Source organism: Paenibacillus sp. 1SOY10 (assembly GCF_056836745.1).
Genome location: NZ_JBXENK010000016.1, coordinates 1 through 56,232, shown reverse-complemented (window position 1 = coordinate 56,232; position 56,232 = coordinate 1). Strand labels below are relative to the sequence as shown.

At 50.2% G+C, this 56,232-nt stretch carries 58 protein-coding genes and 5 tRNA genes; 40 read left to right on the top strand and 23 right to left on the bottom strand.

Features of this window, described 5'->3' with window-relative positions; genetic code table 11:
• Positions 1-24: 24 nt before the first annotated feature.
• Genes tsaE through tsaD form a run of 4 tightly spaced genes read left to right on the top strand, consistent with a single transcriptional unit; the run spans position 25 to position 2,999 of the window.
• On the top strand, positions 25-522 hold the full coding sequence (gene tsaE, locus AC1VOR_RS22360) for a tRNA (adenosine(37)-N6)-threonylcarbamoyltransferase complex ATPase subunit type 1 TsaE (protein WP_482621167.1): 498 nt from the start codon (positions 25-27) through the stop codon (positions 520-522).
• Positions 509-1,453 (top strand): tRNA (adenosine(37)-N6)-threonylcarbamoyltransferase complex dimerization subunit type 1 TsaB, encoded by a 945-nt coding sequence (gene tsaB, locus AC1VOR_RS22355; protein ID WP_482621153.1) that lies wholly within the window; start codon positions 509-511, stop codon positions 1,451-1,453. The genes tsaE and tsaB overlap by 14 nt, the downstream gene beginning before the upstream one ends.
• Before the next feature lie 17 nt (positions 1,454-1,470).
• Entirely contained in the window at positions 1,471-1,968 is a 498-nt protein-coding gene (gene rimI, locus AC1VOR_RS22350) for a ribosomal protein S18-alanine N-acetyltransferase (protein ID WP_482621166.1), read from the top strand.
• A complete protein-coding gene (gene tsaD, locus AC1VOR_RS22345; protein ID WP_482621151.1) occupies positions 1,962-2,999 on the top strand; it encodes a tRNA (adenosine(37)-N6)-threonylcarbamoyltransferase complex transferase subunit TsaD in 1,038 nt (345 codons plus the stop codon). Before rimI ends, tsaD begins: the two co-directional genes overlap by 7 nt.
• Before the next feature lie 81 nt (positions 3,000-3,080).
• On the opposite strand, the gene AC1VOR_RS22340 is transcribed toward tsaD, so the two are convergent.
• Both AC1VOR_RS22340 and AC1VOR_RS22335 read right to left on the bottom strand, forming a co-directional pair.
• The gene (locus AC1VOR_RS22340; RefSeq protein WP_482621149.1) at positions 3,081-3,554 is read right to left on the bottom strand and encodes a bactofilin family protein; all 474 of its coding nucleotides are present in this window, start codon (positions 3,552-3,554) and stop codon (positions 3,081-3,083) included.
• On the bottom strand, positions 3,554-4,573 hold the full coding sequence (locus AC1VOR_RS22335) for a M23 family metallopeptidase (protein ID WP_482621148.1): 1,020 nt from the start codon (positions 4,571-4,573) through the stop codon (positions 3,554-3,556). Before AC1VOR_RS22335 ends, AC1VOR_RS22340 begins: the two co-directional genes overlap by 1 nt.
• 262 nt (positions 4,574-4,835) lie before the next feature.
• On the opposite strand from AC1VOR_RS22335, the gene AC1VOR_RS22330 reads away from it, so the two are divergent.
• Positions 4,836-5,930 (top strand): ParM/StbA family protein, encoded by a 1,095-nt coding sequence (locus AC1VOR_RS22330; RefSeq protein WP_482621146.1) that lies wholly within the window; start codon positions 4,836-4,838, stop codon positions 5,928-5,930.
• A gap of 73 nt (positions 5,931-6,003) precedes the next feature.
• Here the strand turns inward: AC1VOR_RS22330 and AC1VOR_RS22325 are convergent, their stop codons facing one another.
• Positions 6,004-6,345: a rhodanese-like domain-containing protein gene (locus tag AC1VOR_RS22325; RefSeq protein WP_482621144.1), complete on the bottom strand. Its 342-nt coding sequence runs from the start codon at positions 6,343-6,345 to the stop codon at positions 6,004-6,006.
• A gap of 330 nt (positions 6,346-6,675) precedes the next feature.
• Here AC1VOR_RS22325 and AC1VOR_RS22320 point away from each other — a divergent pair, with 330 nt between their 5' ends.
• The gene (locus AC1VOR_RS22320; protein ID WP_482621142.1) at positions 6,676-7,143 is read left to right on the top strand and encodes a hypothetical protein; all 468 of its coding nucleotides are present in this window, start codon (positions 6,676-6,678) and stop codon (positions 7,141-7,143) included.
• 317 nt (positions 7,144-7,460) lie between these two features.
• On the opposite strand, the gene AC1VOR_RS22315 is transcribed toward AC1VOR_RS22320, so the two are convergent.
• Entirely contained in the window at positions 7,461-9,425 is a 1,965-nt protein-coding gene (locus tag AC1VOR_RS22315) for an ABC-F family ATP-binding cassette domain-containing protein (protein WP_482621140.1), read from the bottom strand.
• Between the two features lie 192 nt (positions 9,426-9,617).
• On the opposite strand from AC1VOR_RS22315, the gene AC1VOR_RS22310 reads away from it, so the two are divergent.
• From AC1VOR_RS22310 to groL, 6 genes are all read left to right on the top strand, one after another.
• Positions 9,618-10,241, top strand: a complete 624-nt coding sequence (locus AC1VOR_RS22310; RefSeq protein ID WP_482621139.1) for a 5-formyltetrahydrofolate cyclo-ligase — start codon at positions 9,618-9,620, stop codon at positions 10,239-10,241.
• A 124-nt stretch (positions 10,242-10,365) separates the two neighbouring features.
• Positions 10,366-10,851, top strand: a complete 486-nt coding sequence (locus AC1VOR_RS22305) for a MogA/MoaB family molybdenum cofactor biosynthesis protein (protein WP_018750987.1) — start codon at positions 10,366-10,368, stop codon at positions 10,849-10,851.
• 119 nt (positions 10,852-10,970) lie between these two features.
• Positions 10,971-11,183 carry a twin-arginine translocase TatA/TatE family subunit gene (locus AC1VOR_RS22300; RefSeq protein WP_482621137.1) on the top strand — a complete coding sequence of 71 codons (213 nt, stop codon included), beginning with the start codon at positions 10,971-10,973 and terminating at the stop codon, positions 11,181-11,183.
• Positions 11,184-11,277: 94 nt separating this feature from the next.
• A complete protein-coding gene (gene tatC / locus AC1VOR_RS22295) occupies positions 11,278-12,030 on the top strand; it encodes a twin-arginine translocase subunit TatC (protein WP_482621135.1) in 753 nt (250 codons plus the stop codon).
• A 161-nt stretch (positions 12,031-12,191) separates the two neighbouring features.
• Complete coding sequence (groES, locus tag AC1VOR_RS22290) at positions 12,192-12,473, top strand: co-chaperone GroES (RefSeq protein WP_018750984.1); 282 nt, start codon at positions 12,192-12,194, stop codon at positions 12,471-12,473.
• A gap of 60 nt (positions 12,474-12,533) precedes the next feature.
• The gene (groL, locus tag AC1VOR_RS22285) at positions 12,534-14,162 is read left to right on the top strand and encodes a chaperonin GroEL (protein WP_059051259.1); all 1,629 of its coding nucleotides are present in this window, start codon (positions 12,534-12,536) and stop codon (positions 14,160-14,162) included.
• A gap of 308 nt (positions 14,163-14,470) precedes the next feature.
• Here groL and AC1VOR_RS22280 read toward each other — a convergent pair whose 3' ends face one another.
• The 4 genes from AC1VOR_RS22280 to AC1VOR_RS22265 all read right to left on the bottom strand — a co-directional run bounded on the left by AC1VOR_RS22280 (position 14,471) and on the right by AC1VOR_RS22265 (position 17,817).
• Positions 14,471-14,647, bottom strand: a complete 177-nt coding sequence (locus tag AC1VOR_RS22280) for a YjfB family protein (RefSeq protein ID WP_482621132.1) — start codon at positions 14,645-14,647, stop codon at positions 14,471-14,473.
• Between the two features lie 195 nt (positions 14,648-14,842).
• Positions 14,843-15,763, bottom strand: a complete 921-nt coding sequence (locus tag AC1VOR_RS22275) for a glycine betaine ABC transporter substrate-binding protein (RefSeq protein ID WP_482621130.1) — start codon at positions 15,761-15,763, stop codon at positions 14,843-14,845.
• A gap of 1 nt (position 15,764) precedes the next feature.
• Positions 15,765-16,598, bottom strand: a complete 834-nt coding sequence (locus tag AC1VOR_RS22270; RefSeq protein ID WP_059051818.1) for an ABC transporter permease — start codon at positions 16,596-16,598, stop codon at positions 15,765-15,767.
• Positions 16,576-17,817 (bottom strand): quaternary amine ABC transporter ATP-binding protein, encoded by a 1,242-nt coding sequence (locus AC1VOR_RS22265; protein ID WP_482621128.1) that lies wholly within the window; start codon positions 17,815-17,817, stop codon positions 16,576-16,578. Before AC1VOR_RS22265 ends, AC1VOR_RS22270 begins: the two co-directional genes overlap by 23 nt.
• A gap of 366 nt (positions 17,818-18,183) precedes the next feature.
• Between AC1VOR_RS22265 and AC1VOR_RS22260 the strand changes: the two genes are divergently transcribed.
• Complete coding sequence (locus tag AC1VOR_RS22260; RefSeq protein WP_059051264.1) at positions 18,184-18,738, top strand: GbsR/MarR family transcriptional regulator; 555 nt, start codon at positions 18,184-18,186, stop codon at positions 18,736-18,738.
• A gap of 83 nt (positions 18,739-18,821) precedes the next feature.
• Here AC1VOR_RS22260 and AC1VOR_RS22255 read toward each other — a convergent pair whose 3' ends face one another.
• A complete protein-coding gene (locus tag AC1VOR_RS22255; RefSeq protein ID WP_482621125.1) occupies positions 18,822-21,170 on the bottom strand; it encodes an alpha/beta hydrolase in 2,349 nt (782 codons plus the stop codon).
• 107 nt (positions 21,171-21,277) lie between these two features.
• On the bottom strand, positions 21,278-22,630 hold the full coding sequence (locus AC1VOR_RS22250) for an amino acid permease (protein ID WP_482621123.1): 1,353 nt from the start codon (positions 22,628-22,630) through the stop codon (positions 21,278-21,280).
• Between the two features lie 182 nt (positions 22,631-22,812).
• On the opposite strand from AC1VOR_RS22250, the gene AC1VOR_RS22245 reads away from it, so the two are divergent.
• Positions 22,813-24,057 carry an MDR family MFS transporter gene (locus AC1VOR_RS22245; protein ID WP_482621121.1) on the top strand — a complete coding sequence of 415 codons (1,245 nt, stop codon included), beginning with the start codon at positions 22,813-22,815 and terminating at the stop codon, positions 24,055-24,057.
• 42 nt (positions 24,058-24,099) lie between these two features.
• Here AC1VOR_RS22245 and AC1VOR_RS22240 read toward each other — a convergent pair whose 3' ends face one another.
• Entirely contained in the window at positions 24,100-24,657 is a 558-nt protein-coding gene (locus AC1VOR_RS22240) for a hypothetical protein (RefSeq protein WP_482621120.1), read from the bottom strand.
• A 115-nt stretch (positions 24,658-24,772) separates the two neighbouring features.
• Between AC1VOR_RS22240 and AC1VOR_RS22235 the strand changes: the two genes are divergently transcribed.
• Positions 24,773-25,366, top strand: a complete 594-nt coding sequence (locus tag AC1VOR_RS22235) for a TetR/AcrR family transcriptional regulator (RefSeq protein ID WP_482621118.1) — start codon at positions 24,773-24,775, stop codon at positions 25,364-25,366.
• Positions 25,367-25,861: 495 nt separating this feature from the next.
• Here the strand turns inward: AC1VOR_RS22235 and AC1VOR_RS22230 are convergent, their stop codons facing one another.
• The 5 genes from AC1VOR_RS22230 to AC1VOR_RS22210 are packed head-to-tail and all read right to left on the bottom strand — an operon-like array spanning position 25,862 to position 28,703.
• The gene (locus tag AC1VOR_RS22230; protein WP_482621117.1) at positions 25,862-25,999 is read right to left on the bottom strand and encodes a hypothetical protein; all 138 of its coding nucleotides are present in this window, start codon (positions 25,997-25,999) and stop codon (positions 25,862-25,864) included.
• 45 nt (positions 26,000-26,044) lie between these two features.
• Entirely contained in the window at positions 26,045-26,899 is an 855-nt protein-coding gene (locus tag AC1VOR_RS22225) for an ABC transporter permease (RefSeq protein WP_482621115.1), read from the bottom strand.
• On the bottom strand, positions 26,896-27,822 hold the full coding sequence (locus tag AC1VOR_RS22220; RefSeq protein WP_482621113.1) for an ABC transporter ATP-binding protein: 927 nt from the start codon (positions 27,820-27,822) through the stop codon (positions 26,896-26,898). Before AC1VOR_RS22220 ends, AC1VOR_RS22225 begins: the two co-directional genes overlap by 4 nt.
• Positions 27,819-28,253 (bottom strand): DUF3021 family protein, encoded by a 435-nt coding sequence (locus AC1VOR_RS22215; RefSeq protein WP_059051280.1) that lies wholly within the window; start codon positions 28,251-28,253, stop codon positions 27,819-27,821. Before AC1VOR_RS22215 ends, AC1VOR_RS22220 begins: the two co-directional genes overlap by 4 nt.
• A 12-nt stretch (positions 28,254-28,265) precedes the next feature.
• Positions 28,266-28,703 carry a LytTR family DNA-binding domain-containing protein gene (locus tag AC1VOR_RS22210; protein WP_482621111.1) on the bottom strand — a complete coding sequence of 146 codons (438 nt, stop codon included), beginning with the start codon at positions 28,701-28,703 and terminating at the stop codon, positions 28,266-28,268.
• Between the two features lie 237 nt (positions 28,704-28,940).
• On the opposite strand from AC1VOR_RS22210, the gene AC1VOR_RS22205 reads away from it, so the two are divergent.
• The 4 genes from AC1VOR_RS22205 (at position 28,941) to AC1VOR_RS22190 (ending at position 32,323) form a co-directional block, all read left to right on the top strand.
• Complete coding sequence (locus AC1VOR_RS22205; RefSeq protein ID WP_482621110.1) at positions 28,941-30,068, top strand: outer membrane lipoprotein-sorting protein; 1,128 nt, start codon at positions 28,941-28,943, stop codon at positions 30,066-30,068.
• Positions 30,069-30,259: 191 nt separating this feature from the next.
• Positions 30,260-31,441, top strand: a complete 1,182-nt coding sequence (alr, locus tag AC1VOR_RS22200) for an alanine racemase (RefSeq protein ID WP_482621108.1) — start codon at positions 30,260-30,262, stop codon at positions 31,439-31,441.
• 246 nt (positions 31,442-31,687) lie between these two features.
• On the top strand, positions 31,688-31,969 hold the full coding sequence (locus tag AC1VOR_RS22195; RefSeq protein WP_018750966.1) for a CopG family ribbon-helix-helix protein: 282 nt from the start codon (positions 31,688-31,690) through the stop codon (positions 31,967-31,969).
• A 3-nt stretch (positions 31,970-31,972) separates the two neighbouring features.
• On the top strand, positions 31,973-32,323 hold the full coding sequence (locus AC1VOR_RS22190) for a type II toxin-antitoxin system PemK/MazF family toxin (protein WP_059051288.1): 351 nt from the start codon (positions 31,973-31,975) through the stop codon (positions 32,321-32,323).
• A gap of 91 nt (positions 32,324-32,414) precedes the next feature.
• Here the strand turns inward: AC1VOR_RS22190 and AC1VOR_RS22185 are convergent, their stop codons facing one another.
• From AC1VOR_RS22185 to AC1VOR_RS22175, 3 genes are read right to left on the bottom strand one after another with little or no spacing between them, the layout of a single operon-like run.
• The gene (locus AC1VOR_RS22185; RefSeq protein WP_482621106.1) at positions 32,415-33,587 is read right to left on the bottom strand and encodes an ABC transporter permease; all 1,173 of its coding nucleotides are present in this window, start codon (positions 33,585-33,587) and stop codon (positions 32,415-32,417) included.
• A complete protein-coding gene (locus AC1VOR_RS22180) occupies positions 33,584-34,285 on the bottom strand; it encodes an ABC transporter ATP-binding protein (protein WP_482621105.1) in 702 nt (233 codons plus the stop codon). The genes AC1VOR_RS22185 and AC1VOR_RS22180 overlap by 4 nt, the downstream gene beginning before the upstream one ends.
• Positions 34,285-35,694 (bottom strand): efflux RND transporter periplasmic adaptor subunit, encoded by a 1,410-nt coding sequence (locus AC1VOR_RS22175; protein ID WP_482621103.1) that lies wholly within the window; start codon positions 35,692-35,694, stop codon positions 34,285-34,287. The genes AC1VOR_RS22180 and AC1VOR_RS22175 overlap by 1 nt, the downstream gene beginning before the upstream one ends.
• Positions 35,695-35,926: 232 nt before the next feature.
• On the opposite strand from AC1VOR_RS22175, the gene AC1VOR_RS22170 reads away from it, so the two are divergent.
• Both AC1VOR_RS22170 and AC1VOR_RS22165 read left to right on the top strand, forming a co-directional pair.
• Positions 35,927-36,277 (top strand): DUF4190 domain-containing protein, encoded by a 351-nt coding sequence (locus AC1VOR_RS22170; RefSeq protein ID WP_482621101.1) that lies wholly within the window; start codon positions 35,927-35,929, stop codon positions 36,275-36,277.
• Positions 36,278-36,773: 496 nt separating this feature from the next.
• On the top strand, positions 36,774-39,002 hold the full coding sequence (locus AC1VOR_RS22165) for a Tex family protein (protein ID WP_482621164.1): 2,229 nt from the start codon (positions 36,774-36,776) through the stop codon (positions 39,000-39,002).
• Between the two features lie 79 nt (positions 39,003-39,081).
• Here AC1VOR_RS22165 and AC1VOR_RS22160 read toward each other — a convergent pair whose 3' ends face one another.
• From AC1VOR_RS22160 to AC1VOR_RS22150, 3 genes are all read right to left on the bottom strand, one after another.
• Positions 39,082-39,768 carry a Crp/Fnr family transcriptional regulator gene (locus tag AC1VOR_RS22160; RefSeq protein ID WP_482621162.1) on the bottom strand — a complete coding sequence of 229 codons (687 nt, stop codon included), beginning with the start codon at positions 39,766-39,768 and terminating at the stop codon, positions 39,082-39,084.
• 122 nt (positions 39,769-39,890) lie between these two features.
• On the bottom strand, positions 39,891-40,022 hold the full coding sequence (gene cmpA / locus AC1VOR_RS22155; RefSeq protein ID WP_089153476.1) for a cortex morphogenetic protein CmpA: 132 nt from the start codon (positions 40,020-40,022) through the stop codon (positions 39,891-39,893).
• Positions 40,023-40,188: 166 nt separating this feature from the next.
• On the bottom strand, positions 40,189-40,539 hold the full coding sequence (locus tag AC1VOR_RS22150) for a hydrolase/acyltransferase (protein WP_482621099.1): 351 nt from the start codon (positions 40,537-40,539) through the stop codon (positions 40,189-40,191).
• Positions 40,540-40,640: 101 nt separating this feature from the next.
• Between AC1VOR_RS22150 and AC1VOR_RS22145 the strand changes: the two genes are divergently transcribed.
• The 9 genes from AC1VOR_RS22145 to AC1VOR_RS22105 all read left to right on the top strand — a co-directional run bounded on the left by AC1VOR_RS22145 (position 40,641) and on the right by AC1VOR_RS22105 (position 45,466).
• Positions 40,641-41,111, top strand: coding sequence for a SprT family protein (locus AC1VOR_RS22145; protein WP_482621098.1), 471 nt, complete (start codon positions 40,641-40,643; stop codon positions 41,109-41,111).
• A gap of 45 nt (positions 41,112-41,156) precedes the next feature.
• Positions 41,157-41,369, top strand: a complete 213-nt coding sequence (locus tag AC1VOR_RS22140) for a hypothetical protein (RefSeq protein ID WP_482621096.1) — start codon at positions 41,157-41,159, stop codon at positions 41,367-41,369.
• Between the two features lie 72 nt (positions 41,370-41,441).
• A tRNA-Asn gene (locus AC1VOR_RS22135) sits at positions 41,442-41,517 on the top strand.
• Between the two features lie 7 nt (positions 41,518-41,524).
• A tRNA-Ser gene (locus tag AC1VOR_RS22130) sits at positions 41,525-41,613 on the top strand.
• 220 nt (positions 41,614-41,833) lie between these two features.
• Positions 41,834-43,981, top strand: a complete 2,148-nt coding sequence (locus AC1VOR_RS22125; protein WP_482621095.1) for a 3-keto-alpha-glucoside-1,2-lyase-like domain-containing protein — start codon at positions 41,834-41,836, stop codon at positions 43,979-43,981.
• A gap of 158 nt (positions 43,982-44,139) precedes the next feature.
• Positions 44,140-44,214, top strand: a tRNA-Glu gene (locus AC1VOR_RS22120).
• 33 nt (positions 44,215-44,247) lie between these two features.
• Positions 44,248-44,330, top strand: a tRNA-Leu gene (locus tag AC1VOR_RS22115).
• Between the two features lie 88 nt (positions 44,331-44,418).
• A complete protein-coding gene (locus tag AC1VOR_RS22110; protein ID WP_482621094.1) occupies positions 44,419-44,739 on the top strand; it encodes an AzlD domain-containing protein in 321 nt (106 codons plus the stop codon).
• A gap of 13 nt (positions 44,740-44,752) precedes the next feature.
• Positions 44,753-45,466, top strand: coding sequence for an AzlC family ABC transporter permease (locus AC1VOR_RS22105; RefSeq protein WP_482621092.1), 714 nt, complete (start codon positions 44,753-44,755; stop codon positions 45,464-45,466).
• Between the two features lie 18 nt (positions 45,467-45,484).
• On the opposite strand, the gene AC1VOR_RS22100 is transcribed toward AC1VOR_RS22105, so the two are convergent.
• Positions 45,485-46,117: a PAS domain-containing protein gene (locus AC1VOR_RS22100; protein ID WP_482621090.1), complete on the bottom strand. Its 633-nt coding sequence runs from the start codon at positions 46,115-46,117 to the stop codon at positions 45,485-45,487.
• A 223-nt stretch (positions 46,118-46,340) separates the two neighbouring features.
• Here AC1VOR_RS22100 and AC1VOR_RS22095 point away from each other — a divergent pair, with 223 nt between their 5' ends.
• From AC1VOR_RS22095 to AC1VOR_RS22050, 10 genes are all read left to right on the top strand, one after another.
• Complete coding sequence (locus tag AC1VOR_RS22095) at positions 46,341-46,655, top strand: helix-turn-helix domain-containing protein (protein ID WP_482621161.1); 315 nt, start codon at positions 46,341-46,343, stop codon at positions 46,653-46,655.
• Between the two features lie 77 nt (positions 46,656-46,732).
• A tRNA-Leu gene (locus tag AC1VOR_RS22090) sits at positions 46,733-46,815 on the top strand.
• A gap of 48 nt (positions 46,816-46,863) precedes the next feature.
• Positions 46,864-47,013, top strand: coding sequence for a hypothetical protein (locus AC1VOR_RS22085; RefSeq protein WP_482621088.1), 150 nt, complete (start codon positions 46,864-46,866; stop codon positions 47,011-47,013).
• Positions 46,991-48,556 (top strand): response regulator transcription factor, encoded by a 1,566-nt coding sequence (locus AC1VOR_RS22080; protein ID WP_482621086.1) that lies wholly within the window; start codon positions 46,991-46,993, stop codon positions 48,554-48,556. The genes AC1VOR_RS22085 and AC1VOR_RS22080 overlap by 23 nt, the downstream gene beginning before the upstream one ends.
• Positions 48,553-50,334 carry a sensor histidine kinase gene (locus AC1VOR_RS22075; RefSeq protein WP_482621084.1) on the top strand — a complete coding sequence of 594 codons (1,782 nt, stop codon included), beginning with the start codon at positions 48,553-48,555 and terminating at the stop codon, positions 50,332-50,334. The genes AC1VOR_RS22080 and AC1VOR_RS22075 overlap by 4 nt, the downstream gene beginning before the upstream one ends.
• 118 nt (positions 50,335-50,452) lie before the next feature.
• Positions 50,453-51,862 carry an ABC transporter substrate-binding protein gene (locus tag AC1VOR_RS22070; RefSeq protein ID WP_482621082.1) on the top strand — a complete coding sequence of 470 codons (1,410 nt, stop codon included), beginning with the start codon at positions 50,453-50,455 and terminating at the stop codon, positions 51,860-51,862.
• Between the two features lie 120 nt (positions 51,863-51,982).
• Positions 51,983-52,912 (top strand): carbohydrate ABC transporter permease, encoded by a 930-nt coding sequence (locus tag AC1VOR_RS22065; RefSeq protein WP_482621160.1) that lies wholly within the window; start codon positions 51,983-51,985, stop codon positions 52,910-52,912.
• On the top strand, positions 52,909-53,739 hold the full coding sequence (locus AC1VOR_RS22060) for a carbohydrate ABC transporter permease (protein WP_482621080.1): 831 nt from the start codon (positions 52,909-52,911) through the stop codon (positions 53,737-53,739). Before AC1VOR_RS22065 ends, AC1VOR_RS22060 begins: the two co-directional genes overlap by 4 nt.
• Before the next feature lie 30 nt (positions 53,740-53,769).
• Positions 53,770-55,614, top strand: a complete 1,845-nt coding sequence (locus tag AC1VOR_RS22055) for a glycoside hydrolase family 127 protein (protein WP_482621079.1) — start codon at positions 53,770-53,772, stop codon at positions 55,612-55,614.
• A gap of 64 nt (positions 55,615-55,678) precedes the next feature.
• The coding region (locus tag AC1VOR_RS22050; RefSeq protein ID WP_482621077.1) for a family 43 glycosylhydrolase at positions 55,679-56,232 on the top strand (554 nt) is incomplete at its 3' end.

Here is a 56,232-nt window from a genome sequence, read left to right as displayed (position 1 = left end):
TGGTTACGAGCAGTGAATTCAGAGATGGACAATGCCTTGACTGATTGGGTCTATGAGGCGGAGAATCTTACGGCTACCGAGCGGCTGGCCGCTTGTTTGGCGGCCTGGTCACAGCCCGGGACCGTTCTGGCCCTGGATGGAGATCTCGGGGCGGGCAAAACAGCCTTCTCCCAATTGTTCGCACGGCATTTGGGCGTCCTTGAGACGGTGAACAGTCCGACCTTCACGTTGATCAAGGAATATGAAGGCAGGCTTCCCTTTTATCATATGGACGTCTATCGGCTGTCGCTGGACGAAGCCGACGATTTGGGATTGGACGAGTATTTCTACGGGGCTGGTGTGACCGTGGTGGAGTGGGCCAGCATCATCAAGGAGTTGCTTCCACCGGAGGTGCTCCATATTTATGTGGAGACCGTATCGGAGACGGGGCGGCGCATGCATATTAAGGGACAGGGTGAGCCTTATGTATCCTGGTTATCTGCCCTGAAGAAGAATGGAGTACAAGGTTATGAATCAATCTGACGAAGACCAGCAGCCTCAGCGGTTGTTGGCGTTTGACACGTCTACATCCTCTCTGGCTGTTGCGGTGACCCTCGGCGGGCGCGTGCTCGCCGAGCGTAATATTTATGCCGAGCGCAACCATTCGGCATTTTTGGTGACGGCGATTAGCGAGTGCTTGGCCGAGGCCGGCTTGGCCAAGGGGGAACTGAGCGGCATCGCCGTGGGGGTAGGGCCAGGCTCTTACACAGGTACACGGATTGCGGTGACCACGGCCAAGACCTTGGCCTGGTCGCTGAAGTTGCCCGTGTACGGCGTCTCCAGCCTGGCCGCTCTCGCGCTGGGCGGCTGGGCCACCGCCAGCGGGCAGGATGCCTTGGCGCTAGGCCTGCTGGCCGCGCGCCAAGGCGTGGAGCCGGCCGGCGCAGCATGGCCGGCAGAAGCGCCTGCGGCGGCGCTTGGCGGCAGCGCTGCGGGATCGGACGAAGTCCTATCCCGGGCGCAAGCCGCCTCGCCCGCAGGCGAGGCTGGCCGCCGCTATGCCGGCGGCCACTGGATCGTGCCGCTGGTGGACGCGCGGCGCGGCCAGGCGTATACGACGCTGCTGGGCGTACCAGCGCCGGGCGGGATGCCGGAGCGTCTTGCGCCCGACGCGATCCGGCTGATGGACGATTGGGCCGGAGAGCTGGCCCGGCGGCTGCATGAGCTGCCGCCGCAGGAACGTCCGGCCCACGTCTGGTGTGTGGGCGAGACCTCGAAGCATGAAGCGGCGCTGGGGGCCTTGGCTTCGGGCTTCGGCGAGCTGGTCAAGGTCGTTCCTTACGAAATGGAAGGCGTATGGCTGGGCCTTACCGCAGTGGAACGTTCCGGGTATCCTCCGGAAGATGTACATGCGCTGGAGCCGAATTATACGCAATTGACCGAAGCCGAAGTTAAGCGGCAACAGAAGGCGTAGGAAAGGGGGCGGCCTAGCTGGAACAGGAAGAACTTACATTTCGCAATATGACACTGGGGGACCTCCCCGATATTATGGTCATTGAACATGAATCATTTACGCTGCCGTGGAGCGAGGATGCGTTCCGCAACGAGCTTACACATAACCATTTTGCCAGGTATCTGATGCTGGATTACCATGGCGAGCCCATCGGCTATGCCGGTATGTGGACGATCCTTGACGAGGCTCACGTGACGAACATCGCGGTTCGTACGGCCTATCGGGGCAATCATTTCGGTGAACGGTTGCTTCGCAAGATGATGGATTGGGCGGCAGAGCTGGGTATGATTCGGATGACGCTAGAGGTACGTGTGTCCAATCAGGCGGCTCGCTCATTATATGATAAGATGGGATTTACTCCGGCAGGGGTGAGAAAAGGCTATTATTCGGATAATCATGAAGATGCTTTGATTATGTGGTGCGATCTGCCGGTATCGCAGATAGAAGCCGGGGAAGGAAGCGAAAGTCATTGGTAAGCAAGCAACAGGACTGTTACATACTGGCGGTAGAGACAAGCTGCGATGAGACTTCGGCGGCTGTGATCAGAAATGGTACAGAGGTCTTATCCAACCTGATCGCCAGTCAAATTGAGACGCATCGGGCCTTTGGCGGCGTTGTACCTGAGGTCGCTTCCCGCAAGCATGTGGAGAGCATTACGCGGATGCTGGAGGAGGCTGTGCAGGAATCCGGCATAGCCATGGAAGACTTGTCGGCGATTGCAGTTACAGAGGGACCGGGATTAGTGGGCGCCTTACTGGTTGGCGTGATGGCGGCGAAGAGCCTCGCTTTTGCTCTGGACAAGCCGCTGATTGGCGTTCATCATATTGCTGGACATATTTATGCGAACCGCTTGGTGGAGGAAATTCTCTATCCGTCCATGGCCCTTGTCGTATCGGGAGGACATACGGAACTGGTACTGATGGAACGGGCCGGTAGCTTCAAGCTGCTGGGACGGACCAGAGACGATGCAGTAGGCGAGGCCTATGACAAAGTGGCTCGCGCACTGGGCTTCCCTTATCCCGGAGGTCCTTACGTCGATAAGCTCGCGGGGGAAGCGACGGAGGTGGTAGAGTTGCCGCGCGCCTGGCTGGAGCCTGATTCTTATGATTTCAGCCTTAGCGGACTGAAATCTGCGGTTCTGAATGCAGTGAATCAACACCGGATGCGCGGGGAAGAGGGCTTCGAGCCAGCTATTGCCCGTGGATTTCAGGAATCGGTTATAGAAGTGCTGGTTGAGAAGGCGATTCGGGCTATGCGGGCCACCGGCTCTCGCCAGTTGCTGCTTTGCGGCGGCGTGGCGGCAAATCAGGGCTTGCGAACAGCATTAACGCAGCGATGCGAGCGTGAAGGCATAGCGCTACTGATTCCACCTCTGAAATACTGCACAGATAATGCAGCGATGATCGGAGCTGCCGCCTATTTGAAATGGTGTAGCTCGGAGTTCTCCAGTCTGGAGATCAAGGGTGAACCTTCGTTTTCGCTAGAGGCCTGGTCTGTTCAATCCTGATTCTTATTTTGCATTCATAAAATAAGCTCCCGAAGCATGGTTCAGTCTGAACCGCTTCGGGAGCTTATTATTTATCTGGTTCTACCATGTTTTGTAGACGGCTTCGTCGGATGAGGCATTATTTTTGCTGGAGGCTGCGGCTTGAGCTTGGCCTTGGGGCTGGGCTTCCTTAGTGGCAGCCGCTTCGTTATCTGCAGTGCCCCCCATTTTGCTGGTTCCCTCGAAGATGCTGCCCTCCTCAATGGACAGGGAGGTGGCTACCATATTGCCGTACAGCTTGCCTTTGGATGTAATCGATAATTTGTTCTTGGTATGCACATTGCCGTGCACGGTACCGGCAATGATCACGTTGCGAGCGTGGATGTTGGAATGTACAATACCCTTCTCGCCAACGGTAACGTCGCCTTCACAATCGATATCGCCAGTAATTTGCCCCTCAATACGCACACCTGCATCCGAACGGATATTTCCTTCAAATACGCTACCTTCTCCAATTAATGTATCCGTGGTGTTCGGGTCAAGCTTGACTGCCTTATTCTGATTCCTGAATTTCACTATTCATCTTCCTTTCCGGGTTCTCTCAAATAATCTGCGGGGTCTACCGTGCTTCCGTTCTTCACTACTTCAATATGTAGGTGTGGTCCGGTACTGCGGCCTGTGGAGCCGAGTTTGCCTATGGTATCTCCTTGCTTGACGGTATCTCCCATCTTGATCAAAATTTCACTTAAATGCATATAGTTCGTCTTCAGCCCCGATGGATGAGAGAGCGTGATATAGTTGCCTCGTGCGCTTGTATAGCCGGATTCCGTAACTTTGCCATCGGCCGCAGCGTACACCGGATCGCCGACCTTGCCTCCAATATCCATGCCAGCGTGCATATTGGCTCGTCCGGTGAAGGGGTCCCGTCGCTTCCCGTAATCTGAGGTTACTCGCACCGAATCAGTTGGCCACAGGGTAGGGAGGATGGTCATCATCCGTTTATATTCTTCAATAGAGAGCTTGGTTTGCTTCAGTCTGCTCTGCAAGTCAGGCATTTCCTCTAATGAAGTGGAAATGCTTTGCTTGGTCTCCTGAACCAAATTAGTTACATCTTCCTCTGTTAAAGGAATGGCTTCACCACCTACGCCTTCGGATTGTAGTGAGGTGGTATCTACTTCCTTCAGCGCAGCGGCGGTGGTACCTTGAGAGGACTTGGAGCCTCCATCTGTGATTGATTTTAGCTCAGCCTCCAATTGCTCTAACTCGCTCATCTTGGTTTCAATCGTTTTGGATTTCTCGGAGAGGTCCATTAGTTCCTTCAGCAATCGATCAATTTCCTGCTCCTTGTTCACGACCGTAGTTTTGAATTGATCAGACGAGTCGGTGAGTTCGGCTTCCAGATGGCCAATACGGCTGGTCTGGTTACGATTAGCAATAAACAGAACCGTGAGCGAACTGACCAATACTGCGGCGCTGATCATAATCGCCAGCAAATAGGAGAAGCGAAATTGAAAGCGAAATACAGGATTCGTGCCCTCTGGTACGATTAATAACGTATACCGCCGATTTATATTCTTTTTAAATCTAAGCCTCATGTCTTCCTCCTGATATCTTAAGTTGAGCTAGTGCATTTTAGTGCGAGTTCAAAAAGTCGAGTTTTTGAACAACCTCTTTTAGTAGGACTAAGGTCATTCATTGCAACTTGCCAATACAACTATTTCGGCAAAATACTCAAAATTCCTCTTGAAATAAAAAAAATTGTTCGTTTTTTCACTTTTAAAGCAGGAATTTGTCGAAGGGAAGCGAAATGAAAAGGAAGTTGGAGAGTGTTTTCTTTCCTATCGTAAGGAGGTTATTATGATCAGAATTGCCGGTATTGACGTTGGTAATGACAGCGTTAAGGTAGTCGTCGACGGTTCACAACGACCGATCATTATTCCGAGTATCGTTTCTCCCGGATATGATAGACATGTGCTGCAAGAAGAGGATTCCCCACTGAAGGCATTGGATGTGAGGGTCTATAGTCCCAAGCTCAAGAAGAACAATCAACGGTATTTCGTAGGTATGCTCGCGATGGAGGATCAGGACAATTCCGAACTTGAAGAGACCGACAACAAGGCCACCAGCGATCAATCGCTTGTCGTGGCGCTGACGGCGTTAGCTTATGCGGCTCTTTCCGGACAAACCTATCAGCCGGCGGGAACCGGGGTGGAAGAGGTAGAATACATTATCGGTACGGGACTACCGGTACGCACCTATGTAGCTTTTCACCAATCGTTTGAAGAACGTTTGACCGGAGAACATGAGGTGACGTTCCTGTCTACGCCGGAGCTGCGGGGACGGACGGTACGTATTGCGATTCGCCGTACTATCGTGTCGGTGGAAGGAGCGGCTGCGTTGTTCCATCTGGCTACGAACGACACGCTGCAGGTTCGAAATGAAGAATTACATAACGGCTGCATCGGCATTTGTGAGATCGGTGCATTAACCACAGACTTTCCGGTGGTAAAACGAATGAATATCGACAATCAGTTCAGCACAGGCGAGCAATTTGGACTTGCCACTTATTTGGACTCGATTATCCGTGATGTGGAGGATCAGTTCGGTTACCGCTTCCCGAGTCGGACCAAACTCATCGGCAGAATTCGCAACCGTGAGTTCGTGATTCAGCGGGTAGGTGAGGGGCAAGCAGATATTCGTCCGATCGTAGACTTGTATTTCGGCCGAGCTGCACAGAAGCTGGTTGATTTAATTCGTAAGCGGTGGAAGAAGTATCCCGACATTGAGTGCTTCTATGTGCTTGGGGGCGGGGCTTCTGCTCTGAAGACCTATCTGATCGAGGCTTCCGGACAAATGCGGTTGCGCTTTGAAGAGAACAGCGAGGTTCTGAACGTGTACGGCTATCTTAAGCTGGCCAAGAATAAAGCCGGTCAATCATCCAACCCGGCATAGATGAATGAACTGAATTTATCCGGCAGTGGGTTCACTGCCGGGTTTTTTGTACCATTACAGCGAGAAGCCTGGTTCACTCGGGTGAGGAACCCGAGATGACTTCTCCATCCCAGTTCAGCATGCCACCAAGATAGTTGTGAACACTTGGAAAGCCGAGAGCCTGGAGATAACGTGCGACCTCAAAGCTGCGGGCACCACTACGACATACAAACACGTACTCTTGATTCATATCGAACTCTTCAATCCGGTCCGGAATTTCGCCCATTGGAATCAACGGAACGCCGGAGATATGGGCGACCTGATACTCGTGGGGCTCACGAACGTCAATGATCACCGTAGCATTTGCCGGGTTTTGCAGCAAATTATGCAATTCGTTAGTATCAATATGGGAGATGCCTTCGATCAGTTGGGGCATAATAATTCCTCATTTCTTTAAATATCTCATTTTAGAGGTTCTTCAAAAAGGTATCTTTTGATCACGAAGCGGCTCAGGGAGCAGATTCGACATCGAATCTTGAATTCACCCGGACCTTCCGATGCTCACGTACCCACTACGTACGCTCCGCTTCTCAGTTCCTAGCTTCATCCAACCTTCTTGGTGCTGAAAAGCTGGCTTTTTGAATATCTCATTTTTAATCTATTTTAGCTGACATCAAATCCTTCTTTCAACTTAATATAAATAGTAAGCGGGATTTTTTTTGGAAACAACGGTGAAAAAAATCACAATGAGTGGAGCGTGAGATCTATGACAAAGGGTACTTTAAAGATGCCGTTTGCGGGTAAACTGTTAGTTGCTTTACAAGCTTTATTGGGTGTGGGAGCTGTATTTGGAGGGGGAACTCTGATGGTGGACCCCACGGGAGCGAGCATCGGGATGCCATCGGATATAATGAAAATCCCGTTGTTTTCCAGTTATTTTGTTCCAGGAATGATTCTCTTATTGGTTTTTGGTGTTGTTCCTTTGCTCGTAACCTTTGGCCTGATCAAGAAATGGGAATGGGCCTGGGGGAATAAGCTGAATGTTTTCAAGGAGCTTCACTGGTCGTGGGCATTTTCTTTATACATTGGTTTTGGTCTCATTATATGGATTTCGGTACAAATTTATATCTTGAGCAGCTCATCTCCGGTACATTTGCTTTATACCGCTTGGGCCCTGGCCATTCAAGTGCTGACCATACTCCCTTCGGTTAGCCGCTACTACGTGAAGCCATAGTGGCGTAGTCCGATTTGTCAAGTTGTGGACAAAATTATCCACAACTTGTTGACTATCTTTATGAAAGCAGTGTGAAAGCTTGCGTACCAACCTATTGAGCAGCAGCTGAAAAAATGAAGCTTTTTTTGCTGAAAACTGTGGATAATGTGTATAACTTGGTGGATAAGGTTGCATTTTGACGAAAAACGACGTTTTTCCTAAGAAAAGCCGGCCTGAGAGGCCGGCTTTTGCTTGCTAGTTGCCTGAAGAATGTGGATAAGCTTGTGTATAATACGCTGAATTGTTTTGGCAATGTAAAAAATATATTTTGTGAATATTTATCTTTCGGCGAGCGTTTCCCATTCTTCATAAGCTGCCGACAATTCTGTCTTATGGCGATCAATGACGGTTTGGCGCTCTTGTATGGCCGCATAATCCTGATATACCTCTGGCAGCGTCAGTTCATGCTCCAAGGCTGTAATGGTATCCTCCAGTTCGGCAATCAAGGTCTCCAGTTGCTCCAAACGGCGTTGTCGGTTCCGCTCCTCACGCTTGGCTTGCTTGTCGGCTTCATAGGAGGCGGCTCCCGTCTTATCATTAGTGGTAGCAGTGGACTCGGCATGGCTTGCTCGGCTCGCTCCTCCGGCTGACTTCATCGCCGCCTGTTCGGCAGCTAATTCGGCAAGCTCCTGCTTTTTCGCTAAATAATCGTCATAATTACCCAGGAAATGTTCTGCACCGTCAGGATGCAACTCCACAATTCGTTCCGACATCTTATTCAGGAAATAACGGTCATGGGAAATGAACAGCAGTGTTCCATCGTATTCCATCAAGGCGGATTCCAGCATTTCCTTGCTGAACAGATCCAAATGGTTGGTCGGCTCGTCAAGAATCAGGACATTGGCTTTTTGGAGCATGAGCTTAGCCAGAGCGACACGGGCTTTCTCCCCACCACTTAAGGCGGTTACCTTCTTCAGAACGTCGTCTCCGCTAAAGAGGAAATTGCCCAGAACGCTGCGAATTCTCGCTTCTTCCATGTGAGGAAATGCACCCCATACCTCCTCCAATACCGTGTTGGCCAGATTCAGATGAGTTTGCTCCTGATCATAATAGCCGATCTTTACTTTGGCACCCCAATGGATGGTTCCACGGGTTGGCTGCAAGTCGCCGGTCAGCATCTTAAGCAACGTTGATTTGCCAATCCCGTTAGGACCGATCAAGGCTACAGTCTCGCCACGCCGGAGCTCGAAGCCAACGTTCTGGAACAAAGGATTTGGTTTGTCGGTGAAGCTGTAGGCAAGCTCGCTTACCTGTAAGACTTCCTTGCCACTCATTACTTCGGCTTCAAAGGTGAAGTTGGCGCGTTTCAGATCGCCAGCAGGACGGTCCATGACATCCATTTTCTCCAGAGCTTTGCGGCGGCTTTGCGCACGTTTCGTTGTTGAGGCCCGTACGATATTTTTCTGAATAAAAGCTTCCATTCGGGCAATTTCATCCTGTTGCTTTTCGAATTGCTTCATCTGACTTTCGTATTCTGCTGCTTTGAGATCCACGAAGCGGCTGTAGTTGCCAGTATAACGACGGGACTGATGCCGTTCAATCTCCACGATAGCCGTCACGAGACGGTCGAGAAAATAACGGTCATGGGATACGACCAGAAGTGCGCCGGAATAATTACGTAAATAATCCTCTAGCCAGGTCAAAGTTTCGATGTCCAAATGGTTCGTTGGTTCATCGAGCATGAGCAAATCGGGAGCTTGTAGCAAAATCCGGGCCAGAGCCAGCCGGGTTTTTTGGCCACCACTTAGAGTAGATACAATGGTGTCAGGCGGGAACTCGCCAAATCCCATACCATGTAGCACCATTCGGATGCGGGTCTCAACCTCATAGCCACCATGATCCTTGAACCAGTCGGATTTCATGGCATAGCGATCAAGGAGATCCTGATGGGCTTTCTCGTCCTGAGCCAGTACCGGGTCAGCGATCTGTTCCTCCATTCGGCGCAGTTCGCGTTCAGTCTCGATCAGCGGAGCAAATACATGAAGCATTTCCTCCCAGATGGTGCGATCCGATTGCAGGCCACTATTTTGTGCGAGATATCCAATGGTCGTTTCCTTTGATTTGAAAATCTGCCCGCTATCATATGAAATCTCTCCCGCCAGAATTTGCAGAAAAGTAGATTTGCCCGCGCCATTTACGCCGACTAATCCGATGCGGTCCCGCTCCAGCACTTGCATATCAATCCCCTGTAGCACAGGGGTGATGCCATATAATTTGGTAATATTCGAAGCTTGAAGCAACATAACGGATTCGATCCTCCAAAATAATTTGCAGTATTTGTATTCAGTGTACATGAAACGAACGTGAAATGCACCGTGCATTCCTTGATTGACAGCGCTTTGCAAAGCAATCATGTTAGTTTTCATTTTTACATAACAATGATACACTAGGAGAAGATCAGCCGGATACAGAAGGATGGAAGGGATAGAAGACGGATGGAACTTGCCGATGCCAAAAAAGAGCTGCGTCAGCGGATGCTGAAGCTTCGCGCCCAGATTCCTGATGATGTCCGAAGAGAGCAGTCGGCCGAGGCTGCCCATCATGCTGAGCAGGCGTTGCTGGAGCCATTACGACAGCGTCGCGGCGGATCTCTGAAGGTAAGCTGCTATGTCTCATTTGGGGACGAGCCCCATACAAGACCGCTGATTGAGAGTTGTTTGAGCCGGGGAGATCAGGTGCTTGTGCCCAAGATCGGTGCGGAGCGCAGCCTTTCATTGCATGAGCTGTCCGGAGTGGCAGATCTTGTTCCCGGACCGTGGGGAATTATGGAGCCTGCAGAGCATACAGTCATTTGGCCGGAATCTCGTTACAACGAGATCGATGTCATGATTATTCCTGGTCTTGCCTTTGATCTGAACGGGGGACGCATTGGATTCGGTGCAGGGTATTACGATCGTCTCATTGATCGGATGATGTCCGGGCACGAGGGGAACACGCATGTTATTTTGGCTGCTCTGGCGCTCAAGGATTTGATTATACCGGAGGAGATTCCTATGGAGGCGCATGATTTCAGGCTGGCAGTGTTATTTGCGCCTGATGGCCCTATATATATGAACTGAGATTTACGGCGTGAGCCATTATTTGTTACATAGATGACTTAGGTTTTTAAGTTAGGCCAGTAACATCCTGGTATTACCGTTTGACTGCAATTGGAGTTCCTAATTGGATGAGGAGGGTGACTTCATGGTTTGGAAAACAGCAATCCTGACAGCTAGCGATAAAGGGGCCAGGGGAGAACGCGAGGATACAAGTGCCCAGGTAATTCGCGAGCTGGTCGAGGAAGAGTTGGGCGGGGAGATTGTGGAATATCGCATTGTTCCTGACGAGCCTGATGAGATTATTGCCGCACTAATTGAAATGACGGATTATTTCCATGCGGATTTGGTGCTAACCACCGGGGGGACAGAACTGGCGATTCGAGATGTTACGCCGGAGGCCACCCGCCGGGTAATTGAGCGTGAGGTACCGGGAATGGCGGAAGCGATGCGCTACAGTGCCATGCAGAAGAATCCGGCAGCCATGCTGTTCCGTGGAATTGTAGGTATACGCGGGCGTACGCTGATCGTCAATTTGCCAGGAACACCTAAGGGTGTGCACGAGAATTTGGCTGCGATCATGGGGCAACTTCCGGAAGCGCTACTGATGGTAACCGGACAATTCCGTTTGTGATTGAACAATTTGGTTTTATTCTGTAACTGTGACATTTGTTATGGTATGATGTGGGCGATGATAGAAATGAAAATGGAATCGCCCATAGAAATACAAGCATAACGAAAGGGGAATAAACCATGGGTGCAGGCGGATTTTTGCTTATCGTTATCGCAGCGTTGTTATTGTTTGGCCCTAATAAGCTGCCGGAACTTGGGCGAGCTGTAGGCCGGACCTTCCGCGAGTTCAAGGAAGCGACTCGGGATATCATTGAGGATGAACCGGAGGCAAAGCCGACAACCGTGGTGCCTCGATCGGAGAGCCCAAAGACTGAGGAACGTCTGCCAGAGTAGTGTGGTGGATATTTAATATGCCAGATATGAATCCCTTCCAGATGGAGGGATTTTGTTTAGGTGTGTACATTCCAAGGGAAGAGGGGACCCAAGCATGACCGGGAAAAGAGAGACGGAAAACCTGGTAGGCCATTTGTCGGAGTTGCGTCGCAGGCTGGTGCTGGTGTGTGCTGTATTCCTTACGGTGCTGGTATGTGCATTTTTTGTCGTCGATCCGATCTATCACTATTTAACCAAGAATATGATTTCCGGTGTAACGATAAATTTGAATGCCTTTTCATTTTGGGATGGCGTTAGCGTCTATATGAAGATTGCCATGCTGGTGGCTGTGGGAGTGACCTTGCCGGTTACGCTGCACCAGATCTGGGCATTCGTCAGCCCGGGGCTCAAGCCGCAGGAGCGCAAAGCGACGGTGAAATACATTCCGTTCGTGTTCATATGTTTCGTGGCAGGACTAGCCTTTGGCTATTTTGTGGTCTTTCCGTTAGCGATGACGTTTACGGGCTCACTTAATAAGGAATTGGGACTGGTCGAAACCTACGGGATGGCGGACTATTTCAAGTTCTTGTCCAATATCGTCTTGCCGATTTCCGTGCTGTTCGAGTTGCCTCTCGTTATTCTGTTCCTGACCCAACTGCGTATTCTGACACCACTTCGGCTGCGCAAGATGCGCCGTGTCGCTTATTTTGTCCTGGTTATTATTTCGGTTATGATTACGCCTGCGGATTTGTTCTCGGCCTTTCTGGTGCTGATCCCGCTAATTCTTCTCTATGAGCTCAGCGTGTTATTATCGCGGCGGGTGTATGCCAAACAGCAAGCTGCGGATGCGCAAAGGGCGGAGGAATAGGGGGCTGTCAGGCCAGCAAAAAAAAATGTACGAAGGAACTTGAAATCTAACCGCAAGTTGAGTAATATAAAAGTGGTTGTTAGCACTTGATGAGATCGAGTGCTAACGCATAACAACATATTTCCTATAACACAACATATTTAAAGGAGGCTGTTTTTTTCATGATCAAACCATTAGGTGAACGCGTCTTGGTACAACCGATCGAACAAGAGGAAACGACGGCATTTGGAATCGTACTTCCGGATACGGCTAAGGAAAAGCCGCAGGAAGGTAAAGTTATCGCTGTAGGCAGCGGAGCTTTAAAAGACGGAGTTCGTGTTCCGCTTGAAGTGAAAGAAGGCGACCGCGTGCTGTTCTCTAAATATGCCGGTACTGAAGTGAAATACGAAGGCACAGAATATTTGATTATGAAAGAAAGCGACATCCACGCTATCGTCGGCTAAGATCAGGGCAGCCGAAAAAATACTTAATGATGAACCTAATTTATGGGAGGTAATTGAACAATGGCAAAAGAGATTCGTTTCAGTGAAGATGCGCGTCAAGCAATGCTTCGCGGGGTTGACGCTTTGGCTAATGCAGTAAAAGTAACGCTCGGTCCTAAAGGCCGCAACGTTGTGCTTGAGAAGAAATACGGAAGCCCGCTCATCACGAATGACGGTGTTACCATCGCTAAAGAAATCGAGTTGGAGAATGCCTTCGAGAACATGGGTGCCCAACTCGTTAAGGAAGTTGCTACCAAGACTAACGATGTAGCTGGTGATGGTACAACAACGGCAACTGTTCTGGCTCAAGCGTTGATTCGCGAAGGACTTAAGAACGTAACTGCAGGTGCTAGTCCAATCGGTTTGCGTAAAGGGATCGACAAGGCGGTTCGCGCGGCTGTAGTTGAACTGAAGAACATCTCCAAAACGATTGAAGGTCAGCAATCTATTGCTCAAGTAGCTGCGATCTCCGCTGCTGACGAAGAAGTAGGCGAATTGATCGCTGAAGCTATGGAGAAAGTGGGCAAGGACGGCGTTATCACGGTTGAAGAATCCCGTGGGTTCGCAACTGAATTGGAAGTTGTGGAAGGGATGCAATTTGACCGCGGTTATATCTCCCCTTACATGATTACTGACACAGATAAAATGGAAGCTGTACTTGAAAATCCATATATCCTGATCACTGACAAGAAGATCAGCAGCACGCAAGAAATCTTGCCATTGCTGGAGAAGATCGTTCAACAATCCAGACCGCTTCTGATCATCGCTGAGGACATCGAAGGTGAAGCTCAAGCCATGCTGATCGTGAACAAACTGCGTGGTACATTCAACGCCGTAGCTGTGAAGGCTCCAGGCTTTGGTGATCGTCGCGAAGCTATGCTGCAAGATATCGCAGCCTTGACTGGTGGTCAAGTGATTACAGAGAAGCTTGGTCTTGACCTGAAGAGCACTTCCGTTGAACAACTGGGTAATGCTCGCCAAGTCATCGTAACCAAAGAGAACACTACAATTGTAGACGGCAGTGGCGACAAAGGCGATATCAATGCTCGCGTAAGCCAAATTCGTACACAACTGGAAGAAACAACTTCCGAGTTCGATAAAGAAAAACTGCAAGAGCGTCTTGCTAAACTTGCTGGTGGCGTAGCTGTCATCAAGGTTGGCGCAGCGACTGAAACTGAGCTGAAAGAACGCAAACTGCGTATTGAAGATGCTCTGAACGCAACACGTGCCGCTGTTGAAGAAGGTATCGTATCCGGTGGTGGCGTAGCCCTGGTGAACGTATACGGCGCTGTAGCTGCTGTTGAAGCGACTGGCGACGAGAAGACAGGCGTTAACATTGTGCTTCGTGCCTTGGAAGAACCAGTTCGTACGATTGCAGCTAACGCAGGCGAAGAAGGTTCCGTTATCGTGGACCGCCTGAAGAAAGAAAAAGTTGGTATTGGTTACAACGCAGCAACTGGCGAATGGGTTGATATGATTGAAGCAGGTATCGTTGACCCTGCGAAAGTAACTCGTTCCGCACTGCAATATGCGGCATCCGTAGCAGGCTTGTTCCTGACCACGGAAGCTGTCGTAGCCGACAAGCCAGAACCAGAAAAGCCAGCAGCTCCTGATATGGGCGGCATGGGTGGAATGGGCGGCATGATGTAATTAAGGGGTTCAAAGCCCTGTAATACCGCATAATGAAAGGCTCCCGGGAGGGAGCCTTTCCTCATAGAATCACGATAAAATCACGTTTCTTGCATTGCACAAACCAGCAGTCTTACAAAGTGTCTTACGTGTATTGGATTATTATGCTATGATAACAATAGAAAAAGGAGCTGGTCGCCACCAACTCCCTGTACAACACTTGGGTGGGAAACCCCCAGAACAAGCTGAAAATAACCCGTTCCCGTGGCGCTAACCTGGGCGGGTTATTTTCGTTTACTCAGATAATCTTACCCTCATATCAATAACAACTAGATACTTATATCCAGATTCTTGCCCAGATTCGGGTTTACGCTTTGTTCCATGAGCCTCATGAGATTTTGACCTTGCAATTCGGCTTGATTCTTGGCCATATTCATTACACGAATGCTAACGGCCTGGGCTAAAGCACCCTGGCTCATGGCGGTTGATGCTGCAGCTATATCCATGATCTCACCTCCTACCCGTTGTATCGGTATATCCTTACTATTTGATAAATGAGTTTTGATTTAATCTGATTTTCAGGTTGGCGTAAGGTTTCTTTAAGGAAGAGGTGCTATTCTTTAGATACTCCCTCTTCTTAATTTATAGATATGAAGAAGCCGCCCGAGCAGGGGCGGCTTCTTCTCTTATGCGTATGATTATTATTTCAGATTTTCGATGGAGTTAATGTCCATGTATGCGGGAACGACTAAGCCCGTTTTTACACCGGTCATGTTAGGGCCAAGATCTTCAACTTGCTCACTGTATTTATCCCAATAATCGGCATGAGTCAGTGGCAACCAAGCTGCTGCAATCGCATCAACGTCTCCGCTGGCAACACCGGTCCACATCGGGCCAGCCTCTACCTGCAGCGATTCCACATCATACCCCAGCTTGCTCTCCAGCACATATTCGAGAAGATGTGTACTGGCAATCTCTGAATCCCAGGCTACATAGCTCAGCTTGAGCTTGTCGCCGCTCACAGCGGACAGGCCTTCAGTCCAAGTATCTACACGATCACTATGCTCATCAGCCCAGGCTTTGGCTGCTTCAGCCGGGTCCTGACCTTCTTGGATAGCAGTCATGATCGCGCCCATCTCGTCAGAGGTCCATTCGAAGCGGTCAAGGAACTCATAGGCTGTCGGATGATCTTCCTTAAGCCCCAGACGCGCCAGCGTACGGATTTCCTCTGCTTCGCCAAACACTTTTTGTGGGTCCTCCAGATATTTCAAATCATATTTAGCGAACATCCAGTGCGGCGTCCAGCCTGTAATGATGATAGGCTTTTCTGCTTTAATGGCTTTATCCAGCATGGCTGTCATGGCTGCACCAGAGCCTTCAATCAGCGTCCAGTCTTCCAGCCCATAAGTATCAATTGCTTGGCTGGTAGCCTTCATAATCCCTGCTCCGGGGTCGATGCCGATGATTTCATAGTTCACTTGCTTGCCTACGGCACTAGCTTCTGTTTCATTTCCAGTACCTCCGGAAGAGGTGTTTCCGCTGTTGCTCGCTTGTCCGCAAGCGGATAAGGCCAGAACACCTGCCAAGCCTGCCAGTACCATTAGTTTCCTCATTTTCTTCATCTTAATCTCCCCTTTGTTTGGATTTAAATAAGTTTTGGGTGAAGCGGTCCAGCACAATCGCCAGCACGACGACGGCCAATCCGGCCTCGAAGCCTTGACCGATCTTTAACTGGGTCACGGAGCGGTAGACGGTAGCCCCAATGCCCTGAGCACCGATCATCGAAGCGATGACCACCATGGACAAGGACAGCATAATCGTCTGGTTGACCCCGGCCATCAGGGTCGGCATTGCGAGCGGCAATTCTACCTTGAACAACTTCTGCCAGGCTGTAGAGCCGAAGGCATTAGCTGCTTCCGTCAATTCACCGGATACTTGCTTGATTCCGAGATAGGTCAAGCGGATCGTTGGCGGGATGGCAAAGATGACTGAAGCAATGACACCCGGTACGACGCCAAGGCTAAAGAAGGTGACTGCGGGTAATAGATATACGAACGCCGGCATCGTCTGCATAAAGTCCAAGAGTGGCGAGACAATACGATGGGTGAGCTTGCTGTAGGCGCTCCAAATTCCGATGGGAATCCCCAGTAGGATGGAAATCAGCCCTGAGGTGATGACCAGTCCCAGCGTATTCATCGTTTCCTGCCAGTAACCCAGGTTATCAATCAGCAGGAATCCAATCACCGTAAACAGCGTAAGCTGCCACTTGCCCAGTAAATAAGCGATAACCGCCAGAATGGCGATAAATAGCAGGGGGTGCGGCAGCAGAAAGGCACTGGAGAAGAAATGAACAATCGCTTCAATGCCATCAGCCAATCCGTCAAAAAATCCACCCAGGTACTTTTCCATTCCATCTACGAGCGATTCGACCCAATCAGCGATCGGCAGTTTCGGTATTGATCTCACCAGTAGTCACCTCCTTGGGTTCATGGGATGAGGCTTCTCCGGCAAGTGCGCCCAATACCGCACCACGCACGATGACGCCAAGCAAACGTTCCTCTTCGTCCACTACGGCAAGGGGGACCTTGGAAGAGCTGGTCACCTCGAACAGGTCACTAAGTACCGTGTCCGGAGATACCCGTGGTCCATCCTGAATCAAAATATCATTCAGGCCAGCGCCTGTCTTGGCCGCCATGGAAGCATCTTCTGCGGTGATGACACCAAGCAGCCGCTTGACGCGATCGATAACAAACAGATTGGAGACGCCTCGTTCACGCATCAATTCCAACGCGACACGGGGACCCCGATCGAGTGTGACCGTCTCTGGTCGAAGCATTACCCGGGCGGCAGTAAGAACTTTGGACAGATCCACGTCCTCAATGAACCGTTCAACATAACGGTTGGCCGGGTTCATGAGCATTTCTTCCGGCGTACCAATTTGTACGAGGGCTCCGTCTTTCATTAAAGCAATCCGGTCGCCAATCCGCAAAGCCTCGTCAAGGTCATGGGTAATAAAGACAATGGTCTTCTGCATTTTCTCTTGAAGTGCCAGCAATTCATCCTGCATATCGCGCCGAATCAGCGGATCGAGCGCACTGAAGGCCTCATCCATCAGGAGAATTTCGGGGTCATTGGCAAGAGCTCTCGCCAAGCCCACACGCTGCTGCATACCACCGCTGAGTTGACCGGGAAGCTGTTGCTCCCAGCCCTTCAAGCCAACAAGCTCCAGCGAACGCATGGCCTTCTCCTGACGCTCTTTTCTCTCTACCTTCTGGATTTCCAGTCCGTATTCAACATTTTGCAGTACGGTACGGTGAGGAAATAGGGCGAATTTCTGGAATACCATACTAATAGATTTACGGCGGATTTGCCGCAAGCTCGCTTTGTTCATCTTCCGCAGGTCTTGGCCATGCAGCAAGATTTCACCGGAAGTCGGCTCAATCAAGCGATTTAGCATTCGGACAAGCGTGGATTTGCCGCTACCGGACAGGCCCATAATCACGAAGATTTCGCCTTCTCGGATATCCAGGCTGACTTGGCCGACGCCAACGGTAATCCCTTTTTCCTTAAGCAGCCGTTCCTTGGTATAGCCTTGCTTCAATAAAGTAATGCCTTGCTCGGCGTGAGGGCCAAACAACTTGCTGACTTCACGAACACTTAATATTTCCTTCTTCATCGATTCACTCCTTAAACTTTGGCGATTTTAACGAATCCCCTTCGATACCTGTCGCTGGTGCCTGAAAAAGAGCACAGCAAATCAATATCGCATTTAACCCATGCAATAAGCTTAACAGAGCAAGCATTTTTTAATCAATGGTCAAATCCGTACGTAAGGAACGTACAGAAAAAACAGAACGCAAAGAATTAACCGATAACTCCCGATTGCTCCAAAATGCTACCTAAGCTACTTCTTTACTTTTAGGATTGCATTTCTTAATATATAATAAGCATTGGACTGCCTATAAAATGTATGCCTGGCATACAGGGCGGTTCTTAGCGTTACAGCCAGAGATGGTTTGCAAAACGATAGGAGGTTGCAAGCATGAGCTTGGACCAGCTTACATCAGAGCAGCAGGCATTATTAATGAAGGTACGTAAACGAGTGATTGAAACCATTGGCAAGAATATGGACTTATACGGCGTAGCTTTATCAACCGGGCATTTGTATGGGTTGCTCTTCTTTGCCGACAAGCCCATGACGCTTGATGAGATGGGCATGGAAATGAAAATGAGCAAAACCAGTATGAGTACGGGCGTACGTACCCTGTTGGATCTTAAAATGGTAAACAAAGTGTGGGAGAAGGGCTCCCGCAAGGACTTATATGAAGTCGAATACGACTGGTATCAGACCTTTACTGATTACTTCGCGATTAAATGGAGAAAAGCGGTGGAGAGTAATATTCTGATTCTTCGACGTTCGGCGGAGGAAATGAAGAAAGCGCTGGCGGACGAGCCGGAAGGCCCACTTCGTCACGTGATGGAAGAAGATATTGCGAAGATGAAGGAAGCTGTAAGATATTACGAGTGGATGGACCGGCTGATTGATGCCATGGAAAGTGGAGAAATCTACAAGCTTGTGCCTAAGGAAACGGATTAATACTGAATTGTGCAAAATAAAACGCTTGTTCCGGCTGTGCCATTGGCGCGTCCAGGAGCAAGCGTTTTGTTTGTTGTCGTTCATTAGTATACACCGATATCGTCCAGCATAATTTTACCGCTACTTCCGTTAAGGTGGAAAGTTAGCTTGCGGATACCGCTGGAGACATCGAATTTTGGCACGACGGAGGCAAAAGCCTTGAATGACAAGCGGTAGGTCTGGAACACCGCTTCCGTCGGATGCTTGTATTTGCCTGAGGAGAGATGCTGCTCCAGCCAGGAGTGAACCGTAAATTGGGTGACTGGTAACGGCAAGCTATCCTTGAAGGTGCTTAACGGCAGGCGGGCAGCAGTCCCGTTGCCGTCCACTAATTCGACGTCGAGCTTAAGTGAGCCGGATGCAAGAGCTGCATCTGGAGGGGGATTCTTCGTCTCCAGTTCAAAGCTGCGATCAGTTAGCGAGAAGGCAAGCCATTGTGGCAGCTTGGTGGTCGGAGCACTTTGTGGCCAACTCAGCGTGTAAGCCGATGATGATGTGCCTGTGCTTGCCTGACGCTCCAGCACAACTCCACGACTCGGCTTGCTGTTCTTCTTCCGGTTCTTGGCATCCTCTTCTCTCCAGTTCAAGCCGCTGGCTTCAGCTTTACCGCCACCAGGGAGTGTTGTTCGTTCCCGGTCCTCTTCATAGCGAGCCCAGGCGGTAAAATTCCCACTTTCAAACCGACTATAGTATTCCGTATCCGGCAGCCAGGAACTTCCTGAGCGATAATCTTCAAACAAGGGCAGATACGAAGAACTGGAAGCTGCACCGGATAAACGGCTTGGCGAGACAAGTGTTTCCTCCATAAAGGCAGTAATGTAGACTTCGGCTATGCGCCGCTGCTCTGCGGGAGAGAGCAGACCGTCCTTGCGGAGCAGGATTCCCTTGGGATAGCTGACGTCCCGGCTGCCCCAACTGGTGTTGAACTGGCTGTGATTGGCATCCGCAACATACAGGGAGGCTTTGAACTGCTTAGCTCCGGTAGAATAGCTGGTCCGCATGTACTGCCGGTCCCCGTCAAAATCAGTAACATCCCCGTCACTAGCCCCTTGCAGGGTCAAGTAATTGATATCCCGCAGCTTCGTATATTTGTCATCTACCTTCTTATCGGTTGGGGCAATAGCCGCCAGCGATACAATATCGTATGAGGCCAGATCGGAGACTAGCTCGTTGTCACTGGCGAACCAGTTATGATAATCCGCAGCCATGGCTATAGCCTGCCCGCCCCGCGAATGTCCCACCAGACCGATGCGAGAAAAATCAATGGCTTGGTAGAACGGAGTGCCAGATTCTTCGGCAAACTGCCCGATTTGGTGTAAATGCTTCAGCAGCAGCCAAGCCCGAGCTTTCATATCGTTGTCTGGAATTCCCGTCCATACGGAATAATTCAAGAAGTTCTCATCCACAGACACAGCTACAAATCCCCGACTCGCCAGTAGTTCTCCCAAATAAGCGTAACCGTCGTCGGAATAGTCCTCCATAAGATGATTGCCATGCACGATGAGTACCAAAGGATAGGCGTCTGGGCTTGAAGCTGTATCCTCCCCGGTAGGCTTGGGCATCCATACTCTTCCGTTCAGTGGCAAGCTGTGTTGATCAAAACCCCAATAGGTACTACGCAGTTTGGGCCATTTCTGAATGAGGGAAGAAGCATCCACCGTGGAAGAGAGAAGGGTTGCCTCCGTGCCAAACTCGGGGCGGCGCAAATCTTCGCCACTGCCGTAAGTGAAGGCAGCTACTTCATAGACTCCGGGATCTGAAGGGTCTAAGGTCAGGCTGCTCAGGTCGGGAATATACATATCCTTGTGCTCCAAATCGTTAACCTTATTCTCTGGAGAATCGGCTTGTTCCATCGGCGTGGTTAAATCTCCGGGCCGTGCGGCGGTTGTAAGGGTGAGAATGACGATGAGCACCACAAGCACCGCCTTATAGCGCAGGCGAATTCGTCCGCTAGTCAGTGTTCCTGCTGCCACACCGGCCACAAGTCCCGCGCCGGCAACGATGGCGGCGATGACCGCTGCGGCTATCCAAGACAAGCCAGTGTGCTCGTACATAATGAAGACAATGAGCCCGTCAAAGACAACCATGCCGGTGAACAAACGAGGGATGGGTACGCCAATCAGAGCCAGCAGAAGGGCCACAAAATGAGCGGTGAGGAACATGCCCAGAGTTCCCGCGAGCATAAAGATTAGCATGTCGGCTGCCGTGCCAAATCCGGTTGGCATCCCCCAGGCCAGAAGGATAAACGCGAACATGCCGGCCCCCCAAGGGCCGGCAACAGCGGATCGCCAGAAGGCGGTATCATATTGGTAAGCTTGCCGGATGCGTGTGGTCATCCGATTGCGTAAGGTAGGTTTGTTCAGCAGTAGTTCGGTTATTGCCTGAAGTTCCATGATTTCCCCCAAGTTTTCACCAAATGTATAGTCTCTCCTGTTCATATTGTAACATGGGCTGGCAAGGGGGAGAACAGGAGAATACAGGTGAATTAGCAGGCGATGGCTTAACCTCTGTGACCTTCACGGGGGCGGAAGCGAACCATAGACCACACGGTCAGCAGGGCCAGAACGCCCAGGCATACACCGATGCTGATTCGGTTCTGCGTGTCGAATAAGAAGAGCAAGGCAATAACGGACAAGGCACATACTGTAATCGTGGTGATATAAGGATATCCCCATACCTTGAAGCTGGGCTCGGCAGGGTAGTTCTTACGCAGCTTGAGTTGGGACAAGCAGATGGTAATCCAGACGAGCAGCACAACAAAGCCTGGCACAGCCATGAGTAACCTGAATAATCCGGCCTGGTTCAGATAAGCGAGCAAAGAACCCAAGATCAAGACGGTGCCGCTCAGCTTCAAGCTATTAACGGGTACGCCCTTGGAGGAGATTTTCGCCAGTGCAGCGGGCGCCTCTCCTCCGGTCGCCATGGAGTACAGCATGCGGGTGGCTCCGTAAATGCCGGAATTGGCGGCGGAGAGCACGGCCGTAATCAGAATAAAGTTCATCAGATGGGCCGCTCCCTGAAATCCGGCCGATGTCAATACTTGTACGAATGGGCTGGTCTCTTCACCCAGGCTGTTCCATGGAACCAGACCACAAATGATCAGGATCGGCAGGGTGTAGAACAATACGACCCGCAAGATAAAGCTCTTGACCACTCGCGGTAATACCTTCTCCGCATCCTGTGCTTCTGACAAGGTAAGCCCGATCAATTCGGAGCCACCGTAGGAGAACATGACGACCAGTAGCGCCGAGAAGATTGCTGTCCAGCCGTTCGGGAAAAATCCGCCATAATCAATATAGTTATGCGGGAAAGGTGTTTGGGCCCCGGGAATAAGCCCGAATAGCATAGCTGCGCCCAGACCGATGAACACCACGATCATCGCTATCTTGATGCCGGCGAGCCAGAACTCAAACTCACCGTAGCCTGCGACGCTCATCATGTTCACGGCAAGAATAAAGCCCGCGCTGGCAAGACTGAGTATCCATAGAGGAACATCCGGCAGCCAAAATTGCAGAAAGCTGCCCGCCGCGATGACCTCAATCACGCAAACAGCCAGCCACATAAAGCAATACAGCCAACCGAGGATAAAGGAGATACGTTCGCCAAAGGCTTCGTGAATGAAGTCCTTCATATTTCGTCCCGGGTACACGGTAGCCATTTCGGCAATGGCGCCCATAACGACAAGCAGCAGCAATCCGGCAAAAGCATAGGAGAAGATGACGCCCGGTCCGGCGAGCCCTACGGTCTCGGCGCTCCCCTTAAAGATGCCGGTACCGATGACGCCACCCATAGCCATAAAGCTGATATGGCGGGGCAGCAATTTTTTTTGCAAGGTAGATGGATTGGATTTCACTGTGATAAAGCCCCCTGAATATAAAATCGATGCTAGGCAACATTGATCTATATTACACCAATTCCCATCCGGGGGAAATGAAATCAATCCGCAGGGTACTTTTTCCGATATTGACAAACATCTGTTCGGTCCGGTAGATTAGGAAGACAGTTTGCAATTATTCGTGAAAAGAAGGCGAAGCTATGAACGCGCATCTCAGGAACATTCACCCACTATCATGGACAATTATCGTAGGTACCATTTTTGGCCGGATGGCCTCGTCAATGAGCATTCCATTCTTATCCATCTATTTGATTAAATCGCTGGGCGCTTCGCCGTCTGAGACCGGGATTGTAGTTGCGGTTAGCTCGTTGATTGGCGTATTTGCCAGCTTTTACGGAGGATATATCTCGGATGTGATCGGACGCAAGACCGTCTTATACATATCCATTTTCGGCTGGGTGCTAGTGTTCGTTGGCTTCGGACTCGCGAACCAAATATGGATATTCTTTGTGATGAATGCCCTGAACGGGTTATGCCGAGCTTTGTTTGAGCCGACTTCGAGGGCGCTTCTGGCCGATATAACGCCACAGGAGAGCAAGATGCTCGTATTTAACCTGCGGTATGCGGCTATCAACCTCGGCGTAGTAGTAGGACCCTTGCTGGGATTGCAGATGGGGGTATCAGAATCCGGTTTGGCTTTTTATTTTGCCGGGGGAGTCTATCTGATCTATGGCTTTGTGCTACTGTTTCAATTCATGGGGCATAAGGAGGTTGGCATCGTTAAAGCCGGTGCGAGTGAGCATCTGACCTTAAAGGGAGCGATGCAAGTCACCGGTCGTGACCGTACATTTATCTACGTGCTGGTGGGCATGGTCTTTTGTGTACTGGGCTACGGACATTTCAGCTCGACGCTGGCACAATATCTGGAAATGACCCCAAGCCTGGTTAACGGGGCAGAGTTGTTCGGTTATATGCTGTCCCTTAACGCTGTTGTGGTATTGATCGTTCAGTTCCCACTAGTCAAGCTGGCCAGCCGCTTCTCCCCGATCGTGCCTTTGGTTGTGGGAAATGCCTGCGTGGCAGCAAGCTTATTATGGTTCGGCATCGCCGAATCTGTATGGGCCTTTCTGGTCGGCGTGGTCATATTTACCGTCGGGGAAGTCTTGATGTTTACGATGACGGATGTGTTGGTAGATCGAATTGCGCCAACGGCCTTGCGTGGCACCTACTTTGGTATGTTTGGCTTCAACAATTTGGGGAACGTGTTGGCTCCGTTGCTTGGAGGATTTCTTCTGGATGCGCTTGGCGTATCGTCGGGCTTATTGATCTTCACGGTTATTGCGCTGACGACGGCCTTTGGCGTGCCCTTCCTGCTGCTGGGCCATCGTCATTTGAAGTTGAGACACAAGGTTAGCACGCAGGAAGCGTTGACAGAAGTTTCATGAATAAATAGAAGAGAAAGGCAGTACCCGTTACCAGGCCTGGAATTATTCCCGGCCTGGTTTGTTTTTATCCTGTTTAGGCCAGAGGAAAGCTGAAATCATGATAGCAAAATCAATGACCAGTACAACGGACCAAAAACGTAAAATACTGTCCAGAGCCTCCGTTCTTGCCGGATCACTAATCCAAGAGACCATTCCAGCGAGCAGCCCGGCTCCAATCAGGAAGGAGAGCAGGTGGCGCAGGAAGCCCTTTAGTTCATGCCGTGCATACTCCAGACCATACCGCTTCTGCGGTTTGGCTTCTTCCTGCTTGGTCAACAGGTAGCGAAACCGGCGATCTGCCCAAGCAATCATCGATTTGCCGAAGGCGATGGACACGCCGATGTACACAGCGGCAAGGGCATGGGCCGTGGTGGCGACGGCTCCGTTATAAAGATCGACTCCAGTAATGACGAGTAAGAGCAAGTCGATGACGGGAGTTAAAGCCAACAGGAAGAGTCCAAGTTTAGGCAGCTTTAGCACGTACCGGACGATTAATCCAGCCGCAATTACCACCCAGAAGGCGATTTCACAAGCAATGATCATCCAGGCGACAAAATTCATGGAACACCTCCAGCTTTTTTTGTAAGAGTTGAAGGTAATTGTAGCATCTCGATTTAAATAATACAACTGTATTAGAACGATTGAATTCTGCAGAATTGACTGGTACACTGGAGCTATGCCAAAAATAGTAGATCATAATCTAAGAAAACAAAGAATTGCGGAAGCAACCTGGCGGGTGATCCTTGAGCAAGGTATGGAGGGGGCTACCGTACGAAATATTGCCAAAGAGGCGGGGCTATCTCCCGGCGCGCTGCGACATGACTTCTCATCGCAGGAGGAGTTGCTTCGCTATGCGATGGAATTAGTTAAGGAGAAGGCGACGGTACGTATTAAGGACCTCTTCGCCCAAGACCTGAAGCCGAAGGACAAGGCGCTGCGCATCCTGCTGGAGATTGTACCCACTAGCGAGGAGACCCGGGCAGAGATGGAGGTTTGGATGGCCTTTACGGCTTATTTCCGGCACAAGCAAGATAACTTTGATCCCCATCAGGACGGGATTTATATGCTGGTCGGTAAGCTGATTGCTTATATGGAGGGGAACGGGCTGCTCCGGCAAGGAATTGACCAGGCCATGGAAGTCGAGCGGCTCTACGCTTTGATCGACGGTATCGCTCTGCACGCGCTAATGGCCCCGGATCGGTTGGACAAACAGCAAATCAGCCGCCTTCTGATGTATCATATGAATTCTATTCTGGACACAGCAGAGTAGCCGTGTTTGCTGTTGGTGATTAATATGTATGGTAGATTCGGAAGGGATTGAGGAGGTAGAAGGGGGATGGTAAGTAGCAAAGTGTGGACTGCCTTCCCAAATCTTTTGCCTTGCAGTAGTAGAGTAGATAGATTAACTGGAAAACCTCCATATAAATCATGAATTTTTTTATAAAATAAACAATTAGCTGGAATTCCTCCATATAATCAACTGGATAACTGTGCTTTTTGCTCTAAACGGCCGAATTAGAGGGAGTTTTTCCATATAGATTCAGTTTGAAAGCAGAAGTGGGCGAATTAGCGGGAGAAAATCCCGTTAATAGTATGTTGCTACTATATTCATATAAGCTGCCCATTCCATACCGAGTGCCGAACGGCCACGCTCAACTAAACGTTTATGCCATCCCAGCACCAAGTTAGCCCTATCGACCAGAGTGTCAAGCAGCGCAGTTCGGGTAAGAGGCATCTGCCAGTCTCCCCATTGCCCACTGTTAGATCAAGCCGCAACTGCAAGAGCATCCATCAATCTCCGAAAGCCATTGCCCATGTCTATCAGAATACTCATTAACGCTGTGCCAACAAGCGTATTTCGCCAAACACGAATCAGCCGTGTCCGGTGATGTATCCCATACACATGGATTCCACCTGAACGCGGCTGAAGCACACAAGCGTGCTATGCTTATTTACTTTTCCTAGACAAGTTAAGTATCGATAAGCCAAAGAACAGCAGGGTGGTGCCAATCAGGATGACAATGCTGAGCCAGCTTTGTACCGTGTAATCTCCGAATTGGTAGACGACGCCCATGTTCTGCTCAAATTGTTCCAGAGCTTCTGCGGGCGCCCCGGCAAAGGATACTTCCATGGGCCGCTCCAGCATTACACTGCGAATTAGCACACCGGCATGGGAGATCGGGAATAACTTGATTACCCATTGCACCGCATCGGGCAAGCTGCCCACCGGTACGTAAATGCCGGTCAGGAAGCCGATTAATGTGCCGATCACGGTACTGGCGGCGGAAAAGGCATTGGAGCTGCGCATAAAGGTCGTGATGAAGAAGACGATTGAGCTGCTGGCCAGGACAGCCAGGACGATCAAACCAAGCACCTCAAGCAGGCTTGCCCAGGGGAGAAGCTCCCCGTCAAATAACAAGAGATACCCTTCACCCAGCAAGAGGGCTACAATGCTCATAATAATACCTACCGAGCAAGCGCTCAGAATGTATCCGCCGGTCAGCTTCGCCCTTTGAAGTGGGGAGGTCATGAAATCCTTCAGGATTTTCCTGGATCGATCCTCCACCATGATACCGAAGGCTCCCATCGTGGAGGTTACCGAGGTCACGGCGAGGATGCCTGCCAGTATCCAGCTATTGATCAGAAAGCCCACCCCCGGGATCTCGGGCAAGCCGGCTACGATATTGTCCGCGAGAAAGATGACATACAACCCCAAAATGATAAAGACAGCAAGCAAGGAAAACAACACAGCCGCCCGGTCGCGGAAGAAAATCCGCAAGTTCCTTTGCGCAATAGCAATCATCCGTTTCTTACCTCCGTTCCTGTCAGCCGGATAAACACATCGTCCAGCGTTCCATTAATGATTTCCACGTTCTCAATATTGTTTCGGCACAAATCCAACAAGGGCAGAGCATCTAAGGTTTTCTCCAGGGGAATACAGTAAATCCCTGCCGTATCCCGCTCGTACCCGCCTGTACCCACTTGATCTTCCAGCAAGGCTACGAGTTGTTCATCCTGCTTGGGCTTGATTTTCAACACATCCGAGGTGTAACGCGTCTTCAGCTCAAGTGGAGTACCATGGGCCAGAACCTCCCCATGATCGATGATTGTAATATAATCCGCCTGGGCTGCTTCTTCCATATAATGCGTGGTCAGGAATACCGTCATGCCCTGTTCTCGTTGAAGCTTTAATACCATTTCCCACACAGACTTGCGCGTCTGGGGATCGAGGCCGGTGGTCGGCTCATCAAGAAACAGAATCTTGGGCGTATGGATCAATGCGCGAGCGATATCGGCCCGGCGGCGTTGCCCCCCTGACAGCTTGCCGTAGGGGCGCTTCAGAAATTCAGTGACATTGGCCGTCACAGACGCCGAAGTGATAGCGGCATCCAGCTCTGCCCGGGACATGCCATAGAAGCTGCCACGTGTCCGTAAGTTCTCCTCTACGGTTAGCAGTGGGTCCAGCAGGCTGTCCTGAAAGACGATTCCAATGGATGAGCGGATACGGTCATCCTCTTGTCCAAGCTCATACCCATTGATGATGATTCGGCCTCCATCTGGCTTTAACTGGGTGGATATCATGTCAATCGTGGTTGATTTCCCGGCTCCATTAGGTCCAAGAAAGGCAAACAGACTACCTTCCTCCACGTAAAAGTCGATTTTCTTCACCGCTTCAAGTGGTCCAAAGGACTTTTTCAAATGACTTACTTCTATAATCTTGCTCATCGTTTCTCTCCCGTCCGCTTGGCTTTATTTTGTTGCAGCCATTGCAACTGTTGATTAATACGGCTTGCATCCACCTGATCCTTGATCATCAGCACCCCATATACGGCGAAATAGACAAAGATGCACATTCCGGCCACAATTGCCAGATTTAACAGGTTCAAAATGAACACCTGCATGAGCATCCCCGTGACAAACACACCGAGCAGTACATCGATTAAATCGACAGCGATGGAGAGCCAGCGGCTCTTCCAGGCGATTTGGTCTGTGAACGCCATTAACACCGTTGCGGCCGTCGACATGGCGAACAATTGGAATGCCAGGATCGTGGTGAGGGGGGGCATGATATCAACGGAAGCCAAAATGGAGTAAATAAGCACCACGAAGGTATACGAGATGCAATCGCTGGTCAGGTATTTTTTGATATAAAGCATCCTTCACGCCTCCTAGAAATCGAATTTTTTCTTGAAATCCTGGACGTAATGCCGGTTAATGATCAGCTTCTCCCCATTATGTAGCAGGGCTTCAAACCTCCCGTTGAGCAGCGCACGTACACTAGATAGCTTCATAATGTTAAGAATGCAGCTTTTGCTGATTCTTACAAAGTCAGCTTTGGCAAATTGCTCCTCCAATTCATAGAGTTTGAGGCTGCATTCATAGACATCCTTCTCGCAATAAGCAAAGCTCTTGTCGTCAATGGACTCGAAATAGTAGATATCCTCCAGGCGCAGCGGATAGGTGGCACCGTCCTTTTTACCTGTGATGGAGAAACCGTACAAGCGGATCTGCGCGATGAGCTTCTCCAACTCGGCGTCGACCAGCTTGCATTTAATCGTGATTTCAATATCCTCGTGGTCGAGGGATTGATCAATAATCAGCTTCAAAGGATTCACTCCTCGGGTGTTGATGGTTTGGAACTTTCAGGTTGTACCTGACGGTGTGTTAAACATATCATGGGCATTTTTGCAGGTGCAATAGCGTTCCCGGTGAACTGCACCTGAGGCGGGGTGAAATACATCTGCAACTTGTCTTGTGCTGAGGAGGGCCAGTCTGCATAATCGGCCAAGTTCCCACATAGACATGTATCAGTTTAGAAATCAAACTGCAGAGGGGATGATCTCATGCGCCGCTTCACGTGGATGCTGACCATCGTGATAATTACGAGCCTGGTGTTGGCTGCATGCGGGAAAAAGGACGCCAATGGCGTTGTCAAGGATTTGGACAAAACGGTTGCCCAGTTGGAAAGCTATCAAGGCTCAGGTACGATGACGCTTTATACGGGTGACAAGCCTCAGGAGTACAAGGTGGAAGTATGGTATCAGAATCCTTCATTTTACCGGATTGCCTTGACCAATGCGCAGAAGGACATCACGCAGATCGTGCTCCGCAATGACCAAGGTGTGTATGTGCTGACGCCAAGCCTCAACAAGAGCTTCCGCTTCCAGAGCGATTGGCCGGAGAACCAAGGTCAGGTGTACCTGTACCAAACGCTGGCTCGCAGCATTCTCAGCGACAGCTCGCGTCAATTTGAGAGCGACAAGGAGAGCTACATTTTCGAGGTGGCTGCCAACTACAACACGCATGCCTTAGTGCGTCAGAAGATCTGGTTAGCCAAGGACAATTATGCGCCGAAGCAGGTTCAAGTGTCAGATGCGGAAGCGAAGGTCGTTGTTGAAGTGAAGTTCGACAGCTTTGACTTTGATGCCAAATTTGATGAGAAGTCCTTCGATATGCAGCACAACCTGGATGCTGCCGCCGAGCAGTCTCAAGGAACACTGCTAGAGGTAGACGAGAACGGCATGTTAGTGGAAAAAACTCCGGCAGATGATGCAGCAGCGAAGGGTGACGGAAGTGAACCGACAACAGGAGAGCTGACAACGCCGGGAGACAAGGCTGATTCAGCTTCGATGGAGCCGTTTGGAGTTATAGTTCCGACCTACCTGCCGGACGGAGTGCTATATGAAGATGATACCGTTCTGGAAAATGACGAGCGTAGCACGGTGTTGCTACGGTATGGCGGTACATACCAGTTCACCTTAACGGAATCTCATTCGCCGGACCGCACCGCCTCATTGGTACCGGGAGAGGTTATCGATATGGGCTTCACGGTTGGCCTTCTGACGGGAGACGCCTTGCAAACCTTGACCTGGACGGTGGATGGTCTGGAATTCAGAATCACCAGTGAGGACTTGCCGGTGACTGAAATGATCAAAATTGCCGCTTCTATGCAGGATCAAACGGGTAAATAATGAAGAATGGGCGGATTGCGGCTGTTCGGGCAAGGATATTACCTTGCCGGACCCGTCTATTCGCCCCTTTTTCTTCCTTCTCCTTATAGGCCAATCGTCATGCAGAATTGACAGTCGAAGCGCGGGACATTACCATAAATGTATTACACAGAATATTTCGACTCTCAATCTTTGGAGAAGGTGACCTAGAAGTGCAAGTGAAGTATCGACCTACCCATGCGGAAATTGATTTGGACCTGCTTCGGGAAAATTTTGAAGAGCTTCGCAGAAGACAACCGGCGAACATGAAAATGCTGGCTTGTGTGAAAGCTAATGCTTATGGACATGGAGCAGTGCTGGTAGCACTGGAAATGGAGCGCGCAGGGGCAGACTATCTCAGCGTAGCCTTTCTGGACGAGGCGCTGGAGCTCCGGAAGGCCGGGATCAGGTTGCCTATTCTGGTTCTCGGGTACACGCCTCCTCACGGTGTACGCGTAGCCTGGGAGCAGGACATCACGCTGAACGTATTCAGCGAGGATGTGCTTGAGGCCCTGATGGAACTGGACCCTGCCGAATTCGTGCATAAGCTGAAGGTTCATATCAAGATTGACTCCGGGATGGGCCGCGTCGGACTGTTGCCTGGTCAAGAGGCAGTCGCTTTCGTACGCAAGGTCATGCAGGTGCCGCAGGTGGAAGTGGAAGGAATGTTTACCCACTTTGCTACTGCGGACGAGGAAGACAAGAGCTATACATTGGAACAGTTTCACCGGTTTCAGGGCGTGGTGGACGCGCTGCGGGAGCATGAAATTCATATCCCGATCATACATACGGGTAACAGTGCGATTGCCATTGATTTGCCGGAGTTGTCACAGCAGATGGTCCGTATCGGCATCGCGTTATATGGCTTATATCCGTCCGAAGAAGTTCGCCGGGATCAGGTTCACCTGACACCGGTGCTCTCGCTGAAGACCGAGGCCGTCCGAGTCAAGACGCTGCCACCTCATTCGGCAATCAGTTATGGCGCGCGGTATATCACTCGCGGGGAGGAACGCATCGCTACACTCCCGATCGGGTATGCCGACGGTTATTCGCGAATGCTAAGCGGCAAGGCGCAAGTTCTGATACGCGGCCGCCGCGTCCCTGTAGTCGGAACCATTTGTATGGACCAATGTATGGTTTCGCTTCAAGCTTTGGCTGACGAGGCCGAAGTAATTCAAGCCGGCGAGGAGGTTGTGCTCATCGGCCAGCAAGCCGGGGAAGAGATTTCCGCCGGGGAGCTGGCCTCCGCACTGGGAACGATCCATTACGAGCTGATCTGTATGTTGGCCCATCGGGTCCCCCGGGTTTACAAGCGAAAGGGCGAACGGGACGTGATGCAAAACCCGCTGTTCTGACGGCAACAAGCCAAGGGGAACCTTGCCACAAAACTTTTATCCCGGATGAAGGAATTCTTGCTAAGTCTATCGAATACAAGAGATGGAAATGATCAGGTATGTACGGCATTGACGTTTACGTTTATAATAAAATGCAGCATACTTGATATACTTTAGGCATATATTTCTTTTGTATATATTTCCTTGAATAATGCTATACTGGATATCAGGGAATAGGGCGACAAGGTTTCGGGGGTGGAAGTCAAGATGGCCAATATGCACAATACCAAAAGAATTATGATCAGTTTGCCGGATCATCTTTTGCAAGAAGTGGATGGCATCGTTGCGATGGAAAATTCCAATCGCAGCGAGTTGATCAGGCAGGCCATGAAGCTGTATCTGAACGAACGCAAGAAGCGGTTTATTCGGGAATCGATGCAGCGGGGATATATGGAGATGGCAAAAATTAATCTGTCCATGGCCTCTGAAGCGTTCCACGCGGAGGAAGATGCAGACATCACTCTGGACCGCCTAGTAAGCGGGGTGTAAACATTGATCGTAAAGCGCGGCGACGTATTTTTTGCAGACCTCTCCCCTGTAGTAGGTTCCGAGCAGGGCGGGGTTAGACCGGTGCTCATCATCCAGAATGATATCGGCAATCGATTTAGCCCAACGGCTATTGTTGCTGCTATTACGGCGCAAATCCAGAAGGCAAAACTGCCGACCCATGTTGAGATTGATGCGGCTACGCATGGTTTTGACAGGGACTCCGTCATTTTGCTGGAGCAAATACGCACGATCGACAAACAAAGACTAACGGATAAAATTACCCATTTGGACGATGAGACGATGAAGAAGGTAAATGAAGCCCTCTTAATTAGTCTTGGTTTAATTGATTTTTAGCTGTTATGTGTTTTTTATGCTATCAGCAATGAGCACCCCGGAATTATCCGGGGTGCTCATTTTTTTGGATGATGGTGGATTCTCTCTCAAACTAATCTGTACGTAACGCGTATATTGGTCGCAGCTTGGCTGCCTTGCGGGCTGGAATCATACCGAAGATGACACCGATGAATAACGAGAAGCCAAAGGCGATAGCGACGATGGAGATGGAGACGCTGGTGGATAGGGCAGAGTAATGGCCGATTAAACCACTGGCGCCATAACCTAGTCCGATGCCTACCAGTCCGCCAATTCCGCTAAGTGCCGTGGACTCGACCATAAACTGCATCAGAATGTCCCGCTGCTTGGCGCCGATGGCCTTGCGGATACCAATCTCGCGCGTCCGCTCGCTAACCGAGACCAGCATGATGTTCATGATGCCGATGCCGCCGACGAGCAAGGAAATTCCGGCAATACCTCCAAGGGCGAGGGATAACATCTGTGTGGTGGAATTCAGGGTGTCCAGCATTTCCTGAGAGTTGAAGATGCTATACGAGTTGTCTGCATTAAGGAACTTCTTGTCCAGGCTCGCTTCCAGAGAGGCTTTGACCTTTTCCATCTGTGAAGTATCCTGTGCTTGGACGGTAACAGACCGTACTCCGGGACTACGCAGGAAACGTTCTGCCGTACTGATTGGAATCAGCAGCTTGTTATCATTGGAGCCCGTTAAGCTGGAGCCCTTCGATTCCAGCAGTCCCACAATCTTGAAGCTGCTGCCGTTTAACTGAATGGTTTGTCCCACTGGCTGATCCGTGCCGAAGAAGGTAGTAGCCGCTTCTGTGCCAATTAAGGCAACCTTCATGCGAAATTCATTATCCAGGTCGACGATATACCGCCCCTCCTGGACATGGAAATCCTGCACCTCTTCATAAGACGGAGCAATACCCTCGACGGAAAGGGTGTCGTTGGTAGTGCCTTTCTTAGCGGTAACGGAGCCGCTGATAACAGGAGACACGGCCTTAACGCCCTCCAGGGTCGAGAGATTCATCGCTTCCTCGAAGGACAAGGAAGTGGTATTACCCCGGCCCATAATAGTAACGGTGAGCAGGTCCGTTCCCAGCCCTTCGAGCTGTGCAGTAATCTGTGAAGTGGTGCCCTGGCCCACAGATACCAGCGTAATTACGGAGGAGACGCCGATGATAATGCCTAACATTGTCAGCAAAGACCGCACCTTGGCGCCTGCGATGCTCTTCCAGGCCATCTTCACACTCTGTAGCATATTCATGCCAGATTCCTCCGATCTTCCACAAGCTCACCGTCTTGAATGCGAATGATTCGCTTGGCCTGCTCGGCGATGGACAAATCATGAGTAATGATAATAATGGTATGTCCCAGCGCATTCAGCTCTTTCATTTTATCCATGACTTCAATGCCGGTCTTGGTATCAAGGGCTCCGGTAGGCTCATCGGCCAGCAGCATTGGAGGTGCGCCGGCTATAGCTCTGGCAATGGCTACGCGCTGCTGCTGCCCCCCGGACAATTCCGAGGGCCGGTGATGCATACGTTCCTCCAGACCCACCAGACGCAGCGAGTCTTCCACCGCTTGTTTGCGCTCCTTATGTGGTAGGTTACGGTATATGAGAGGCAACTCGACATTCTCGTAAGCGGACAGTTTGGGTAGCAGGTTGAATTGCTGAAAAATAAATCCGATTTTCTCATTCCGAATCGTTGCCAGCTTGTTATCGGACAGCTTCCTCACGTCTTGTCCATCCAGCAGATAGGTCCCTTCATTGGCGATATCTAGACATCCGAGCATATTCATTAGAGTGGATTTACCAGAGCCGGAGGGGCCGATGATGGCTACGAACTCACCATGATGGATCTGAAAGCTGATCTCGTGCAGCACCGTCATGAGCTCTCCGGCCATCATATAGCCGTGGCCTAACTCCCGCACTTCAATCAAGGGGGGCTGTGCCGTGGTCATTATCTCCCACCCCCGCCGCTGAATCCGCCTCTTCCGCCAGAAGGGGCGGTTCCACCGCCGAAGCCGCCGGTTCCTCCTCCAAATCCTCCGCCTTCGCCGCCGCCCATGCCACCGCCGAAGCCGCCTTGTAACATCATGTCTTGTTGATCATTTGTACTATTGGAGGAACCCATAACCGTTGGAATGACAACTTGATCGCCCTCGGCTAGCCCGCTAACAATCTCGATCAGGCTTTCATTATGTACGCCGACCTCGACTTCCTTAAATGGGCTTGATTCACCTTGATCTCCGTTAGCTCTTGTACCCGCGGTTCCGCGGTTCCCGCCTTCTCTTGGGCTGCTATCCCCGGAGGACGAGGAAGGAGGTGAATCTGAGGTTGCTGCACCTTGCTCCTGTTCTACGGCGTCAGCACCGTTAGCGGCTCTTTCTGGTATTGTCCCGGATTCCAGGGGATTTTCCGTTCCTCCGCCAGCGTTCTCTTCACTTCCTGCCAGAATGACCACGTAACGTTCTCCCCGCTGCTGCACTGCTTCAATGGGTAAGGTTAATACATCCTGCTTCTCACTGATAATCACGGTGGCTTCAGCGGACATACCTACCCGAACACCGTCAGAGGAACTCAGGGCAATAGTGACATCGAACAGGGACACGCCATTGGAAGGAGTTCCTTCATTAGCAATTTCCGTGACCTGGCCTTCAAATTCCTGATCTGGCAGCGCATCAATTTGAATGGTTGATTTCATGCCGACTTCTACCTGAGGAATGTCCAGCTCATCCACCTGAATCTTGACGCTAAGCTGTTGATAATCGTTAATAACGAACAACTCCGCTCCATCCTTGGCTTGCTCGCCAGTCGTAATATTTACGCTGGTGATGGTTCCGTCAATAGGAGAGGTTAAAGGATCAGGCGGAATCATCTCTTCCTGGAGTGTGGCGATTTTGGCTTCTGTATTACTGATGCTCAGTTCCTGCTTGGTAATCGACTTCTTGGTAGCATTCAGGGACTGTTCATCGGCTCCTTCCTGAACCTGCCGCTTGTACTGCTCTTGCAGATCCTTCAGGTCCAACTGCTGTGATGTCAGCGAGCTTTGCTGCTCATCCAGCGCATCGGTGTTATCCGTGCCTTCAAAAGTCAACAGTGCCTGCCCGGTCTTAACAACCTCACCGGCCTTCACCAGCACTTCGCTGACTTTCCCTTCATCCTTGGTGCGCACTGATTCGCTCTCTGTAGATACGATTGAGCCTGAGCCGGTTACGCTAACCGAAATACTGTTTTTGCTCACACGGGTCGTATTTTGGACGGGCCCGGCACTCTTGTTCTCTTGCTTCGGAAGGGTTAAGCCTACTATCACAGCGATGGCGCATAAAGCCGCAACTCCGATACCGATCCATAACCATCGTTTTCTCATCGATCACTCCAACTTTCTTGTCCATTTTTAACAGTTGGTCTTTATTGTAATGGATGAGTATGAGCCCAACCTGAAGCGTAGCTGAAAGTTTTCTGAATGTATCGAACCGGTGCTGGATGAGGTAGGTCAAAATAGTCATAGCATCCTTCGTCATGATCAAGTACAATAAATGTAACATTAGGAAATTAGAAAAAATGCTGTAAGTATTGCATTGTTGGGGAGGACCTTTTTCATGGATCAACGTCCATCGGACACACCTTATTCTTATTCAAGCTTTGATCAATACCCACCGTCGATGCCGCCTGCTCCGGCTAGAACGAATGGGAAGTCGATTGCTTCACTGGTGCTTGGTATTCTGGCGGTTATCATTCCTTATATCGGCTTTATTTTGGGTATCATTGCCATCGTGTTATCGTCACTTTCGCTGAAGGAAATCAAACGGACGAATGAGCAAGGCAAAGGCCTTAGCATTGCGGGTCTCGTCTGCGGCATCATCGGAACCGTGCTATACGGTATGATAATATTACTTGTCGTTATTTTTGCGGTGGCCTATTCTTCAACTGAAATGTATAGCAACTTCTAGAAGTAACTATTGGTGTGAACAAGGAACAAGCATCGTCGCCTGAGGCACGGTGCTTGTTCCTTGTTTAGCTAGAGGGAGGCGGGGAGAGCAATTGTATGATTAAAAACTGCTCCATTTAACAGGAAATCCTCCAACTAAAATTCCCTTTTCGCCCCATCATCAACTATTAGCTGGAATTTCTCTATATAAATTCCTGGAAATCGCCAAATATAGGCCCATAACACAGACTTATAGTGAGCTTTTCCAGTTAAGTATCGAAATTCAGCCTTTTTCGGCATATTAGCAGGAGGATTTCCCACTCAGTTAAGTCAAATCAGCATAAAAGAGCAGGAAGAATGTGTTCTAAACAGGTTGCTGTCCTTTGAATGAGACTCTGAGATCGGACGGTGTGCCTTCGTAGTCAGTGGTTGCAGGGGGACGGAGCGAAGCTGGCAAATCGCGCTAAAGTTTGTGATAATAAAAGGCATGGGAACTTCTGAATGAAAGAGGGATGGCATTGACGAATTCGGAGACGAGCGGAGTAGCAGAGCAGAGTAAGGCCAATCAGGCCAATGAGGGCGGACAGGAACGGCTGATTGCTCAGATTGCCAAGGAGCTGGGCTTAGCGCTCAAGCAGGTACGGACGACGGTGGGATTGCTGGATGAAGGCAATACCATCCCATTTATTGCCCGGTACCGTAAGGAAATGACCGGTGAACTGGACGAGAATCAACTACGTGATATTGAAGAGCGGACCCACTATCTAAGAAATTTGGAGGAGCGCAAGCAAGAGGTTCTGCGAATCATTGAGGAACAAGGCAAGCTGACGGAGGATTTGGCGGCGGCGATTAGCCGGGCAGTCAAGCTGCAGGAAGTAGAAGACCTCTATCGTCCGTATCGGCAGAAGCGGAAGACACGGGCGAGCGTGGCTAAGGAGAAGGGGCTGGAGCCGTTGGCAGAGTGGCTCTTATCGCAGCCCAAGCAGGGAGACCCGCTCGACGAGGCCGCGAAGTATACTGGACCCGCTGGCCTGAAAGATGGAGTAGAGACTCCAGAAGAGGCGCTTCAAGGGGCAATGGATATTGTGGCTGAGCGAATCGCTGATGAAGCTGCCATTCGTACCTGGGTCCGCCAATATACCATGGATCATGGCATGATGGTCTCTGAGGCTAAGACTCCGGAAGAAGAATCGGTATACGAGTTGTATTACAATTATCGGGAAGCGGCCAAGAAGATGCCTTCCCACCGTATTCTGGCCATGAATCGCGGTGAGCGCGAGAATGTACTGAAGGTAGGGCTGGAGGTGGACGCCGATGCGATCCACCGTTACATTCAGGGACGAGTTATTCGCGGACAGTCCGCCACACAAGCCTTATTGCAGGACGTGGTAGAGGATGCCTACAAACGGCTGATTGCTCCTTCAATTGAACGCGAGGTGCGTGGTGAACTGACCGAGAAGGCAGAGGCTCAGGCGATTACGATATTTGCCGGGAACCTGCGGAGTCTGTTGTTACAGGCACCGGTCCGAGGCAAAAGCGTGCTGGGTGTGGATCCAGCTTATCGGACAGGCTGTAAGCTAGCTGTAGTTGATGATACGGGCAAATTGTTGGAGGTGGCCGTGACTTATCCTACACCGCCGAACAACAAGAAACGTGAAGCTACGGCTAAATTTCATGAATTAATTGATAAATATGGGGTGGAGCTCGTTGTCATTGGCAACGGTACTGCCTCCCGTGAGACGGAGCAATTTGTGGCCGAGGTCATCGCAGAGCGTAAGGACCGGGGAGGAGAACTGGCTTATCTGATCGTGAACGAGGCGGGGGCAAGCGTATATTCAGCCTCCAAGCTGGCTCAGGAAGAGTTCCCCGATCTGGACGTGGCAGAGCGCAGCGCTGTCTCGATTGCCCGGCGGCTTCAAGACCCGCTGGCTGAACTGGTCAAGATTGAACCTAAAGCGATTGGTGTCGGCCAATACCAGCATGATGTGTCACAGAAGCAATTGGACGGAAGCCTGACTCATGTGGTGGAATCCGCCGTAAACCATGTAGGTGTCGACGTCAATACAGCTTCTCCGGCTTTGCTGGGATATGTATCCGGGGTGAACGCAACCACGGCCAAGAATATCGTGAAGTTCCGGGAAGAGAACGGTCGGTTCCGTAGCCGGAAGCAGTTGCAGAAGGTACCGCGCCTGGGGGCCAAGACGTTTGAACAGTGTGTCGGCTTTCTACGGATTGCAGAAGGGGAGAACCCGTTGGACCGTACGCCAATCCATCCGGAATCCTATGATGTAGTCAACCGTGTGTTCGCTGAATTGGGTGTTGCGTTAAGTCAGTTAGGGACCAAGGAACTGAACGAGAAGCTGGCGGCACTTGAGGTAAGCGAACTGGCTACCAAGCTAGAGGTTGGCGTGCCTACCTTGCGCGACATTCTGGAGAGCTTGCAACGTCCGGGTCGAGACCCACGGGAAGAGCTGCCGCTACCGATCTTCCGTACGGATGTGTTGAAGATTGAGGATTTGACACCAGGGATGGAATTGCATGGCACGGTGCGAAATGTCATCGATTTTGGTGCTTTTGTGGATATCGGTATCAAAAACGATGGGTTGGTGCATATTTCACAGCTTAGCAACGGTTACGTCAAGCATCCAATGGACGTTGTGTCCGTAGGGGATAATGTGACTGTATGGGTGCTGAATGTGGATATCAAGAAGGGAAGAGTTGGTTTGACCATGCGGCGTCCGGATTAACGGATGGACAGCTAGCAATACTGCGAGGCCGAGCTTGCCGGGAGAAGTTCCGGGCACGCTCGGCCTTCTTGGTATTGAGCTATAATCCGGCAGCTTGTCTTAACAGCAGCGGTTCCCGGATCAGCACCATCTTTTTCTCTACTTGAATTAGCTCGCTGAATTGTAGCTCCAGCATGACCTTGGTCACCGTCTCGCGAGCGGTACCGGACATATCAGCCAACTGCTGATGGGTCAGCTTAAAGGCAATCAGAACACCATCCGGCTGCTTAGTCCCATGTTGCTCGGTCAGTCTTAGCAACGTCTTGACAATGCGTGCGCGGGCATCGAGCAGTGTTAGATCCATAATGATCTCGTTGGCCTTGCGGAGCCTTAATAACGTAGTCTCCAGAATTTTCATCGATATGAGGGGGTTATGGTGGAGCAGGGTCATGAAGTCTAGCCGTTTTAATACATATAACACCGATCTTTCGATAGTTCGGGCAGAGGAGGTCCTATGTTTGATGCTTTCCAGCAGGGCCATTTCTCCAAAGAAATCCCCTTCGCAAAGTACGGACAAAATAATCTCCCGATTCTCATCATTCCGGTATACATGAACAAGTCCGGATTGAATCAGGTATAGCTCGTCCCCTTCTTCGCCTTCCCGATAGATTGCAGTTCCCTTATCATATTCCCGTGTAATGAATAATGGTGCAATTTTAGTCAAATCAGCCGTATCTAGATGCTCGAAATAAGGAAAACTCCGAATCAATTCAAGATTGTGCATCATCACGCCTCCTTTCTCCCACAGGAGAACTAATTCGTGATATTTCCAAAGTTTCCTTCAATTATTTTAATTTAAAGGGATATCCCCTCGCAGGGAGGGGATAATCCAAAACGGCTTCTATGGATTTATTGCACGTTCTTATCCTGGGAATATTGCCGATTGTAATAAAAAAACCAACAGTCATTAAGCAAACGAATTTGACGGCGGTCTCTCTTGTGAAAGGCACGCATAATCTGATGACTGAGCCAATTTGGCAAGCGTATCTCCTCCTCGGTGATTCCTCGTATGGATAGGGTATGGGCCATCTCCCCGGAACGTGCAAGTCCTTCGGAATCAGAATAAAAAAATCCGGCCTGCGCATTCCCCTCATTACCAGGGGTTGTTGGCAGGCCGGACGCCGAAATAGTGCATCATTCTTCGAACTTACGCGTATTCTTCTTCATACCATTGTTCCAATTGGGCTTGGAGCGCACGAATCTCGGTCAATAGCGAGACTAGCGGGTAATTCTCTTCTTGAATCGCAGCAAATGAGGCCTCAAGCTCATTGATGTAAGCCAGGCCACTTTTGATCTGAAGCGACTCATGGAGCAGGTCCAGACGGTCGCACTCGGCCACCGCGCGCGGCAAAGCCGGAATCTGAGTTGCTGTCAGCTTGGCTATTTCCTTGTTAAGACGCAGGTTCAATGCACTAAGCTGGTAGGCGTAGTCTGCGGGCATCTCAACAAATTCCAACTGCTCCCCTTGCTGCAAAATGACATACCTCATTGTGGACATGCTTTTCAATTCTCCTTTTCTAACCATCCTACTTGACAGTGTAGCGTAAGAAGAAGTTAAAATTCAAGTAGTAGAGAGAGACAGCGGGAAGGAGAGAGTCCATGACAAATGAACAATTACAAGCCTGGGTCGAACAGATTTCGCTGCATTCTTTCGGAGTACCCTTCCGCCATCAAGCCAGCTTTAATCCCCGGCTACGGACGACTGGAGGTCGTTATTTCATGAAGAGCCACCATATTGAAATTAATCCCTCCCAGCTTGCCGCTTACGGCCAGGATGAGGTTGAGCGTATTATTAAGCATGAACTATGTCATTACCACCTGCATTTGTCAGGGCGAGGATATCGTCACCGGGATGCAGACTTCAAAGCGTTATTGCAGCGGGTGGGTGGCAGCAGATATTGTCATTCCTTGCCTGGTGGGAAGGAGCGCAAGGTTTTGCCTCATCGGTACAAGCTGATTTGCACGGATTGTGGAATGGAGTATTTACGTAAGCGGCGTGTGGACCCAAGTCGTTACCGCTGCGGACAATGTGCCGGGCGACTACGACTGATGGTACTTGATAACTCCTGATATGGTATAATGAAGGCATATTCATATCATTAAGGAGTGATAAGCATGGCCCGATCCAAAGCCAAGAAGCTGCGCCAGAAGCTGGTGCGGGAGGGGAAGCGAAGTCCTGAGCTTAGCCGTAGCCCCTTTGCTTCAGCCGATTTGAGAACACGAAAGACGAAGACGAAGCAAGAACTGATTCATACGCAAAAATACAAGAACCACGCTTCCTATCATGGAGACGATGGTTCTTTATTTTGGCGAATGGCGGCATCCTGAACCTCCCATGATCTTGACTTTGACGCGGAAGCGTGATAAATTAGGTGATGTTCTTGCTTCATTTGTAAACGTTCCCTGATAGCTCAGTTGGTAGAGCACTCGACTGTTAATCGAGTTGTCACAGGTTCGAGTCCTGTTCGGGGAGCCATTTTCTTGGAGAGATACCCAAGTGGCTATAAGGGGACCCTCTGCTAAGGGGTTAGACTGCGTAAGCGGTGCGAGGGTTCGAATCCCTCTCTCTCCGTTGATAGAAAGAGCATCTTCATTTGAGAAGATGCTCTTTTTTTGCTTTTATTCCAATCTGAACAGGAAAAATCGTCTAAAATTACAATAATTATGTATTAAATCATATTTGTTGTTTGATTACCATAAAATCAATTCGGGGAGGTGAAAGTTATAGCTTAAGCCGTAAGCGCTTTAAATGTAAGGATGTAGGGAGAATAGAGTAGAGAGGAGATACGGTGTTGAGAAGATTAACGAGTGTAGGGATTGCGCTGCTAATCATGCTTCTAGTGGTATCCCAGGTTTTGGCCGAAGGAGGTCCAGCGACGGTACAGAGTGAGGTAACTGTAAATAATATCCCTGTCTTTACGGATGCCGGGACAGATGCAAGAGGAATACATCCTGGCACCTTCGGTTCGGAGTATGGCCGGCTGCTTCAGTTATCGAACGGTCATTGGCTCTCGGTGTATACCATCTACAATAATAATGGGTATACTCGGGACGCTAATGGTGGAACCCGGCTCCAGATAGCAAGAAGCACGGATAATGCCCGCACCTGGACAGTGCTCAGTACAATCGATGATCCGGGAAGCGATCTTGATAACGGGCAGATGATCCAGTTGCCTACAGGGGATATTGTTCTGGCGGCACGTTCCGTGCGCTGGGGAGAAACCTTCTATCTTCCTGTATACAGAAGCACCGATGGGGGTGTGACCTGGACCTATCTCAGCAATATTGACAGCAACGTCGGTGCGCCCGGGACACTTGGCGGCAGAGGAGTGTATGAGCCGCATTTGGGCTTCCTGGATGATGGACGTGTGGCTGTCTATTATGCCAGTGAGAAATATGCAGCAAGTACACCAGCCTATAGTCAAGTTATCTCCTTGAAGATATCTTCAGATAATGGTGCAACGTGGGGCAATGAGATTTTTGCGGCCTGGGATACAGGTAATTCTGCCTCGAGACCGGGGATGCCGGTATGGACGAAGATGAATAATGGAAAATATATTTTGACCTATGAGGTTTGCGGAACGGCAGGTTGCAATATCTACTATAAGGTGTCTGAGGATGGAGTAACCTGGTCGAGTGGTCTGGGGAACCCCATTCCCAATCAGAATGGTGCACCCTACATTCTTTCGCTAAGCGATGGACGGCTGGCCGTTACCAGTAATAATAGCAAATTATCCTTCAGCAACGATTATGGCGCAACCTGGTATACCAATGACGAGGTATTATGGCCGGGAGGCTTCCCGGATTATTACTGGGCCAGTCTATATCAAACGGGAACCGATGAAATTGCCGCAATGACCTCTGCCCTACGTTCTGAAGGCGGACACAACGTAAAGATCAAGTTCCTCACGCTGCCAACCCACTTTTCAGACGATTTCTCTGATGGCCATGACGTGGGCTGGACGAAATACGAAGGAACCTGGACTATGTCAAATGGAGCTTATCAGGTCACCTCGGCGAGTGCAGCCAAATCGATCATTAATCCTTATATCTCCCTGGTCAACTATTCGGCAGAAGCAGATATAACACTGAACGATGCGGGTCAGGCCAGCCTGATCTTTGACGTGACAGGCCCGGCCAACGGCACCGACCACTTTAAGGGTTACGGCGCAGGGATTGATACGAACGGCACGGTATGGCTGGGTAAATTCAATAATAATTATACGGAGCTATCCAGGGCATCCGTTCCTATATCATCTGGCACCAAGTATCACTTGAAGGTAGTCAAGAATTTTGGCAGAATTCAAGTGTTTGTAGATAACGTGTTGAAGCTAGACCACACGGATACCTCGTATAACAGAGGGACGATAGGTGTACGAGGAGGCTTCGGTAACACTGTCCGGTTTGATAATATCGTGGTAACTCCTCACACGTATTCGAACTCATTTGATAGCAACTCGGACCCGGGCTGGATCCGTTATGGAGGGACCTGGTTGTTGCAGGATGGAGTGTATACAGTCACTTCTCCGGCTGCCTTTGCCAAATCGGTGTTTAATCAACGGACGACAGGTTTGAATTACACAATTGAGGGTGACATTCGTCTCCATGATAGTGGAGAAGGTAGCTTAATCTGGAATACAAGTCAACTGGCAGTGGGAACAGATAGCTTCAAAGGATACGGGGCGGGCATCAAAGCGGATGGTTCTGTCTGGTTAGGCAAATTTAATAACAGCTATACTAATCTGGGAGGAGCCTTTTTCTCCATTAACCCGGGCGAGTGGTATTCATTGAAAATCGTAGTTACCGGTCCCCGTATGCAGGTGTATGTCAATAATACTCGGCTCATCGATAGAACGGATTATACTTATCATAATGGCTCATTAGGTGTGCGAGCTGGATATAACAATAAGGTTAGCTTTGATAATATTCGGATGTACTAACTAAAAGACCCGGGCGCCGTAACTACTCGTTATGGGGAAGGACGGCGCCTTTGTTAATAGTTGGAGGTAGAGATGAATGCAGAGGAAAAATAGGGTTGCAAGGTACTATAGTTTTTGCTATACTCAATTTTGTCGCCGCTTAAGGCACCTATAGATATGGCCCGTTGGTCAAGGGGTTAAGACACCTCCCTTTCACGGAGGTAACAGGGGTTCGAATCCCCTACGGGTCACCATTATTATATTAGCTCCAATCGTTAATTGAATATGCGGTCGTGGTGGAATGGCAGACACGCTATCTTGAGGGGGTAGTGGGCGTACGCCCGTGGAGGTTCGAGTCCTCTCGACCGCATCGATACAGAAAGAACCTTGCGTCCAAGCAAGGTTCTTTCTGTATAACCAATGGTATATATCCGATAGAGAATAAAGGGGGATAGGGCGTGGGAACCGAGTTTTGGATTATCATTTTGATTGGAGCGGGGACTTACTTGTTTCGGGCAGGCTCATTAACCCTGGGAAGCCGGGTGAAGTGGTCTCCGTCAACCAAAGAGTGGTTATCTTATGTATCCCCGGCGGTACTTGGCGCGCTGATTGGGCCACTGCTGCTGTTGAAGGAAGGTCACTTCCTTCCGCTTGCTCAGAATACCATGTTATTTGCGGCCATTCCGACATGCATCGTAGCCTGGTGGTCACGTCGTCTTCTGCTGACCGTAGTTGCCGGTGTGTTGTTTTATGCTGCGGTTATGTACTTATGGGGGTAAGGGGGACAAGAAGATGAACCATATTCAGCGTAAGGAAAATATGGCACAGGCGATGCGGGATGCGCTGCCGATTGTGATTGCTTATTTTCCACTGTCCATGACTTACGGAGTGTTGGCTTCCGCAGGAGGACTGCATGGGGGATTAGCTATGCTGGGTTCGGTGTGGATCTTCTCCGGGGGAGCCCAGTTCATGTTGCTGGGAATGCTTACTTCGGCATCCGCTCCGGTCACGATTGTTACCACATTATTGCTGCTCAATATGCGTCATATTCTGTATGGCGCGACGATGGGGCCCTATTTGACGTCGTGGAGGGAGCCACAGAAATGGCTGGCTGCAATAGGCCTTACAGATGAGGGCTTTGCCGTTACTTCTAGCAGAGCAACTCAGGGGAATCCATTGACACCTGCTTATTATATTTCATTTGCCTTACTGATTTATGGCTCCTGGGTAGCTGGAACATCGATAGGTATCGGTTTGGGTAGCTTTGTTAATGCAGAACTGGCTACGATTCTCTCATTTGCATTGCCCGCCTTGTTCATTGCCCTGCTGGCCGGGGGAGACCGTACAAGAGCCTCGATGCTGGCTGCGACAAGTGGTGCGCTGGTGGCTGTGTTGGCTGGTGTGCTTCACTCAGGAGGACTGGGTCTTGTTCTTGGTGGTGTGGTTGGGGCGACGGTAGGACAGCAATGGACCAGGCGGTCGCGACGTGCTGAACAAGCTAACTAAACTAACTACGGCTAGCCTCTATTGCTCTCCCTCAGGCGGCAGGTCAAGGAATGCTGCGTATTTGGGGTAAAGTGCCCGGATACAGTCGGGACAAATGTCGTGTGTGAACTCTGCGTGCGTGTGCTTAATCAGATAAGCTTCAATGGTACTCCAGATATCCTGCTCATCCTTAATCTTCTTGCAGACGGCACAGATTGGGAGCAGACCACGTAATGTCCGGATATGGGACAAGTCGTGTTCCATCTTGCGAATTTGTTCCTTCAATCGGGTAATGTCGGTACAAGTGACTACGAGGCCTTGGGGAGACTGCCCTTCTTCACCATACGGAGTGACTTCGGCCAGAAACCAGTGATCCCCTTGCGGTACCGCCATGTAAAGCTCGGTGGCATAGATCGGGATGGCTCCATCCAGAACCAGGGGGACATGCTCTAACAGTTCTTGTGCGGCTTCGTACTTAAGCCGATGATTGTGACTTCGCAGGTAGTCCAGCAAATTGTTCCCTGGGCGGTCCCAGAGGGGAGCCAGCCCGAACACTCTAGCCCGGTTAGCCCAGGTACGGTTAATGTATACGACTGTTCCATCGGCAGTAAGAATGGCAATACTTTGATTAAGGGCATGAAAGGCTTCTTTCCATGGAGGGGATGGGTTCACGGCGAGTTCGCTCCTATAAATGAATTAAGGGTGGTTCTCCGAACCTGTTAAGTCTTGCCGACGCTGTGCTAAGATAGAGGCGAAGTTTCATTTTCATATTATATACGCATTTACGTCATTAAACAACTATAAATTACTTATTTACGTAATAACGTAACAAAGGAAGGTTGGATCAAATTTGTCAATCTACGAGCGTATTGAACTGCTAATTGAGCAGGCAGGGATGACCAAGAAGGCATTTTGTCTGGAACTCGGCATCAGCACAGGCAATTTGGGGGATTGGAAGCGAGGCAAGTCTACGCCCAGTACCAATAAACTGATTGAAATCGCCGCTTTTTTTGATATTAGCCTGGATTGGCTTATGACGGGGCAAGAGAAGCAGGCTGAATATATACGGGAAGACAAGGTTGATTATGTAACAGGAGAAGAGGATTGGGATACTTTCATGCATTCTCTGACCGAATCGGAACGGGCTTTGGTACGAGAATATATTGAGTTTACACGTTGGCGTCAAGAGAAGGCTGACCGGAAACCATAATTACAGCTTTACTTTTAGCGGCAACGAAGATATAATAACAAATGTTCGTTTCATTTTAAGTAAGGCTTTATCCAAACGCGGTCGTGGTGGAATGGCAGACACGCTATCTTGAGGGGGTAGTGGGTGTATACCCGTGGAGGTTCGAGTCCTCTCGACCGCATCAAATTGTAGAAGAAGCTTCTCGGAGAATCCGGGGAGCTTTTTTTGTATGTTCAAAAAAAGAGGAGCGTTGGCATACTCTAAAAAAAGTCCACCAAATCCAAGGATTGTTGCTATGGGAGAGGTGGCTTTTTTCACTATAATAAATGTTGAAGAGGCAGCATGGGAGGGATACGATGAAGATCTTGATCGTGGATGACGAAGCCAGGCACCGCCGGGGGATGTTCCATTTGTTACAGGGCATACGGCCTGAGTATGAAGTGGTGATGGCAAAGAACGGAGCAGAGGCCTTGGATATGGTGCCCCTATGGCAGCCGGATGTGGTATTGACGGATATTCGCATGCCGCATATGGATGGTCTCACCTTCCTGGAGAAGCTGTCAACGTTCGTCTTGCAGCCTAAGGTCATTTTCTTGTCTGCGTACAATCTGTTTGAATATGCGCAAACGGCTCTGCGATATGGGGCCTATGATTATCTGCTAAAGCCGGTGGACACGGATAAGGTGGAAGAGGTCCTGTCGAGAATTGAACAACAATTGAGGGAGGATAAGGGCCGCACTGACTCGAAGGCCGAGGAGCTCCTAGGCTCTTGGCTTAAGGGCCTTGTGCCATCAGAGTCTTTACAAGGCCCCGAAGTTGCTGAACTGCAAGACAATTCGGGCTTTGTCGTGGTGACGGAGTTCTGTGCCGGTGATGGACTTTCGGCAGGGAAGTCGGGAGCAAGGTTATGCCATGAGCTACGTGAAATCTGGTCTTGCGTGGGAACAACTAGAAGCTGGATGCTGGAGAAAGAACCGGGTCGTGTGCTTGCGGTTACTCTCATAGCTGGAGGCTCGGAGAACCCCGGGAAATGCCCAGAAATTCCCCTGGTTAGACACGCGCTGGAACGTATGTCTTACGCTCCGGAGTATGCAGGGGGGCGATTAAGTCATGCATCAGGAGTTCATTGTAAGCGTTTGCTGGAAGGGGGGCCGCAATCCTTCCGAACTGCTATGGCAGCCTTGACATTAACCTTCCATGATGGCTGGAAAGGGGTCGTCTTTGCTTGGGAAAGGCCTGAAACGACAGCAACCCGTCTAAATCTAGATCATGAGCAACTGTTTGCCTTCCTTTGCACACGAGAGGCGGAGGCGGCTTTGGGCCTGTGCCGAACAGCCTTTGAAGAGCTGGCAAACGGCGGCTGGACAAATCCGGATACATTGAAGGAAGGAGCTGCATTTACTCTAATGATGCTCAAAAGCCGCTGCGGAGAATTGCTGGATCGCGAAACGGCCCTGCGCCTTGCCGAGACTTCGGCGAAGGAGCTTCCTGCCTGCGAGACGATGTTTGCCCTTCTATCCGTGCTGGAGGCAAGGTTACTGGAGGTCCGCCGAGAATTACAGGATAAGAAAAGGGGAAGGGGCGAATATGCGGCCGAGGCCACAATTCGGCTCATTCAAAGCCGTTATATGGAGGAATTGACTCTGGAGAATTTGGCCGAGCAATTTTATTTCAATCCATCTTATTTTAGTACCTTATTCAAGAATTATACAGGCAGGACCTTCTCGGAAATTCTTACGGAGACGCGAATCAACCGGGCTAAGGAATTACTGTCCGATCCCGAGTGTACACTTAAAATTTACGATATTGCCGAGCGTAGCGGGTACCGGGATACCAAATATTTTGGCCGCATCTTCAAACGTTATGTGGGGGTGTCGCCGGAGGCTTACCGGCATAAATCGTTGGGGAATCTTCGCCGATGAAGCTGCGAACCCGGTTGCTAACCAGTTATCTGATATTAATCTCGCTGCCCCTTATTATTTTGGGCGTCTTGTTCTACAGAACGAGCCTGCAAGTTGTAACCAAGCAAGCTCAGGAGAATGTGTATGAAATTGTGAAGAAGAACAATGAAGTCCTTGATGGAAAGCTGAAGCAAATAGAGAACGACAGTACCACCTTGTTCGCGGACAAGGAGCTGTTCGATATTTTTAATAACCTGAATGCAGACAATCAGGGTGAATTATTGATGGCTGACCGTAAAATCTCTCAGGTGTTGGGCCGTCATTTTGCCCAGAATGAGGATTTGTACACCTACCAAATCTGGACGACTTACTATACCTTCGGTCCCCAGCGGAACATGCCGCAGGGTGATCCGACCCTCTCGGATGTTTATCGCAAAGCGAGGGAGGCCGGAGGGAGGATGGTGTGGTACCCGACCTATAACTTTATGGACATGTTCGATCAGCCCTGGCTCTCGATTGCCGATAATTATGATTACCAGTATCTGTTTAGTGCGGCACGTCTGCTTAACTTCTCATATCTGGACATCAGCTCCATGAAGAATCTTGATCCCGGGGTGGAGCGGCCGGTGCTGTCCATTAGCCTGAAGGCCAACTTGTTTCGCTCACTCTTCGAGAGTAGCATACCGGAGGATTCGCACTACATGGTGCTGAGTCCGGATGGAGTCATTGTTGCGGGCTCAGAGGAGTATCAGATGACGGCACGCTTCACCGAGGACTGGGCCACTGGGTTATTCGGCAGGGGAAGCGGAACGCAGCGAATCAGTCTGGACGGGCAAAATATGCTCATTTGCTTCGACCGTTCATCCATTACAGGCTGGCTGTCCATAGTTGTCATTCCGGAGTCGGCCCTGGTCAAGGATATCGTGCCACCCATTTTGCTGTCCACGTTAACGTTGGCTATTGTGCTAGGTCTTGTTGCTGCCGGACTGGCCTTCCTGGTCGTCGCGCGGATTACGGTGCCAGTCAAGAAGTTGCTGGTGGCGATGCGCTTCGTGGGCGAAGGGGATTTCCATATGCAGATTGAGCCTGCGGGCAACGACGAATTCGGTATTTTGATCCGTAAATTCAATAATATGAACCAGCGTATTCAGAAGCTGGTGACCGAGAATTATGAGATTAAACTGAAGGAACAGCAGGCGGAAATTCAGGCGCTCAACCTGCAGATGAACCCGCATTTTCTCTATAATACGCTGAATGTCATGAATTGGGTGGCTATCGAGAACCAGCAGCGCGAATTAAGCCGGATGCTTGTCTGCTTGTCCAGCATGTTGCAATATACTACCCGCAAGAACTGGGATGCGGTGGAATTATCTGAGGAAATGGAATGGATGAAAAATTACTTCTATATAATGTCTGTCCGCTTTGAAGGAAAATTTAGGGTTGCTTATGATATTGCTCCTGAGCTGTATGGTTATAAGGTACCTAAGCTATTGTTCCAGCCCTTTGTGGAGAATGCACTTCTTCATGGCTTTGGGGAGCTTGAGGAGGGCGGTGCAATTACGATCATTGGCCGATTGGAGGAAGGAACACGAATTTTTCAGATTGTAGACAATGGTTGTGGCATAACGTCGGAGCTTCTGGAACATATCGAGCGGGGGGATATCTCTTCCGTAGGCATTCAAACCATGCTGTCGCGAATCAGGTTGCGTTATGGGGCTCCTTACGGGGTGTTCATCACCTCAATACCGGGGGAAGGGACAAGAGTCACGATACGTCTGCCCGCAAACAACGAAGAATAGTCCACCAAATCAAATCATCGATGGATTTTGGAAGCGCATTCTTGCTGCTATAGTAAAGGCATCATAGACTGCAGCTATGAGTTATCTATTCAAGCGCGAACGAGAGGGGTTATGCCGAGTGAGACTGACGAGAAGAATGATATCGGTTCTGTTAATGATGTTATTGTTGACGACTACCGTACTGTCCGCCTGCTCCAATGGGGGAGGAAGCGCAAATACAGGCACAGGTGATTCCCCGTCCACAGATAGCGGCTCCAAGGAGACCATTACACTAAGGCTGACACTTTGGGGGACTCCAGGTGAAATAGATACTTATCAGAAAGTCATTGACCGCTTCGAATCTTCGCATCCGAATGTCAAAGTCAAATTGGAGAGTATTCCAACCGACTATGATACCAAGTTGACAACGATGGTGGCCGGGAATGAGGAGCCGGATGTAGCCATGGTTGAATCGGCAACGATTGCCTTCCCTCTTGCCGAGGAGGGCAAATTCCTGAACCTTGAGCCGTTGCTGGAATCAGATGCTAACTTCGGTGCAGAGGACCTTGTTCCAAACATTTCTTATTATGCAGAGCCAGGCAACATGGTTGGTATTGGGCCAGGTCCTGAGACCTTCCTGCTCTATTATAATGTGGACCTCTTCAAGGAAGCGGGGGTAGAACCGCCATCGTCAAAGGCCATGGAGACATGGACCTGGGATGAATTTGTAGAGGCCGCCAAGCTGCTCACCTTGGATGAGAACGGCAACAATGCGACCCAAAGCGATTTTAACCCGAAGAAAATCAAGCAATTCGGAGTTAGTGGGGCCAATGGCTGGTGGGGAACCTGGTCCAACTTTATATTCAGCAATGGCGGCGATTTTGTATCCGAGGATGGTCAAACCTTTGGGTTGAATCAACCGGAAGCCGTTGAAGCTCTCCAGAAGGTAGCGGATTTGATCAATGTACACCATGTGGCGCCTTCGCCGGTGCAAGCCAAAAATGTACCTAGCACGAACGTAGCTTTGCAGACGAAGAAGGTGGCGATGGTCATCGATGGTCAGTGGGCTAACTTTGACCTTAGCAAGACGGGGGTAAATTACGATGTCGCTCCGTTGCCAGTGATGAAGGCTCCGATCACAACGGTGGTATGTGGTATCTTTTCGATCTTCAAATCAACGAAGCACCCCGAGGAATCCTGGGAGCTTGTGAAGGCATTAACCGATCCCGAGGGTTCATTGGAACTGAATCATCAAGGCTTATGGATGCCGGCTCTGAAGGATTGGTATCAGCAGCCGGAGCTGATTGATAAATGGACGGCTGACTCCAAGGCACGTACACCAGGCTACAAGGATGCAGCTATTGATATGATGCTGAATTACAGCCGTCAATCACCAACCGGCTACATCAAGAATTTCAACAAAATTATGGACGTAGTTACTCCGGCCCTGGACAAATTATGGCTTGGCGAGCAAACCGCTCAGCAAGCGATGGACTCCATCGCTGATAAAGCGCAAGCACAAGTGCAGGGACGCCGGGATATTCAATAACCTATCATTTTAAGCGAACGGCCGATTGCTCCGGGTGGTGATAGTAGTTATCACCGCGTCCTGGCTTAAGCGAGCGGCCGTTCCATTCATAAGGAGGCCACCATGGCTACTGAAATTCGCATGCAAACGGCTCCGGCGCAAGGCCAGCTTGTTCGCACGAAAGAGCGGAAGGCTTTATTCTGGGGATTATTGTTTACGCTGCCGGCCACGCTGGGGTTTCTTATCTTTACGGCAGGGCCGATGATTGTCAGCCTCTTTCTGAGCTTGACCGATTACAGTGTGTTCAAAGATGCCACTGGATGGGTTGGATTTGCGCATTATGCCCAGCTTATGTCTGGACAGGATGAGCTGTTTGTCAAATCATTGAAGGTCACGTTTTATTTCGTAGTTCTCAAGGTACCGGCGACCATTCTGGTATCCCTTGCTATTGCCTTGCTGCTTAACATGAATGTCAAGGGGAGGGCCATGTTCAGGACTATCGTATATTTGCCGAGTATTGTACCGGCAGTAGCTACGGCGATGATCTGGATGTGGTTGCTGAATCCGGATTTAGGTCTGGTCAATCAGATGTTGAGCAGCTTGAACTTGCCGACGAGTTCCTGGTTGTATGCCGAGAACACAGTCATTCCATCCGTCGTTCTGACGACGATGTGGGGGATCGGCGGGACGGTTGTTATCTTCCTGGCTGGCCTTAGTGGCATCCCCCAACAATATTATGAAGCCATCGATGTTGATGGAGGGGGCTGGTGGCACAAGCTGCGCCATATTACGATTCCGCTGGTAAGCCCCACCATTTTCTTCAATACTGTAATGGCAATTATCGGAGCGTTCCAAGTGTTCAACGAAGCGTATATTCTGACGGGAGGCGGCCCGAATAACGCCAGCTTGTTCTATATTTTCTATCTATGGCGTACGGCGTTCCGGGATACGGAAATGGGCTATGCTTCGGCATTGGCCTGGATTATGTTCGCCATCATCTCGGTATTCACCCTGTTTGTGTTCCGTACGGCCAAATCCTGGGTGCATTATGAAGGGGAGGGACGCCCATGAGACCTGCCGTACTCAAGCAAACCTTGGCTTATATTGCGCTAATTGCTATTTCTGTCATGTTCCTCATCCCTTTTGTCTGGATGGTGCGCAGCTCGTTAATGAATTTAGGGCAAATCTTCGTTATGCCGCCAGTATGGATTCCAAGTCCGGTGCAATGGGATAACTTTTCGCGGGCACTAACGATCTTGCCGTTTGACCGTTTTTTTCTTAACACGTTGATCATTGTGTTCTTCTCCGTATTAGGTACGGTAATCAGCAGCTCGGTAGCAGCCTTTGGATTTTCCCGTATCTCGTGGAAAGGGCGTAATGCGGTATTTGCTATATTGCTGTCGGCGATGATGCTTCCAGGTGCGGTTACGTTGATTCCGACCTTTCTGGGATGGCGCTCGCTTGGTTTTTACGATACCTACATGCCGCTCATATTACCTGCATTCTTCGGTGGGGGAATCTTCAATATCTTCTTGTTGCGACAGTTTTATATGACCATTCCGCGAGACTTTGATGAAGCGGCTGTCGTGGATGGAGCAGGGTATTTCCAGATATACAGCAGAATTATTCTGCCGCTCAGCCGTTCCGCGGTCATCGTTGTGTCCTTGTTCACCTTCCTGAATGCCTGGAATGATTTCTTTGGACCGCTAATTTACTTGAAGTCTAACGAGAAGTTTACGCTGGCTCTTGGCTTGCAGATGTTTCAGGGGGCTTACACCTCCCAATGGGATTTGCTGATGGCAGCTTCCGCTGCGGTGGTCCTGCCTTGCGTGGTTGTATTTTTAATTGGACAAAAATATTTTCTGGAAGGGATTACGTTAACCGGCTTAAAAGGGTAATGTTGAACATAAAGGGAGGGACTAATCCAAGTGAACTTATTTAACTCAAACACCCAGCGTTGGAAGGGCGTTCCGTTTAACCGGGTTCGGTTAACGGACGGATTCTGGGAGCCCCGTCTGAAGACATTGAATCGCGTAACACTTCCTACTTGCCTGGCCCAATGTGAGTCAACAGGACGTATTGCCAACTTTGCCAAAGCCGGCGGTCTGGAGAGCGGCGAGCATCAGGGGATGTATTATGACGATTCGGACGTGTACAAGGTGCTCGAAGGGGTTGCCTACTCGTTGATGTCAGTACGTGATGAGCGACTGGAGGCGGAGATGGATCGCATTATCGATCTGATCGCAGCCGCCCAGGAAGAGGATGGTTATCTTACTACCTATTATACGCTTGGGGCACATGAACAGAAATGGACCGATATGGAGAAGCACGAGATGTATAATGGGGGTCATCTGCTGGAAGCCGCTGTAGCGTATTACGAAGCAACGGGAAAGCGGAAGCTTCTGGACGTGGCCTGCCGGCTGGCAGATCATTATGACAGATTGTTTGGTCCTGGCAAACGCCATTGGGTAGAGGGCCATCAAGAAGTTGAACTGGCTCTGGTTAAGCTCTATCGAACGACCGGGGTGGAGCGTTATCTGAAGCTGGCGGAATGGCTCTTGGACGAACGGGGCCACGGACATGGTGTAGGAGAAATTTGGAATAAGGAGGAATGGGGTCCGGCGTATTGCCAGGATGATGTACCCGTTCGGGAGATCAAGCGGGTGACTGGTCATGCAGTCAGAGCGATGTATCTTTACACAGCGATGGCTGATGTGATGAGTGCTGCGGACGATGCTTCCTATGGAGATGCCTTGCAGCAGGTTTGGGCGCATACGGTAGAGCGCAATATGTATGTGACAGGTGGGATTGGACCATCGCGGCATAATGAAGGCTTTACAGAGGATTATGATCTTCCAAATGAAAGCGCTTATTGCGAGACCTGCGCGGCTATTGCCTTGGTATTCTGGAACCACCGAATGAATTTGCTGTATGGGGATGCCAAATATGCGGATGTTATGGAACGGGCGATATATAATGGCGTGCTGTCCGGAATTTCGATGTCAGGGGACCACTTCTTTTACGTCAATCCCTTAGCTTCCTCTGGTGATCATCATCGGGTCGAGTGGTTCCATACCTCTTGCTGTCCTACAAATCTGGCGCGCTTCCTTCCTTCAATCAGCGGGTACGCGTATGCAGTGACGGATCGAGGCATTGCCTGTAACCAATTCATGGCCGGTCAGGCTGAGGCAGAGCTTCCAAGCGGGAATGCGATTAGACTGGAAATGCAAACGGGCTATCCTTGGGACGGTGGTGTTCATTTATTTGTGCATCCGAATCAGGAGGAGAGCTTCCCCATCCTGCTGCGAATTCCGGGATGGTGCCGGAGCTATCGTGTATCGGTGAACGGCGTGCCTGTACCCGCAGAAGACGTCACTGTTCAACAGGGCTACATCGTTCTGGAACGGTTATGGCGTGCCGGAGATTCCGTGGACTATCAGATGGAAATGTCTGTCCGGGTAATCCGTGCGCGGCCGGAGGTGGAGGCAAATGCAGGGAGGATTGCTTTCCAGCGTGGTCCTATCGTGTATTGTCTGGAGCAGGCGGATAACCCCGGTTTGGCGTACGATCATTTTGAGATTTCCTCGGAGCTGTCATTCGTCCTGGAAGCAAGGGAGGATGATGTACTGGGAGGAGTGACCGTCATGAACGCTCTGGACCGGGCGGGGCAGCGGTATACCTTGATTCCCTATTATGCCTGGGACAATCGAAGCCCGGGATTCATGCAGGTGTGGTTGAAGGAAGCCGTATCCGCTGCGATCTATAGCGGTTAAGCATAGCAATCAAGCTCAAGCTGACTGGCTTGACATGTGGATAATGGAGAAAGGAAGTGGAGCCATGACTAGAAAATCTGGAAATCCATTGTTTGCTGGATGGTACGCCGACCCTGAGGCCAGAATATTTGACGGCCGATACTGGATTTATCCCACGTATTCCGATGTTTATGAAAAGCAGATCTTCTTCGATGCCTTTCATTCCGATAATTTGATTGAGTGGACCAAGGTGGAGCGAATCCTGGATTTGTCCGGTGTGTCCTGGGCCAATAAAGCGGTTTGGGCTCCTTCCCCGATTGAGAAGGATGGTAAGTATTATCTATACTTTGCAGCTAATGATATTCAGAGCAATGAAGAGCTTGGTGGCATCGGGGTGGCGGTGGCAGAACGGCCAGAAGGGCCGTTCATCGATCCGCTTGGTCACCCTCTCATTGACCAATTTGTCTTCGGTGCGCAGCCTATTGATCCGCATATATTTTTGGATGACGATGGTACGCCTTACTTATATTACGGGGGCTGGGGACATTGCAATGTGGTCAAGCTGAAGCCGGATATGATGAGTCTTGATTCCTTCGAGGACGGGACGATTTACAAGGAGGTAACTCCTTCTGGTTACGT

Excerpts from the sequence above, each read along its gene's own strand:
- tsaE (WP_482621167.1), top strand. The coding sequence starts at position 25 with ATGGACAATGCCTTGACTGATTGGGTCTATGAGGCGGAGAATCTTACG.
- tsaB (WP_482621153.1), top strand. The coding sequence starts at position 509 with ATGAATCAATCTGACGAAGACCAGCAGCCTCAGCGGTTGTTGGCGTTT.
- AC1VOR_RS22335 (WP_482621148.1), bottom strand. The coding sequence starts at position 4,573 with ATGAGGCTTAGATTTAAAAAGAATATAAATCGGCGGTATACGTTATTA.
- AC1VOR_RS22330 (WP_482621146.1), top strand. The coding sequence starts at position 4,836 with ATGATCAGAATTGCCGGTATTGACGTTGGTAATGACAGCGTTAAGGTA.
- AC1VOR_RS22325 (WP_482621144.1), bottom strand. The coding sequence starts at position 6,345 with ATGCCCCAACTGATCGAAGGCATCTCCCATATTGATACTAACGAATTG.
- AC1VOR_RS22320 (WP_482621142.1), top strand. The coding sequence starts at position 6,676 with ATGACAAAGGGTACTTTAAAGATGCCGTTTGCGGGTAAACTGTTAGTT.
- AC1VOR_RS22315 (WP_482621140.1), bottom strand. The coding sequence starts at position 9,425 with ATGTTGCTTCAAGCTTCGAATATTACCAAATTATATGGCATCACCCCT.
- AC1VOR_RS22310 (WP_482621139.1), top strand. The coding sequence starts at position 9,618 with ATGGAACTTGCCGATGCCAAAAAAGAGCTGCGTCAGCGGATGCTGAAG.
- AC1VOR_RS22305 (WP_018750987.1), top strand. The coding sequence starts at position 10,366 with ATGGTTTGGAAAACAGCAATCCTGACAGCTAGCGATAAAGGGGCCAGG.
- AC1VOR_RS22300 (WP_482621137.1), top strand. The coding sequence starts at position 10,971 with ATGGGTGCAGGCGGATTTTTGCTTATCGTTATCGCAGCGTTGTTATTG.
- tatC (WP_482621135.1), top strand. The coding sequence starts at position 11,278 with ATGACCGGGAAAAGAGAGACGGAAAACCTGGTAGGCCATTTGTCGGAG.
- groES (WP_018750984.1), top strand. The coding sequence starts at position 12,192 with ATGATCAAACCATTAGGTGAACGCGTCTTGGTACAACCGATCGAACAA.
- groL (WP_059051259.1), top strand. The coding sequence starts at position 12,534 with ATGGCAAAAGAGATTCGTTTCAGTGAAGATGCGCGTCAAGCAATGCTT.
- AC1VOR_RS22280 (WP_482621132.1), bottom strand. The coding sequence starts at position 14,647 with ATGGATATAGCTGCAGCATCAACCGCCATGAGCCAGGGTGCTTTAGCC.
- AC1VOR_RS22275 (WP_482621130.1), bottom strand. The coding sequence starts at position 15,763 with ATGAAGAAAATGAGGAAACTAATGGTACTGGCAGGCTTGGCAGGTGTT.
- AC1VOR_RS22265 (WP_482621128.1), bottom strand. The coding sequence starts at position 17,817 with ATGAAGAAGGAAATATTAAGTGTTCGTGAAGTCAGCAAGTTGTTTGGC.
- AC1VOR_RS22260 (WP_059051264.1), top strand. The coding sequence starts at position 18,184 with ATGAGCTTGGACCAGCTTACATCAGAGCAGCAGGCATTATTAATGAAG.
- AC1VOR_RS22255 (WP_482621125.1), bottom strand. The coding sequence starts at position 21,170 with ATGGAACTTCAGGCAATAACCGAACTACTGCTGAACAAACCTACCTTA.
- AC1VOR_RS22245 (WP_482621121.1), top strand. The coding sequence starts at position 22,813 with ATGAACGCGCATCTCAGGAACATTCACCCACTATCATGGACAATTATC.
- AC1VOR_RS22240 (WP_482621120.1), bottom strand. The coding sequence starts at position 24,657 with ATGAATTTTGTCGCCTGGATGATCATTGCTTGTGAAATCGCCTTCTGG.
- AC1VOR_RS22235 (WP_482621118.1), top strand. The coding sequence starts at position 24,773 with ATGCCAAAAATAGTAGATCATAATCTAAGAAAACAAAGAATTGCGGAA.
- AC1VOR_RS22225 (WP_482621115.1), bottom strand. The coding sequence starts at position 26,899 with ATGATTGCTATTGCGCAAAGGAACTTGCGGATTTTCTTCCGCGACCGG.
- AC1VOR_RS22220 (WP_482621113.1), bottom strand. The coding sequence starts at position 27,822 with ATGAGCAAGATTATAGAAGTAAGTCATTTGAAAAAGTCCTTTGGACCA.
- AC1VOR_RS22215 (WP_059051280.1), bottom strand. The coding sequence starts at position 28,253 with ATGCTTTATATCAAAAAATACCTGACCAGCGATTGCATCTCGTATACC.
- AC1VOR_RS22205 (WP_482621110.1), top strand. The coding sequence starts at position 28,941 with ATGCGCCGCTTCACGTGGATGCTGACCATCGTGATAATTACGAGCCTG.
- AC1VOR_RS22195 (WP_018750966.1), top strand. The coding sequence starts at position 31,688 with ATGGCCAATATGCACAATACCAAAAGAATTATGATCAGTTTGCCGGAT.
- AC1VOR_RS22185 (WP_482621106.1), bottom strand. The coding sequence starts at position 33,587 with ATGAATATGCTACAGAGTGTGAAGATGGCCTGGAAGAGCATCGCAGGC.
- AC1VOR_RS22180 (WP_482621105.1), bottom strand. The coding sequence starts at position 34,285 with ATGACCACGGCACAGCCCCCCTTGATTGAAGTGCGGGAGTTAGGCCAC.
- AC1VOR_RS22175 (WP_482621103.1), bottom strand. The coding sequence starts at position 35,694 with ATGAGAAAACGATGGTTATGGATCGGTATCGGAGTTGCGGCTTTATGC.
- AC1VOR_RS22170 (WP_482621101.1), top strand. The coding sequence starts at position 35,927 with ATGGATCAACGTCCATCGGACACACCTTATTCTTATTCAAGCTTTGAT.
- AC1VOR_RS22160 (WP_482621162.1), bottom strand. The coding sequence starts at position 39,768 with ATGATGCACAATCTTGAATTGATTCGGAGTTTTCCTTATTTCGAGCAT.
- AC1VOR_RS22150 (WP_482621099.1), bottom strand. The coding sequence starts at position 40,539 with ATGTCCACAATGAGGTATGTCATTTTGCAGCAAGGGGAGCAGTTGGAA.
- AC1VOR_RS22145 (WP_482621098.1), top strand. The coding sequence starts at position 40,641 with ATGACAAATGAACAATTACAAGCCTGGGTCGAACAGATTTCGCTGCAT.
- AC1VOR_RS22140 (WP_482621096.1), top strand. The coding sequence starts at position 41,157 with ATGGCCCGATCCAAAGCCAAGAAGCTGCGCCAGAAGCTGGTGCGGGAG.
- AC1VOR_RS22105 (WP_482621092.1), top strand. The coding sequence starts at position 44,753 with ATGAACCATATTCAGCGTAAGGAAAATATGGCACAGGCGATGCGGGAT.
- AC1VOR_RS22095 (WP_482621161.1), top strand. The coding sequence starts at position 46,341 with ATGACCAAGAAGGCATTTTGTCTGGAACTCGGCATCAGCACAGGCAAT.
- AC1VOR_RS22085 (WP_482621088.1), top strand. The coding sequence starts at position 46,864 with ATGTTCAAAAAAAGAGGAGCGTTGGCATACTCTAAAAAAAGTCCACCA.
- AC1VOR_RS22080 (WP_482621086.1), top strand. The coding sequence starts at position 46,991 with ATGAAGATCTTGATCGTGGATGACGAAGCCAGGCACCGCCGGGGGATG.
- AC1VOR_RS22075 (WP_482621084.1), top strand. The coding sequence starts at position 48,553 with ATGAAGCTGCGAACCCGGTTGCTAACCAGTTATCTGATATTAATCTCG.
- AC1VOR_RS22065 (WP_482621160.1), top strand. The coding sequence starts at position 51,983 with ATGCAAACGGCTCCGGCGCAAGGCCAGCTTGTTCGCACGAAAGAGCGG.
- AC1VOR_RS22060 (WP_482621080.1), top strand. The coding sequence starts at position 52,909 with ATGAGACCTGCCGTACTCAAGCAAACCTTGGCTTATATTGCGCTAATT.